Below are 57671 nucleotides of genomic sequence, written 5' to 3'. Positions count from 1 at the left end.
TGAAATAAAAGAAAAGTATGAAAGAGATTTTAATGAAGCTTTTGAAAGTTTATCAAAAGAAAATGCAGAAAAATTTCTTCCTAATGTTGACTTTACTAACTTTACAATACGAAGAGTAGAAGGAAAGTGGACATTAATAGGAGGAATACCTTCAAATGATGTTAATGAAAAAAATATTGATTATAAAATATCTATAAGCCCAGGTAAAAAAATATTAAATTATGATACATTGTTAGTACCATGGAAAGATTTAAAAGGAAGGTTTCCTTTTATAGAGGATGCGTATACATCACCAACAGGAAGAATAGCACTTGTAATATTTGATAATAAGCTTTTAGTTTATGAGATGGAAGATAGAAATATAAAAGGTAGTCCATTATGTTATATCAATTTAAACCAAGGTGAAGAGGTTATTATGGCAGAGTGGGCAAGTGGTTCTTATGTAGATACATGGGCAAAGGCTTTTAAAGATGGTATAGAAATAAATGTGGAGGAGGATTAGATTATGTTAAAAAAAGATATATTATCTAGTGTTTTAGCTAGATGTTTAATAACTGGAGGAGACTTTGCAGAAATATTTGAGGAAGATACTATAGATACATCTATAAGTATATTAAATGGCAAAGTTGAAAATTCAATATCAGGAAGAACTCATGGTATAGGAATAAGAATTTTTAAAGGATTTAAAAGTGTTTATGCTTATACTAATAATACAAGTTTATCTTCTTTATTAGATACAGCTGAAAAAGCTGCATTAGCACTTGGAGAATTAAAAGAAGATATAAGTATTGTTTTAGATAAAAAGGAAGTTTTTAATAATAATAAAATAATTTATATTCCATCTTCAATTTCGATAGATAAAAAGATTGAAGTAATGAAGAAAGGATATAAAGCAGCAAAAGAATATCATGATGAAATTTCTCAAGTATCTGTTGGATATTTAGACAAAGAGCAAAATATATTAATAGCTAACACTGAAGGTTTATTAACTGAAGATAAAAGAGTTAGAACAAGATTTTCAATAAGCTCTGTTGCATCAGCAAATGGTGAGAATCAAACAGGTTTTGAAGGGCCAGGTGCACATAAAGGGTTTGAATTATTTGATGAGATAGATCCTGAATATTATGGAAGAGAAGCTTCAAGAGTAGCTCATACAATGTTACATGCAAGAACTTGTCCTGCTGGAAAAATGCCTGTGGCAATAGATAATGGATTTGGTGGAGTTATATTCCATGAAGCTTGTGGTCATTCCTTAGAAGCAACAGCAGTGGCAAAGGGAAACTCTGTATTTACTAATATGCTTGGAAAACAAATAGCATCAACTAAGGTTACAGCTATAGATGATGGAACTATTCCTAATGCTTGGGGTTCATTAAATATAGATGATGAAGGTAATAAAACTAGAAAGAATGTATTAATTGAAAATGGAATATTAAAGGGATATTTAATAGATAAATTAAATGGTAGAAGAATGGGAATGGAAGCTACAGGAAGTTCAAGAAGACAAAATTATAAGTATGCTCCAACATCAAGAATGACTAATACTTATATTGCAGCAGGAAACGACGATGAAAAGGAAATTATAAAATCAATTTCTGAAGGCTTATATGCAAAGAAGATGGGTGGAGGTTCAGTAAATCCAGTAACAGGCGAATTTAACTTTGCAGTATCAGAGGGATATATAGTAAGAAATGGAGAAATACAAGAACCTGTAAGAGGTGCAAGTCTTATAGGAAAGGGAAGCGAAGTCTTAATGAACATAGATATGGTTGGTAAAAATTTAGAACAGGGTCAAGGAATGTGTGGTTCTGTATCAGGAAGTATCCCAACTAATGTAGGTCAGCCTATGATAAGAGTAAAAGAAATTACAGTAGGTGGAAGATAAGGGGGGATTAAAAGTGGAATTAAAAGAGTTTATAAATAAGTTATTTGAAGAAGCTAGAATAAACGGATTTGATGAATATGAAGTTTATTATGTAGATAGAGAAAGTTTAAGTATAAATGTTTATAATGAAGAGGTAGAAAAATATAATTTAACTACATCCTATGGATTATCATTTAGAGGAAAAATAAATGGTAAAATAGGATATTCATATACTGAAATATTAGATGAAGATGCTATAAAGATGCTAGTTAGAAACTCTAAACAAAGTGCATTAGCTATTGAAAATGAAGATGTTCAGTTTATTTATGAAGGCGATAAAGATTATGTAGAAGTAAATTCTTATTACAAAGCCTTAGAAAATATTCCAGCTGATAAGCTTATAGAATTAGCATTAAGTATGGAAAAGGAATCTAAAGAATTAGATTCTAGAGTTTCTAGTTTTGGTGGCTGTGGAATAGGATATAATAAGGCTAAATATGGAATAATTAACTCAAAGGGATTAAACCTAGAAAATAAATCTAATTTATTAAGTGCATATGTAGTTCCGATTATAAAAGAGGGAGAAAATATGCATGATGGTATGGGATATGTAACTGCAAAATCTTTAGATGAAGTAAATCCTAAAAAATTAGCTAAAGATGGAATAGATGAAGCTGTTTCAAGAATTGGTGGCAAATCAATTCCTTCAGGAAAATATAAAACTATAATTAATAACGAAGCAATGGTATCATTACTATCAACTTTTGCTGGAGTATTTAGCGGAGATGCAGCTCAAAAAGGCTTAAGTTTATTAAAAGATAAAGAAGGACAAATGATAGCAAGTAATAAAGTAACACTATTAGATGATCCACATTTAGAAGATGGATTGGCATCTGTATCCTTTGATGATGAGGGAGTAGCAACTCAAAAGAAAGATATAATTCATGAAGGTAAACTAATTACATTACTTCATAACTTAAAGACAGCTTATAAGGGAAATACAAAATCAACAGGAAATGGATTTAAAGCTTCATATGCTTCTTCAGTAGGAGTTTCACCAACAAACTTTTATATTCAAAGGGGTAGCAAATCCTTTGAGGACTTATTAGAAGAAGTAGGAGAAGGTCTATTATTAACAGAATTTGCAGGACTTCATTCTGGTGCAAATTCTATAACAGGAGATTTTTCTCTAGCAGCAAAAGGCTTTTATATAAAGGATGGTAAGAAGGATTTTCCTGTAGAACAAATAACAGTAGCTGGAAACTTCTTTGATTTATTAAAAAATGTTGTAGAAGTTGGAAACGACTTGAAATTCCCAATGAGTAGTGTAGGAAGCCCATCAATAAGAGTTGAAGGTTTAAGTGTAGCTGGAAAGTAATTAAGTAAAATTTAATAGTTTGCAATAGGCTGTCCATGACAGCCTATTCTTTTAAGATAAATGAGAGAGATGATATTAATGAGAAATAAAATAAATTTAGTTTTTTCCATAATATTAAGTGTAATATCACTAATTTTACTATTTATAGGAGTTATATTTAATTTTTTATTAGCTATTTTAAGTTTTATAAGCTTATTAATAGGTATATATATGATAATGAAGTGGAGTACTTTGAATTATAAATGGGTATGTGATGAGTGTAAAACAAGCTTTGATATTAAATTAAAGGAAAATATATTTGGTATAAATGCAGGGGTGAATTATAAAAGATTATATTGTCCTAATTGTAAAAAGAAAACTTATTGTAAAGGTATATTAAAATAATAGGGGGAAGATAATTTTATGAGAAATGAATATTTAATAGCAAAAGAAATAATATTAAAAAATGGACAGAGCTTGATATTGAGAAGAGCTAATGCTGATGATGCAGAAAAAATGATTGAATATTTAAATACTGTTGGTGGAGAAAGTGATAATTTATTATTTGGTAAAAATGAATTTAATAAGACTATTGAAGAAGAAAGAGAATATATTAATAACTTAAATTATTCAGATGATTTAATGATTATAGGTTTAATAGATAATAATATTGCAAGTATAGCAAATATTAGAAGATTACTTAGAAAAAGAATAGCTCATAATAGTGAAGTTGCTATTTCTGTAAAAAAGGAATATTGGGGTATAGGTGTAGGATATGCAGTAATGAATGAGTTAATAGAATTTGCAAAAAATAATAATATAAAAAATATTAGTTTAGGTGTTAAAGCAAGCAATAATAAAGCGTTTAATTTATATAGGAAGTGCGGATTTAAAGAAATTGGACGTCATAAAGATTTCTTTAATTTAGATGGAGTATTTGATGATGAAATATTAATGGATTTATATTTATAAGTAAATAATATATATATTACAAATAAAAGAAATAAATATAAATAATTATAATCTTTATAAAAAAGAAGAAATTCAATTTAACATTGAATTTCTTCTTTTTTATAAGTTATTTTTCCTTTGAAAAACTAGCTTTATCTGCTCTTATCATTTTATCTGAAAGTTCTACCATACTCTTATATAGCTCTTTTTCTTCATCTGTAAGATTTTCTCCAACAACATCAAGGTTTGTAAGAACGGCAAAGGATCTATTTGTATTTAATAGGTTTCTTCCTAATGCAGTATCTAGATACTTATCATTTTCTACACCCATAAGGTATAAAAGTGTTGGCATAATATCTACTTGGCCACCTATTGTTTCAAATGTCTTACTTTGAGCCATATCTTTTGACCAAATAATAAATGGTATTGTGTGATGACCGTTATCTAAGTACCAGTCTTCTTTATTAGATAATTTTTCAATTGAGTTATTATAGTATTTATGAACTCCTGTATGATCTCCTTCAATTACTACTACAGTATCATCTAATAAACCTTCTTTATCTAATTGCTTTAAAAATTCACCTATTTGAGTATCGGTATATTTAACACTTTCAAAATAACCGCCTAATTCACTCTTGTCCAACTCAGATTCTAAATTTAATACTCTTTTTTCTTTTGGTAAATCAAAAGGTCCATGATTAGTTAAGGTTACAGTAAAAGCATAAAATGGTTCTTTTAAATCTTTAAGCATTGGAACAACTTGTCTAAAATAACTCTCATCAGATATTCCAAGTCCTATTTCTTCATCTACATTAAAGGAATAAAAATCAACAAACTTATTAAAGCCTATTCCTTTAAGCCCATTTACATAGTTCCAGAATGATCCTTTATCAGGATGTATTGCAATAGTATCATAATTCATTTCTTCTAAAAGGTTAGGTAAAGAATTATATTTAGCAGATGGATATCTGAAGAAAGTACTACCCCTTCTTAATGGGAACATTGATGTATTTATCATTAAATCTGCGTCAGAACTTGTACCTTCATTTACTTGCTCATAAATATTTGGGAAGTAAAGCCCTGTATTTATTAATTCATCTAGAACAGGTGTTACTTTTTGTCCATTAACCTCTTTTCCAACAATAAAACTTTCTAATGATTCTACTTGAATAACTAAAAGATTTTTTCCTTTTAACATTCCTGCATACTCATTATCAGGTAAATTTTCCTTTTTATCAAAGAATTCTTTTATTTGAGCTTCTTCCTCAGCTTTAAGTTCATAAGGCATAGAATCTTTATAAACATTATAGATATCAAAAATATGATATCCTATTGGGGAGAAGTATCTAGCTGTATTTGTTGGATCATAATTTGAAAATATATATCCATTTTTAACATCTTCATTTTTTAATATGTGCAAATTGAAAGGTACATAAGCTATAAATAATATGCTTGATATAAATATTACTAAGAAACTTATAGGTGCTCTTCTTTTTTCTTTTGAATATGACTTTCTAGTAAAGAAGACAAATACACCTAGAATTAAAAAATCAATTAGTAATAATAAATCTGTCTTGCTAAACATTGATGATATTGTTCCACCCATATTGTCTAGGTTAGCAGTTTGAGTTAATAATAATGCTGATGGCATAGTTAGGAATCCTCTAAAATATCCTAAATCTAAAAGTATTAGTGCTGTTGCTAATATGTCAATTATAAATAAGTAAATAACCCTTCCTTTACCTTTAAATAATAATGAAAAGCTAAGAAGCACTAAGGTAAAAGCGTAATAATAATTTATAAAAGGTTTTGCTGAATTAAGACCAAGAGAAAAGTCTAAACTATAAGGGTCTTTATTAACAGCATAGCCTTGGAACATAACACATTTTAGAACTATAGCAACAAATGGAATTAAGAATAATATAGCTCTTATTATGCCATCAAAACTAAAAATATTATGTAATTTTTCTTTTAATTTATTTAAAAACTTGTCCAACATATATTCACCTCATATAATGAACTTGATTTTAAAAGAACATTATATTTCCTTTCTTTAAAATTGCAACACTTAAATTATAGTATAGAGAATTTTATAAAGCAAACAAGAATTTATTAATTTTTTATGATACAATATATATATGTTTTAGTTAACATTAATGGAGGTTATATATGCTTCAATATGATTTAATAATAATTGGTGGGGGAGCATCGGGGCTTTCAGCTGGCGTTTCAGCCCTTCAACATGGAATTAAAAAGGTTTTAATATTAGAAAGAAATAATGACTTAGGTGGAAACTTAAACTTATTTATTCATGGTGGATTTGGGAAATATTACTTAGGAGAAGAAGTAACAGGACCAGAATTAGCAAGTGAATTAATTAGGGAGTTTAAGGCACAAGGTGGAGAATATAAGCTTGATACCGAAGTATTAGAACTAACTACTAATAAAGTGGTTACCTATGTTAATCCTAATGATGGAATTCAAGATATTAAAGGAAAGGCTATAATTATAGCATCAGGTTGTAGAGAAAAATTTACTGGTAATATAAATATACCAATTCATAAATATACTGGTATATATACCTTGGTTTCAGCACATAAACTAGTAAACTTTCAAGGGTACTTACCTGGTAAGGAAGTTGTTATACTTGGGAAAAATAATTGGTCTTTAATTTTAGCACGAAGATTATTAGTTGAAGGTGCTAAGGTAAAGGCGATAATAGATGGCTCTAATAAAGGTTTTTTAGATGATAAAGGAAAGGATTTTATTAGAGGATTTGATATTAATATAATAAAAAATAGTAGAGTGATAGATATACATGGAAATGAAAAAGTGGGAAGTGTAGATGTTGAAAATAATAAGGATGGTAGTATAACTAAAATTGATTGCGATTCTTTAATTTTAACTGTAGGTCATTTTCCAGAAGTTAATTTTATTAAAAAAGCTAATATTGCTTTAAATAATAAAAAAGAAATTTTAGTTAATAATAATGAAACATCAGCTAAGGGAATTTTTGCTTGCGGAACAGTATTAACTAGAGATACACAAATATTTAAAAGTGGAGAAGATGGATACAAAACAGGAGAAATAGTTTCTAAATATTTAAAGAAATATGTTTACTAATAGAAATATCATATTGCCAAGTTAAATCTTGATCAATATGATATTCTTTTATTTTTATGTAAAAATAGTTTTACTTATAAATTCATCTAAAAAGACTTTATGACCTTCATTATTAAAGTGAATACCATCCATATAAATAAAATTATTATTTACTGTTAGAGAATAAAAATCAATAAAGTTAACTTTATAATTATTACAAAGTTCTATTAAAAACTCTTTAAGCTTAGGAAGATTTGCTTCACAATAATCATAAGTTAAAGATGGCACAAATAATCTTTTAGCATCTTCTTTTATAATTCTAGGTGGTATCCCTATAGTTATGTCCTTAGTTTTAAATAATGATTCTTTTATCATTAACTCAATGTTATCTACAATTGAATTTACTGGACGATTACACAATAAATCATTAGTTCCGCCCATTATGAAAATTTTATTAGGATTTAATGAGATTACATCTTCAGTAAATCTATTTAACATATCTGTAGTAGTATTTCCATTTATACCTTTATTTACTATAGTATAATTTATTCCATTATCTATAAGGTAATTTTTTAGATATTCTACCCAAGAATTATTTTTATTTACTCCATAACCAAAGGTTAAACTATCACCCATAAGTATAAAGTTATTATTCAATGTAATCACTTCCTTTAAAATAATTTATTAAAGCAATTTCTACATATTAATGTTTTTCCACCATTTCCTTTTATTAAATTATCTTCTTTAACCTTTTTATTGCAAAACTCACAGGTTAAGTTACTATTAATATTTTCTTTTTTATCTTCAGTATTCTTTAATAATCTAGATACAGGAGATTTTTTTATACTTGAATAAAGTTTTTTCTCACTAGCTTGAGTCTTTTCTTTTATAGAATAAGAAATAGCATATCTACTTTCACCAAAAAATTCAAGCTCAAAGCGAGGGTTTTCTTTATCATAAAATTCTTCTGTAATTATCCTAGTTATTTGGGCATCATTAACAATAAGACCGCTTTTTTCTATACCATCAAAAATACTTTTAGTTATATTTGCAGTATCAGGATGTCTTTTTTCACTTTTATAATAAACCTTTAAGATTGCAATTAAAGATTCTTCTAGAATAACTCCAGGATTTTGAAGTCTAGCATAGTAAGCTATTTTCTCTTCATAGATAGCATATCTATCGTGGGATTTTCCAGTATTGCTAGGTAAAATTGCTCTACCATCTTTATTATGTAACTTAAAATTAGATTTTGTAATAGGGGATCCTGGTACAACTACTTTAGCATATGTACTCATTAATAAAACTCCTTTTAAAAATTAATATATCCTTAAAAATCCATTAATTCTAATAAAAAATAATGAATAATTTTTTTATTCATTATATAATAAACAATGAAAGAAAAGAAAGATTTAATAAGCTATAAGCTTTATTTTAATATACAATAATTAGAGAACTTTCACAATGTTATAAAGAAATAGAAAGATTATGCTACGAGGTAAAAAGTATGGAAAGTAAATTAATTTTATCAATAGAATCAAGCTGTGATGAAACTTCAGCAGCTGTAGTAAGAAATGGTAGAGAAGTACTATCAAATATTATTGCTTCACAAATTGAAACACATAAAAAATACGGCGGAGTAGTACCTGAGGTAGCTTCTAGAATGCATATAGAAGTTATTAATGGAGTAGTAATAGAAGCTTTAGAAAAGGCAAATGTAAAGCTAGATGATATAGATGCAATAGGAGTTACTTATGGGCCAGGATTAGTTGGAGCACTGTTAGTTGGTTTACAATATGCTAAAGGACTTTCATATTCACTAAAAAAGCCTTTAGTTGGAGTAAATCATATAGAAGGACATATATGTGCAAATTACATAGAGCATAAGGATTTAAAACCACCTTTTGTATCTTTAGTAGTATCAGGTGGTCATACATTCATAGTTCACGTTAAAAATTACGGAGAATACGATGTTATAGGACAGACAAGAGATGATGCAGCTGGTGAGGCTTACGATAAGGTTGCTAGAGCATTGGGACTTGGATATCCAGGTGGACCTAAAATAGATAAGCTTGCAAAAGAAGGAAATGAAAATGCTATTGAATTTCCAAAGGCAAGTTTCCATGATGACACATTAGATTTTTCATTTAGTGGAGTTAAGTCAGCTGTTTTAAATTACTTAAATAAGTGTAAGATGCAAAATGTAGAAATAAATAAGGCTGATGTTGCAGCATCCTTCCAAAAAGCTGTCATAGATGTATTAAAGCAAAATGTATTAAAAACTTGTAGGAAAAAGAATGTTAATAAAATAGCCATAGCAGGAGGCGTAGCTTCGAATTCCGCATTGAGAGAGGCTTTAATAAAAGCAGCTTCAAAGGAAGGAATAGAAGTGTTGTTCCCATCACAAATTTTATGCACAGATAATGCAGCAATGATTGGAAGTGCAGCTTATTTTAATTTCATAAAAGGATTAAAAGCACCTTTAAATATAAATGCTAAACCAAACTTAAAATTATAGTTTGTAAGGGGGATGGGCAAAGTGAAACTTTTACCACATTCAAATGGGGTTCATAAAGTAAATATGAAGAAGGAATTAAAGCCAAAGGACTTAGCCAAAAATATAATTTTAGGGATAATAATTATTTTAGTAATTGGCTTTATATATCAAAGAGTAAGTAATTTCATAGCTAAAGAAACATTAAAGCAAAGAGTTGATTATGCAAGAGTAGAAGATAAAAGATTAGATTATAAAATGGATGGGGAAGGAAAATACACAATAGTTTTTGACGGAAATATAGGAGCTAATTTAAATCAATGGAGTGAAATAACAGATAAATTAGTTTCAGAGTATGATGATTCTGTAGTATTTACATATAATAGAAGGGGATATGGATTTAGTGATAGCGGAGCCCTTAGAACACCAAAAGAACAAGCTGAAGATTTAAGGACATTGTTAAGAAAATCTGCTGCACCTGCTCCTTATATTTTAGTGGGGGAAGAATATGGTAGCTTAGTACTAACAGAATTTGCAAAGGCTTATCCTGATTTAGTAGCTGGAGTAGTTTTAGTTAATCCATTGATTGAAGATGTTATTAATACAGATAAATTTAAGAGAAGCCTATTTTTTGATAGAATAAGAACCTCTGTAGAAAGCTTTGGAGCAGAAGTGGGACTTACCACCTTACTTGATAAATTAAATTTAAGTCGAAATACTGATGAATTTGAAAATATGCTTGAGGAAAGAGAACTTGAGGAATTTAAAGTACACAGAACTAAGTCTAGCTATAATAAGGCTGTTAATAATGAATATAAGAACATAACCTCAGGAAATAATACTAGCCAAGAAGCAGGTGTTTTTAGTGGAAAGCCATATTATTTAATAGCTAAGCCAGGGCAAGAAGTTTTAGCAAATTTAGGAGATGAAGATTTAACAAAGGTTTATAATGTTAATTATGATAATAATATTATAGCAATGTACGAGCCTGATACAGTGATAACAGGAATAAGACAAGTTATAAAACAAGCAAATGAAATAGAGAGACTTCAAAAGAAAAATAAAGCAAGTTAAAATTCTTATATAATTGTCATATAATTGTAACAAAGAAAGGTTATATTAATAATTGTAATAAGGAATTATTAATATTTTAGGAGGCTTTCAAAATGAATGAAGATAATATATATGACGTAGAAAATTATGAAAATGTTAATAGTGGTGCTCAAGAGGAAATTAAGGAAGACTTTATTGAAGAAGATAAAGCTTTTGAAAAAGAATCTTATGTGCACCCAATAAATGATATATCAAATAAACCTAAGAAGAAGAGGGGAAAAGGAACTTTTAAGGTAATAGCATTGGCTTTAATAGCAGGATTGATTGGCGGTGCTATTGGTAGTGGAAGTGTATATTACTTAACTAAGAACAATTATCAAAATGGAAATAAAGTTATAACACCTAATCCCCAAACCTTTAGTTCTGATTCAGAAGGGTTAACAGCAAGTGAGGCTTTTGAAAAAGTTGCACCTGCTGTAGTCATAGTTTCAGTTAGTGGTGTAGTTGATTATAGTGGAATTATACCTAAGGAAACATCAGGAATAGGATCTGGATTTATAATAAATGAGGAAGGATATATATTAACTAACTATCACGTTATAGAAGGGGCTAAAGAAGTAGTAGTAACATTATCTGATGGTAGAGATGTAAGTGCAAGAGTGGTTAACTATGATCAAGCAAGAGATGTAGCAATGTTAAAAATTACTGATGATAGTATTAAAGTACCAGCAGTAGTTGAACTTGGAGATTCAGATGCTTTAAAACCAGGTGAACAGGTTGTAGCTATCGGTAGTCCTTTATCAAAGGAGTTTAATCAAACTGTAACTAGTGGAATTGTAAGTGCGGTAAATAGAACAGTTCAAACAAGTTCAGGTCAGCAAGTTAATTTAATACAAACAGATGCAGCTATAAATCCAGGAAACAGTGGTGGTCCTTTAGTTAATACAAAGGGAGAAGTAGTTGGTATCAACAACATGAAGATATCTTCTGATTCTGTTGAGGGAATAGGTTTCTCTATTCCAATAAATGAGGTTAAAGATAGAATAGAGTCTTTATCTAAACCAATATTAAATTTAGGTATTTCAATAAGAGAAATTAATTCTGACCTTGCAAAGCAACTGAAATTAGAAGAAGGTTTATATATAGTTGAAGTTACAGAATTTTCACCTGCAGAGAAAGCAGGCTTAAAGGGTGGAGATTTAATAGTTAAATTCGATGGTAAGAGAATTAAAACCTTTGAAGAATTAAAGGAAATTAGAGACACTAAAGAAGAAGGGGATATAGTTAGTGTTGAAGTTATAAGAAATGGAGAAAATAAAACTTTTAATGTTCAATTAGAAGCAAAACAATAATATAAATATTTAGACTAGTTTCTACATGAAGCTAGTCTTTTTTTATAAAAATCTAATTTACAAATCACATTTTAATATTTACAGAATAGACTATATTATAAATAAACTTATATTTAAAAACTTAGGAGGAAAAGTTATGAGCGGAAGATTAACCTCATGCGAATTAAAGACAGGATGCAATGAACAAATAGAAGCAATAGTTAGATTACCAGAGGAAAAGAGATCAGTTATATTTGGAACAGTTTTAGACTGTAATAGAATGCCTGTAGCAGATGCAGTAGTAAAATTATTACAAGTAGTTGATGGATGTAGATATCCATATCCTCTAACTCACACTTTTACAGATTGTCATGGACAATTCCTATTAGGACCATTATGTCCAAATACAAAATATATGTTGAAAATTTACAAAGATAATATAGTTATCAGATATGCAGAATTAGAAACTTCTTCATATAATGGTAAATGTATAGGAAAACCAGATAATAACTGTGATAACAAACCAGGAGATCATGGATCAGGTTGCTGTAATTGTTAATTATTAAAATTAAGACAAAAAGGCTCCTTTAATAAGGGGCTTTTTTGTTATGTGTAAATTTGATAAAATTAAATTAGTTTAATTTAGGAGTAGTAATATATGGAAAAGATAATGTTATATATAGTTGGAATTTTTTTTATAATAGGAATAATAGATTATATTTTTGGTGGAAAATTAAAGTTAAGCAAAGGAGTAGAAGGTGGAATTCAAAGTATGGGTTCATTGGCTTTATCAATGATAGGAATACTTTCTATAACACCAATAATTTCGGATGCTTTAACTAAGTACATAATTCCTTTACTTAGCAAAAGTTTTATAGAGCCAAGCATAATTTCATCATCATTAATAGCTGTAGATATGGGAGGCTATAAAATAGCGGAAGCAATAGGAAGAGGTAATTCAGAAATATACTTTTCAGGTATTTTAATTTCTTCTATTCTTGGGTGTACTATAAGTTTTACTTTGCCATTAGCATTAGGAATAATTAAAGAGGAAAGCATAGATATTTTGTGCAAAGGAGTACTTTGTGGAATAGTTACAGTACCTATTGGATTATTTATAGGTGGAATTTTATTAAAAATGTCAATAATAAATATATTTATTAGTCTTTTACCTATATTAGTTATTTCAGCATTAATAATCATAGGTCTATATAAGATGCCTAGTAAGATGATAATTTACTTCAAGGCTTTAGCAAAATTTATATTTATAATAGGCTTAATTGGACTAGGGCTTCAAGGAATTAAATCAATAACAGGAATAGAATTAGTTAATAATCTATTGCCATTAGAGGAAGCTTTAACTATAGTTGGGAAAATAGCTATATTCCTAGCTGGGGCAAATGTAATGTTAGAAGTAATAAAGTTAATATTTAAAAATAATATAAAAAGGTTAGAAAAGAAATTGGGTATTAACTCTGCGTCTGTTACAGCATTAATTGGGAGTTTAGCATCAGCTGTTATAGTATTTACTGACTTTGATAAGCTAGATGATAGGGGAAAGATGATATGCTCGGCTTTTTCAGTAGCTGGAGCTTATGTATTTGGTGGACAGTTAGGTTATGTAGCTACTGAAGCAAAAGAAATAGTTTTAATTTATATATTAGTAAAACTTATATGTGGATTTTTAGCAATTGTTTTAGCAATAAAAATAACACAAGGTCATATTGAGTAATGAGAAATATATATTTGGGATAAAAAGCGGTAAAATTCATTTTAAAATAGTAAAAAGTTGGACTGTTGTTAGCAGCCCAACTTTTTATTAATTAGCTAATGTAAAGTCACTATTAGACAATTGGAATATTGATCTTATACCATCAGTTATATATACTTTATTATCTTTTGTTACAAATATAGCATCTATACCGTCTATAGAGTTTACGAATTTCATTCCCTCTTCTACACCCATAGCAAATACTGAAGTAGATAGTGCATCTCCGTCAGCAGAGGTATCACTTACTATAGTTATACCTGCAATTTCATTCTCATAAGGATATCCTGTTTTAGGACTTAAAATATGATGATATTTAACACCATCTTTTTCAATGTATCTTTCGTATATACCTGAAGTTACCACAGATTTATTACTAGTTGTAAGGGTACCAACAATAGCACCACGATCAGAGAATGGATTTTGTATTCCTATCTTCCAATCATCTCCATTTACCTTTTTACCATGAGTAAATACATTTCCACCTAAGTTTATTATGGCGCTTTTAACTCCTTCTTCAGTTAAAATATTTGAAATTACATCAGCGGTATAACCTTTAGCAATACCACCTAAGTCAATCATCATTCCAGGTCTTTTCAAGAAAATAGTTTTGTCATTTTCATTAAGTTCAATATCCTTATATCCTATGAATGGAAGTTTTTCATTTATTTCCTCTTGTGTAGGAACTTTTGCTTCAGGAAGTCCAATGTTCCAAAGTTTTACTATAGGTCCTACAGAAATATCAAATAATCCATGAGATAAATTTGAATATTCTATTCCTTTCTTTACTATAGCGTATGTATCCTCATCTACTTTAACAGGTTTTACACCTGCTTCTGCATTGACTTCATCTACTAAAGTTCCGTTCTCATTTATACTTAGAGTTTTCTCTAAATCCTTAACCTTATCAAAAACTTTATCTAAAATTTTTTCATCATTACTATCATAAAGAGTTACAGTTACTACAGTTCCCATTAAAACTTCACTTTTCGACAGAGGTTCTTTTACTTTGTTATCTTTTGAACAACCAGCCAAAATTCCAAGAGAAAAAATTAACAAAATACAAAAAGCTAGGTTTTTTATAAATTTTTTTGTCATAAAGCGCCTCCTATTTACATCTTTAATAATATTATAAGTAAAAAAATAAAAAATAACAAAAGACTTCAGGTAAAATCCTAAAGTCTTTAAAAAAATAAAATTATTTAGCTTCTGCTAAAGCCTTTTCTGCTAAAGTTTTGAAGCTTTCAGAAGTGTGAGTAGCACCAGTTACAGCATCAACTGCAGCAACATCTTGCTTTTCAACTAAAGCTTTTTCTAATGCTGGGAAAGCTTCTTCTGGGTTGCTTCCGCTTTTTTCTTTCATCATAGCATTGTAATCAGCATCAGCTAATTTACTTCCTTTATCGTTAGCTTCGTCATATTTAACTTTAGCTATTTTGCCATCTTTAACTTCTATTTCTATAGAAGAAACATATCCTCTTTCATCAGCTTCAGATTTTTGAGTGTATGTTCCGTCTTTTAATCCTGCCTCTTTAGCTTCTTCTTTATTACCACATCCTACAAATACAGTAGTAGCTAAAGCAGCAACTGCTAATAAGCTTATAACTCTTCTTGATTTCATAAAAAAATCCCCCTTAAACTTATTTTTAATAATATTGAATTGTTTTCAATTACTAGTTCATTATACACAAAATAAAATGCTTTTGATATTCAACTTTCTTATATGCCATAAGGAAATGCTAATGACGTTAAAGAATAAACAAACCTTAATAAATGAGACTATATAAGGATTTTAAGATAAAAAATATGAAAAATACATAGAATTAATTGTTAAAAAAACCACAAAAAAATAATTGCGATAATATAGACATATTAAGAAATAGTGTATAGAATTAAATATGCTATTTTAGAATTTTTAATGAAGGGAAGGGTGCAACATGTCAAAAAATAAGATACTTGTTCTTGGAGCTGGATATGGTGGTGTTCACGCTGCTAAGAAATTAGCGAAAAAATATAAGAAAAATAATGATGTGGAAATAACTTTAATTGATAAAAATCCATATCACACTTTAATGACAGAGTTACATGAAGTCGCAGGGGGAAGAGTTCACCCTGAATCAGTTCAAGTAGAACTATGCAAAATTTTTGGAAAAACAAAAGTTAATGTTGTTACAGATTTAATAGAAAAGGTTGATACAGATAATAAGGTTGTTAAAACTACTCATGGAGAATTTTCATATGATTATCTTATAGTTGGAACTGGTAGTGAACCAGCTTTCTTTGGAGTTCCTGGAGTAAAGGAAAATGGATTTACTCTTTGGTCATTTGAAGATGCTATGAAGATAAGACATCACATCGAGGATATGTTTGCTAAGGCAAGCTTAGAAAGAGATGAAAATAAGAGAAGAGAAATGCTTACTTTTATAGTAGCAGGTTCAGGATTTACAGGTATAGAAATGGCTGGGGAACTTCTTGAATGGAAGACTAGACTAGCTAGAGAGTACAATGTAGATGAATCAGAAGTTACTTTAAAAGTTGTTGAAGCTATGGGAACTATCTTAAACATGTTAGATAGAAAGCAAGCAGATAAAGCTGAAAAGTACATGGTTAAGCATGGTATGGAAATATTAAAGAACTCTCCAATAGTTGAAGTTACTGAAAACCAAGTAATTTTAAAGAGTGGACAAAAGATAAACACTAGAACATTAATTTGGACTTGCGGTATTCAAGGAAATCAAGAAGCTAAAGAATATGGTTTAGAAACAGCTAGAGCAGGAAGATTACAAACTAATGAATTTATGCAAGCTGTAGGTAAAAAAGATGTATTCGTAGTTGGAGATATGGCTTACTTTGAAGAAGAACCAGGAAAAGGTACTCCTCAAATAGTTGAAGCAGCAGAACAAACAGCAAATACTGCAGTTAAAAACATAATTGCTTCAATAGAAAATAAAGAAATGGAAAAGTTCAAGAGCAGCTACCATGGATTTATGGTTTCAATTGGTGGAAGATATTGTGTTGCTAACTTAATGGGTGTGAAATTATCAGGATTTATTGCAATGATGATGAAACATTTAGTTAATATGTACTACTTATGGGGTGTAAATAATATTAATGCTATATATAATTATTTACAACATGAGTTCTTTACAATGGAAGATAGAAGATCAGTAATGAGAGGTCATTTATCATCAAAGGCTAACAGATTATGGTTAGTTCCATTAAGATTATATATTGGTTCATTATGGTTAATTGAAGGTATAAAGAAGTTACTTGGGGAATCTACATGGGAATCTATGTGGAATGCAGGTAGTATTAAAGGATTCTTTGATAAGATTACTATTGGTGCCGACAGCTGGACTAAAGCTGGTAATGTAAAAATGCCATTTACTTGGTTACAAGATGCAACATCTGGTGCTTCAGCATCAACAGGAGAAGTTGCAACTGAGTGGGCAACACCAATACTTAAGGAAGTTCCAGGTTGGTACGCTTCAATAATGCAATTTATGATGCCAAATCCAGAAGTTGCAGTTTGGTTCCAAAGAATAGTTGTGTTAATGGAAATAGGAATGGGTCTATGCTTAATAGCTGGATTATTTACATTTATATTTAGTGCAGTTTCAGCTGGTATGGTAGTTAACTTCATCTTATGTGCTATGGCTGGTTGGGACATACTTTGGTATTTCTTTGGTTCAATAGCATTAATGGGTGGAGCTGGTAGAACATTTGGTTTAGATTATTATATTATGCCATGGATTACAAAGTTAGCAGATAATTTCTGGCATGGAAAGAAAACACCAGTATATAAGAATGCACAATAATAGGTGAAATATTTTTAAAATACATGTATAATAAACTTTATAGGGCTGCCTTTACGGCAGCCTAATTAAGAATTGATAATTGAAGATGGAGAATTATTTAAGTAATTTATTAAAGTAACTTAATATAATTTAATATTGAAAACTCCTAAGGGAGTTTTTTCGTTAATTTTTCATTTAAATTATAAATTTTATGTAGTAGGATAAAACTATAAAGTTGAAGTATGTATATTCATCTAATATTTGTAATGGAGATTATTATTATGTTTAAAAAGTTAGATTTTGTTATTATTGCCGTATTAATGTTATTATCCTTTTTGCCTGAAATAATATTAGGAGCATCTGTTGGAAAAGGATATAAAAATACTTATGCAGAAATAACAGTGGCAGGGAAGTTATATAAAACAGTGCCTTTATCAGCCCATGTGGGTGAAGAAATTATAGAAGTAAAGACAAAGTTGGGGACTAATATTATTAAAGTAAAAGATAATAAAATAGGTATAATAGAAGCTGATTGCCCAGATAAGGTTTGTATGAATCCAGAGTATATTGAGAAGGCAGGACAAAGCTTAGTATGTCTTCCACATAAGGTTATGATAGAAATTAAGGGTAAAGCAGAAGATGATATTATTCTATCGTATTAAGGAGAAATTATGAAAAAGACTAGTAGAATAGTATATATAGGTTTATTAGTAGCTCAAGCACTAGTTTTACATATAGTTGAGCGATCAATTCCTGTCCCATTTATAACACCTGGAGCTAAATTAGGATTAGCAAATTTAATTACTGTAATTGCTTTATACACATTAGATAGTAAAAGGGATGCTTTTTTAGTATTATTTTTAAGACTTACATTAGGAACTATGTTTGGTGGTAATTTATCATCCTTCATGTACAGTGCAGCAGGAGGAATACTAAGCTTTATGTCTATGAGTATAGTAAAAGATTTATTTAAGGATAAGGTTAGCATAATTGGAGTAAGTTCTGCAGGTGCAATATTTCATAATATAGGACAATTAATAATTGCTTCATTAATAGTAAAGAATATAGGTGTGATGTTATACCTACCTATATTATCAACTATTGGTATAGGTACAGGTATATTTATAGGAATTACGGCTAATTATGCTGTAAAACATTTAAGAAAACTTCCAATGTTTAAAATATAAATATCTATGCTATATATAAAATAAATGTATGATTTTTAAAAACACTAAGAAGGTGGATTATAATGGACAAGATTTGGAACAATTATCCTGAATTGAAACAAGAGCTTACTGATGTTTTAGATTTAATGAAAAGAAATGTTAAGTGTAAAGATAAAAAAATAGAAAATTCAATAATAGAGTTAATTGAATCAGGTGGTAAGCTATTAAGACCTGCTTTTGTTTTAATAGGAGCAAAGTTTGGTGATAATGATATAAAGAAATCAATTCCTACTGCAGCAGTAATAGAAATGCTGCATATGGCAACTTTGGTTCATGATGATGTTATAGATGATTCTAAGCTTAGAAGAGGTCAAGAAACTATACAATCTAAATATGGAAAGGATTATGCTGTATACATAGGCGACTATCTTTTCTGTGTATGCTTTAAGTTACTTGCGACTAATTCTTCCTTACAATCAATAAAGGTTGATTCAAGAGCAATGTCAAAGATATGTATGGGAGAAGTTAATCAATTAAATTCTAGATTTTCTATGAAATTTTCTGTTAAGGATTATTTAAGTAGAATATCTGGAAAAACAGCAGAACTATTTTCAATATCATTATACTTAGGTGCTGCTGAATGTAATGCAGATTCTAAGATTTCAAAGGAGCTTGGAAATATAGGACATAACTTAGGAATGGCCTTTCAAATAATAGATGATATATTAGATTATGAAGGTAACGACAAGAGCATAAAAAAGTCTGCTGCAAATGACCTAAAGCAAGGAATATACACTCTTCCTTTAATTTATGCTTATAGAAATAATAAATCAGCATTTAATGATATATTAGGTAAAGATTATTACTCTGAAGAAGATGTACATGAAATAATAAATCTAGTTAAGGAAAATAAAGGAATAGAATTAGCTAAGGAATTAGCAGAAAAGTATATGAAAAAATGCTTTAGGGGAATTGATAAACTTCCTGATAATGAATATAAATATGTTTTAAAAGAAATAGCTCAGTGGCTATTAAAGAGGACATACTAAAAGGTTACTTAATTTAAGTAACCTTTTAGTATGTTTTTTAATGTTTTAACAAATTCAGAGTTAGTTTTATAAAAAGAATCTAAATAACATATATATAGAGGAAGAGAAATTGATAAGCCCTCTATATTAATAATTTTAATATTTGATAACGAATGATAATTATAGTAAATACTAGCTGGTATAAAAGTAGCAGCTTTACTAGAGGAAACTCCCTTTAAAGCAGAAAAATAAGAATTTGTACTATACAATATATTAGCATTATTTAAAGTTTGATTATTACAATTTAATTGATCACATATAGTATTTCTTAAACAACTCTTATTTGAAGTAAATATTAATGGTAACTCAAATATTTGCTCTTTTTTTATACTGTTAATAGGGAAGCTTTTATCAGCAACTAATATAATTTTATCATTACCTATTAATTTTGAAACTACTCCAGAAATATTTTCTGGTTTATTATAACATATGAAAATATCACACAAATTATTTATTAAGCTTAGCTTAGAACAACAATCTATGTTTTTAAGGCTAATTGTATGGGAAGTAAATTGTTTTTTTAACTTAGAAATAGCCATAGGTAAAATAGTTAGACCTATGGATTCTACTGACTCAATTGATATATATTTTTTCTTGTTTATTGAATTTAATAGTTCTTCTTGCATTTTATTATAGGAGTTTAATATTGATTCAGTGTATTTAAATAATATTTCTCCTTCTGGAGTTAAGGTTACTCCTTTATTGGTTCTATTAAATAATTTTACATTAAGCTTATTCTCTAGCTTAGCAATTTGTTGACTTAGTGCAGATTGTGATATATGCGAATTTTTTGCAACAGTTGAAATACTTTTAGAATTAGCAACTTGGAAAAAATAATTTAAACTATCTATATGCATAACAATCTCCTATTCAATAATTTATATATTTAATTATTATAGTATAATAATTTATAAAAAGCAAAGAATTTAATTTTATGCAGATAATAAAATAATAGTGTATAATTTATATGAAGCTAGGATGTGATATTGTGGTAATAAAAAGAAAAAGGATACTGTTATTTTTAGCAGTTTTTATAATTGTATTTTTTATTGTTTTATTTTTAAGTAAATCTAATAGTAGATATCTAAAAGGAGATATAGTAGTATGGACAGAAGAAAGATACTATTCTTATTTTGTTAATATTGCTAAAGAGTTTAAAGAAAGTAATAAGAAAGTTAATATAAAGGTATTAAAAATAGATAAGAATGAATATGTAAATAAATTATTGACAACAGATAAAAAAGATTTACCTAATGTAGTACAATTAAACTTTGTTGAAATTGAAAGGCTTAAAAATAGAATTGATTTATTAGAAGAAAATAAAAATATAATAGAAACATATAAGAAGAATTTTAGTAGTAGTAGGATTAAAGAAGTAGAAGATGACGGTAAATACTATGGAGTTCCTTTTGAATCGAAACCAATAGCATTATATGTAAGAGAAGATATTTTGAATAAGTATGGATATGAAATTGAAGATATAAATATATGGAGCCAATTAATTAATATAGGGAATGATATAAAAAATAAATCATCTGATGAAATAAATTTATTTTCAAATAAGGATAAAATGAATATTAGTATTCTAATGCTATCACAATTAGTAGATAAGGAAACATATAGTAAAGATAAAATTATAAATGAAATTAATAATATATACAAAGAAGATTATGTAACTGAAGATGACAATTATTTATTTAGAATAGCATCATTAGACTTTTATGATGAAATAGTAAAGGGGAGTATTAAAGGAAGGTGGGAGTGTAAAAATCCACCAAATTTTAGTATAGGTGAAAATAGATTATATGACTTAGGAGGGAAAAATTTAGTGGCTTTAAATGTGGAGAAAAATAAAGAAGCTATTAAAGAGTTTATAGCATACTCTGCAACTAATAAAGAGCTATTATCTAGAGAACTTTTAGAGTATGAATTCTTTCCAAGTTCACTTTACTCATTAAAGGTTAAGTATGAAGAAAATAAAGAAAATATAGAGGGAACAAGCCCCTTCTTAACATTAATGAATATTGTAGAAAGGGCACCTAGTATAAGAAACTTTGATGTTCTTAAAGAAATGCTACTTGAAATTTATGGTGATTAATTATTAAATAGTTTTTCATAGGCCTCAAGTGTTTTCATGGCAGTATTATTCCATGAAAACTGGAGGCTCCTTTCATATCCTTTTTTAGATAACTCTCTTTTAAGTTCATCATTATTTAGTAAATTTATCAAAGAGATTTCTAATTGAGATTTATTAAAAGGATCAATTAGAATTGCTGCATCACCTGTAACTTCAGGAATAGACGTAATATTGGAAGTAATAACAGGCGTTTTGCAACTCATGGCTTCCAAAGGAGGAAGTCCAAAACCTTCATAAAGAGAAGGATATACAAAAGCTTCAGCTCCATTATACAGAGTTGGAAGAAGCTCATCTTCAATAAATCCTGTAAATATAATATTATCTTTTGAGTCTAGACATTGAGAAAATTCAAGAAGTTTTTTACCTTCATCTTTAAGGGAACCAACTAAAAGTAAAACATGTGGTTCTTTTAAGTCCTTATAAATTTTATCAAAGGATAAAACAAGATCTTTAGCATTTTTTCTTGAACTAAATCCACCTATGTATAGGATATAAGGTTTATTAAAATTAAACTTTTCTCTTGTGAATCTTTTACATTTCTCCTTATCTAAAGGTTTAAAATTAGCATTAGCAGCTAATGGTGTAACAAAAACTTTTTCTTCAGGTATGTGATTAAAAAATTTTAAAATATCTCTTTTAGAATATTCAGATACTGTTAGTATCCCTTTTGATTTATCAATAATAGAAGGCATGTTCCTTAGAAATCTTTCTAGGTATCCTCTGCCAGTAGTTTCTGGTAAAACATAAGGAATTAAATCGTGGATTGTAACTATACAGTTTGTAGTATAGTTATCGCAAAAGCCAATTCCGTTTTGAGGAATATGATGAATATCTATATTATTATTTCTTAAAAATGTTGGAAAGTAATAATTTTCATAAAAGCCACCATGTTTTCTTGATGTAAATACAATTTTACAATTGTCTTTTTTATAATTTTCATAGTTTTTTCCTGTCCAAAAAAGTGAATAATTATTTTTTTTATCTATATTAAGAAGTTCTTTAACTAGGTTTTCAGTATAAGTACCTATGCCTGTTCCGTTATATAAATTAATTCCCCTAGCATCTATAGATATGTTCATAGCAATCCTCCTAAAATTATCCTATATACTATAGATATTAATAAGCATTTAATTCTATGATTATAAACACAATAAAATAAAGCTTATCATATAATAGCATAGAATAAATCTTAAGGAGAAACCTATGGAAATTTCATATATAAAAAATGAAATTCAGGATAAGTATTTATTAAAAATAGAAACTATTGAAAAGGTAAAAAATAGCTATAAGATAAAAACTAATGAAGGGGATTATGGTATTAAAGTAATTAAATATCAATATCCTCATTTTTATTTTATTTTTTCAGCAATGAATCATTTGAATAGAAGAGGGTTTAAAAAAATACCAGAAATAATTAACACAAGAGATAATTCAGGATATATAAATCTTGGAGGCAATTATGCATATTTGAATAAATGGATTAATTCAAGAGGCTGTAATTATAAAAATTTAGATGAGCTAAAATTAGCAACAGAAGCTTTAGGTGAACTACACAATAAAAGTGAAGGATTTTCTTTAAGTACAAATATGAGACCAAGGATAGGTTGGTTTTCTTGGATAAAGGTTTTTGAAACTAGGTGTGAAGAAATATTAGACTTTAAAAAGAGAATAAATCAAAAAGCTTATAAAACAGAATTTGATGAAATTTATTTAAATAACATAGAAGAAGAACTAGAAAGAGGAAAAATAGCTATAGATGAATTGAAAAGAAATAGATATATGGAATTTATGAATAAAGAAGTTATGAAAAGAGGGTTTTGCCACCATGATTATGCATACCATAATGTGCTCATAAATGAAAATAATGAAATAAATATTATTGATTTTGACTATTGTATTTTAGATACACATATTCACGATTTAGCTTCCTTATTAATTAGGTCTATGAAAGATGGAGGATGGAGTAAAGATAAAGCATATTTCATATTAAACTCTTACGCTGGGGTTCATAGTTTGTATTTCGAAGAGGTAAAGCTTATGAAAGGATTTATTAGATTTCCTCAAGGATTTTGGCAAATTGGTCTTCAAAATTATTGGGAACAACAACCTTGGGGAGAAGAGTTTTTAGTTAATAAGCTAAATAAGTACTTAAGAGATAGAAAAAATAGAGATGAATTTTTAATGGACTTTATTTGATAAGGAGGCAGAAGATGCAAAAAGTAGATTTGAGTTATTATTTGAAAAATAAGGACATTTATATATTAAATAAAAAAATACCTAAGGAAAAAAATGAAGATGATAATAATATATTTAAACAAATAGATTATATAGTATCTTTTCATAGTAAGATGGGACATTATAAAGAAAATTTATTTCCTAGAATAGGTGGATCTATTGGAAAGGAAATAAATAATTATTATTCTCAGATAATATTGGTAAATAAATATTTAAATGAGCTTCAATATAAGGAAAGGTTAAACTCTATAGATTTTTATTTGATTAATAGGGGTGAGACTTTAGTCAAATGCGGAAGAAAAGTTTTAGAACATGTACACTTGAATAATTTTAGAGGACTTATTGAAAGAAGTATGAAAAATTATGAAGTTTGCTTAAGTCGTGTGGATGAGGGGAATTTAAAGGTTGAGGAAGATGGGAAAATAGTAATTGGGACTATAAAGTATTTAACTTATAATTTAAGGGAGCACGATGTATATTCGTATATAAAGAAAATAAAAAGGAGAGAAACAGGTTTAAGGATAGATGAGATTATAAATTATTATATTGAAATTACTAATTTAAAAGAAGATAGCAGGGAGTATTTAAGGGGATTAGCTTCTTATCCTAATGAAGAATTTAGGATATTAGAAAAATATGTTCAAGGAAAACTTCAAGAAGAAGATAAGACTATACTAGAGAACTTACATTTAGCTAGAAAGATAGATGATAATGGAATAATTATTTAATGGGGGTAAGTATGAATAAATTTAGATATGTTGATAATGATATATTATGTAAATATGATTTGAGTGAAGAGTTTTTTAGTAGATTAGATTTTGAAATTGAAGATATAATACCTTTAAGAAAAGTTTTTGTATTGTTAACTAGTGATGGAAAAAAGATTTTAAAACTTACTGATTCTTCTGAAGAAAGGATAAAATTTATAAACGAGGCTTTAAAGTACACTTCATTAAAATATAATGAGTTGCTTAGTTATTATGAAGACAAAAATGGAAATATAATTTATAAATCTAATAAAAATAATTATGTTATATTAAATATGATAGATGGGAGAGAGGCTGCATTTAGTAATCCTGTAGAAATAGAAATGTGTACTAGAGCTATGGCTAATATGCATATAGCTTCTAAGGGAGTATTTAATACTTTACAAACAGAAGTTGTTAAAGGAAATCTAGGAGAATATTTACCTTATGAGTTTAATAAGGTGAAGGAGGAGCTTATTAGTATAAAGGAATATGTATTAAGATTTAGACATAAAGTAGAGTTTGATAGATTATTTTTAGAAAATGTTGATAATTATATTAATGAAATCCAGAAGGCTGTAGATTTATTAGCTATTTGTAATTATAATACTTTATTAGAAGATTTTAATAAAAGAGTATTATGTCATAATGATTTAGCACACCATAATTTTATAGTAGATGGAGATAAGATAAAAATCATTGACTTTGATTATTGCAAGATAGATACTAGAGCGGTAGATATATCGAACTTTGCTTTGAAGGTAATGAAGAATAATTGTTATGATATGAATACTTTTAAACTTATAGTAAAAACTTATAATTCCTTAGATGATTTGTCTAAGGATGAGATTAAACTAATTTATGCAATTTTAAGTTTTCCAAGAGATTTTACTACTATTACTAGAGATTATTATTATAAACAAAAGAAATGGGAGTATGAAGTGTTTTTAAATAGATTAAAAGATAAAATAAAAAATGAATTATATAGAGAAGACTTTATAAAAAAATTTATATTAGAACTAAGTGAATATTTTTATTAATAACTTAAAGGGCATCAATAGTTTATATAAAGATGCCCTTTAAATATATACTTAATTTTTAATAATTTCTTTATATGCATGGATTGTAGATTTAGCAGTAACATTCCATGAATATTTAGAGCTTTGAATAAGTCCCTTTTCTATCATATTTCTTCTTAAAGAATTATTTTTCAAAACTATCTCTATAGATTTTTTTAACTCATCAATATCATAAGGATTAATTAATAAAGCAGACTCATAACATACTTCAGGAAGGGAAGTTACATTAGAAGCTATAACAGGAGTACCACAAGCCATTGCTTCTAGTGGAGGGAGCCCGAAGCCTTCATAGAAGGAAGGGTAAGCCAATAGTTTTGAAGCGTTATAAAAAATAGGCAATTTCTCTAGAGGTATAAAATCTGTAAAAATCACATCATTCTCAATATGAAGTTCTATAGCTCTTTTTTTATAAAGATCATATGAGATTCCCTTTTTGCCTGTTATAACTAATTTAAGATTTTTCTTTATATCATTAGGTAGGAGAGAGAAGGCTTCAATTAAGCCTATAATATTTTTCCTAGGACTAAAACCTCCTACATAAAGTATGAAATCTCCTTTTATATTATATTCTTTTTCTAATATTTTTTTGCATTGACACTTATCTAAAGGCCTATATATATCCTCAGCAGCAAGATGTGTTACAAAAATCTTATTTTTAGGAAAATTAAATTCTTTTGCTATATCTTGCTTTGAAAATTCAGAAACTGTCAATATCCCATCACAATTATTAATAATTTTAGGTAGCTCATTATTGAAAATATACAAATAACGATCACTAACTGTTTCTGGCATTCTCAATGGGATTATATCATGCAAAGTAATAGCTTTGTGACAATTAATATTAGTATATAGGCCAACTCCATTTTGGGGAACATGGTAAAGATCTATATTATTATCATCTAAGATATTTGGTACTCTAACTTCATCCCAAAAGTTTGTTGAAGCTGTAGCCCTAACTAACTCAATATCGAAATTATCACTTAAATCTAGAGCTGAATTTTCAGGCAAAAAAACTAAGTAATCATTAATATTATCAACTTTATTAATACTATTAATAAGTTGATAAGTATATGTTCCTATCCCAGTTCCTCTATACCATTTAGCAGCTCTACCGTCTATGCCTATCTTCATGATTTAATCCTTTCTCATTGTTTTTAATTTATTATATTAAACTTAGGAATAAAATGTTAATAAAAGAATAAATATAGTCATATAAATATAAAGGGGGTGAGGATTATGATGAGAGAATTTGAAATAGAAAGACAGTTTGATATCAAAATTGAAGTTTTAAAAGCTAATAAAGGAGTATATTATTTAAAAACAAATAAGGGTGAAAAGTGCTTAAAGAAAATTAATTATGGACCTCAAAAGTTATTATTTGTTTATGGTGCTAAGGAACATTTAATAAAAAATGGCTTTAACACTGTTGATAAATATCATTTGAACATAGACGGGGAACCCTATGCCCTAGTAAATGAGGATCTTTACACTTTATCTGAATGGATAGATGGTAGAGAGTGCGATTTTCATAACATAGAAGAGGTGAAATTAGCAGCTAGGACTCTAGCTATGCTACATGAAGCATCTAAGGGATATGATCCTCCTGAAAATTCTAAGCTAAAGAGTGATTTAGGAAGATGGACTAATCTTATGAATAAGAGGCTTAAGTCATTAGATAAAATGAGGGATATGGTAAGAAAGAAAAATAATAAGAATGATTTTGATTTATTATATATAAAGTCAATGGAATTTTATAAAGAAATAGGCAAAAAAGCTTTGAAAACATTAGAGGAATCTGAGTATGAAAATTTATGTGAAATAGCACAAAATGAAAAGAGTTTTTGCCACCATGATTTTACTTATCATAATATAATTTTAGATGAAAATAATAACTGCAATGTAATAGACTTTGATTATTGTAAGAGAGAAGTTAGAACTTATGATATATCAAATTTTATGACAAAGGTACTAAAAAGAGTTGATTGGGATGTTAATTTTGCTAATGCTATTATTGAGTCTTATAATGAAGTTTCGCCTTTATTAGAAAGTGAATATAAAGTACTATATGCTTATTTGCAATTTCCTCAAAGATATTGGAGACTTGCCAATAGATATTATTACAATGAGGTAAATTGGGGACAAAACACCTTTGGTAGTAAACTAGAATCGATTATTAGTGAAAAAGATTCTATGCTAAAATTCTTAGATGAATTTAAGAATAAATATAATTTAAATTAAAAAAGTGCTTATTGCACTTTTTTTAATGTATTTGAAGTTATATGATAATAATTTTTTATGTACAAATAGGGAGAATTCGACATAAGATATTGTAGAACAATAACTAAGAGGTAAAAGGATGAAAGTAGGGGATTTAGTAGTTAGAAAATCTTACGATAAAGATATAACCTTTAAAATTATAGATATAAAGGAAGATGAAGAGGGAAGTCCAATTTATATTTTAAAAGGAATAAGTATAAGAATAATAGCTGATTCTAGGTCAGAAGATTTAGAAATGGTAGAGGATGAGGAAGCAGGAACAAAAGAAAAGATATTAAATAAGAGGGTTGAGGAGGCTATAAAGAAAGCTGTATCTATGAGAGGCGATATTGATGCTATAAAGGCTTTAAATAATTTGTATAGAGGTAATAAAACTTCAAAGTCTCAGCAAAATAAGGAATTGATATTTGGCAGACCTGGAAAAATACTTCATATAGATGGGGATAGTGAATATTTAGAGACTTGTCTAAAGGTATATAAACAATTGTCCTTGGATGCAGTAGGTAGAGCTGTTCCTGAGAAAAAACAACCAGAAATTATAGTTGATTTAGTAAAGGAAATTAAGCCAGATATAGTGGTATTAACTGGTCATGATAGTGTTTTGAAAACTACAGATGATTACTTAAATCTAGAGAACTATAGAAATTCTAAATATTATATAGATGCTGTTAAAGCTTTGAGAAATTATAATGCCAGTTATGATGAGTTAGTAATATTTGCTGGTGCTTGTCAAAGTTGTTATGAATGTATGTTGGATGCTGGAGCGAATTTTGCTAGTTCTCCTAATAGAGTTTTAATCCACTGTTTAGACCCTGTTTTAGTTTGTGAAAAAATAGCTTATACAAGAATTGATAAGGTCGTATCAATTACAGAGGTTATAGATAACACTATAACTGGTATAAAGGGCATAGGAGGATTACAGACTAGAGGAAAGTATAGAGAAGGATATCCTAGATCGCCATATATTTAAAACTTAATTAAGTAAAATAAAGTGTATAAAAAAATACAAATAAGGAATAATAGTAAATGTATAAAAGAGTAATAAAATAGGAAAAAGTTAACATTGACAATTCTTTTATAAGGTGGTAAAATTATAATTTTTACTTGACAATATGTGGGTTTGGGTGTATAATTATAATCAAGAAAGAAGGTGTTTATGTGGAAAGTATAAAGACTATCGCGGCTATAAAGAGAAATATAGAAGACCATATAGGAGAAAAAGTAACTTTAAAGGCAAACGGTGGAAGAAAAAAGATCCTAATAAACAACGGAGTAATAGAAAGTGCACATCCAAGCATTTTTGTAGTAAGATTAGATAATGACATTCCTAGGACAGTAACATACAGCTATTCAGATGTGTTGACGAAGACAGTACAATTATATTTTGCTTTATAGAGATTAGAGCTCAAAGAACAGAGCTCTAATTTTTTTTTTGCTTTTTTTATAAATAAAAAAAAGAAAGATGGTGGGTTTCCATCTTTCAACTATGGTATAAAAGGGTATTGAGAATTTATGAGAGGTTATATGGTCAATAACCATACTTATAATACGACATATTTTAATTAGTGTCAACATATTTTTTGAAAAAAATTAGAGAAAAAATAAAAAAATATAAATTTTTATAAATAATTCGACATAAAATTAGTTTAATTACCTTTTTATACAAAATCAATTAAATAAAATGTTGAAATTTGCTAATTTTCTTTTTGAAACAAAGAAGTAATTTTTGAATAAATATATATAGTTAGAAATATATTTATTAATAGGTATCGTATGGGAGGGGTTATATGTCACAAATAGATGTAATAAGAGAAAGTATTCGCTATGAGCAATTACTAAGGGAGGGCTTAACTAATCAACCTTTAAAAGGAGAGCATTTATTAAGAGATTCACAGTATCCTGATATGAAAGAAGTATTAGGAGTAGATGCTAAAGCTACTATAACTAACAAAGAGATAGTTGGAGATAAGGTTATGGTAGAAGGGAATTTAGATTATATAGTTTTCTATGTATCTAAGGAAGAAGCTATTATGGATGCACCAACTAATAAAATACATGCAGTTGTTTTTAATGATAAGTTCTCAAACTATGTAGATCTTAATAATGATGAACATAATACAGTATGCAATGTTGAGTGCGAAATAGAACATATTGAAGCAAATTGGATGAATGAAAGAAAGGTTGGAATTGATGGCTTATTAACTTTAAGATGGGAAATCTATAAAAATGGAGAGTTTGAATACGTAAAGGATATCGAGGGAAAAGAAGATATCCAAACTAAGAAAGAAGATGAGACTTTAAATGGAGTTAAGGGAGAAAAGGATATAGATTTAATGGGTAAATCTATGTTGAAAGCTACCATGGATAAACCGGAAATAGATGAAATACTAAAATGTAATATGAATCTTCATAAAAAAGAAGTTAAGGTAGTAGAAGGAAAGGTTTATGTAGGTTGTTATTGTAAGGTTTCAATTCTTTATAAGGGGAAAGATAATAAAGAACTTGAGACATTAGAGGATGATGTGTATTTATCTAAAGAAGAAGAGATGCCAGGTATAACTAGTGATATGCTTAGTACATTAGATTTGGTGGTAGCTGAAGAGCAACATGCAGTTAATTCAGATGATGTAGGAGAGAATAGAGTAGTAAATATTGAATTTGTAGTAAAAGGAAGCATTAAGGTTTATTCCAATGAAAAAGTTGAGATATTAAAGGATGCATATTCTCCAACTATGAATATTGAAATAGAAAATGGTAAAAAAGAATTTACACTAATTCATTCTATTGTAAACTCTGAAGTTACTACAAGAGAAATTTTTGATATTGAAAATAAAGAAGATAGAGTAGAAAAAATAGTAGCATCTACAGGTCAACCTCTTATAAAAGATAAGGTTGTTGAAGATGAAAGAGTAAAAGTGGAAGGTACTATAAATGTTTGTATAATTTACAAAGTAGCTGGAGAAGAATTGAACTATGGTATATTAACTGGTAATATTCCTTTTAATAGTATCATAGACGTTAGAGGTTTAAAAAAGGACATGAATGTTGTAGTTAAACCTTACTTAGAAAATATGGATACTAATATTGAAGGTAATGCAATTTCTGTAAAAGCTACTGTTGGTCTTGGTATAAAATCTTACTATAAGGTTAATAAAGATTTTATTAAGGATGTTGTAGAAGGTGCAGAAGGAACGAAAGAAAAGAAGGCATCAGTAATTATATATGTAGTAGGGGATGGAGAAACTCTTTGGGATTTAGCAAAAAAATATAATACTACTGTTGCTGAATTAGAAAGATTAAATGATATTAATGAAGATCAACAAATTAAGGCTGGTTGTAAACTGATTATTCCGGGAAGAGCATTATTTTAAATATAATATTAAATCATAAATTTAGAAAAGGTTGTTATGCAATTAAAATGTTAAGGACATTGCATAATAGCCTTTTCTAATTTTATTTTTGTTTTTAGTGAGGCTATTAATTTTAATAAGAATTATAGGGTGGTGGTTGACTTAGTATGATTTTGTTAAATTTAAAAAGGCAACTTGCAACCTGTTTATTATGAATAATATTAACTTGGGGTGGATAAAATAAGAAATGCATGATAAGAGGTGATAATATGGCAGAAAAAATAAAAGGCGATTTAATTATCATAGGTGGAGCAGAAGATAAAGAGGGAGATAAAGAAATTCTAAAAAAAGTTTGTAACTCTATAAATAAAGATAAAGATATCATATTAATTGCAACTATAGCTACTGAATATCCAGAGGAGGCTTTAGATAAGTATAAGAAAATCTTTAGTAATTTAGGAGTTAAAAATATTAAAAGTTTAAATATTGAAGAAAGGGAGCATTCCTTAGATGAAAAAAACATTGAATTAATTAAGGAAGCTGCTCTTATATTTTTTACAGGAGGAGATCAATTAAGAATAACTAGTTTAGTTGGTGGAACCTCAATTTATGATGCCTTAAAAAATGCTAGTTTAAATGGATGCATAATAGTGGGAACTTCTGCAGGAGCATCTGTTATGAGTGACACTATGGTTGTTAATGGTGAAGATGATGAATCTCCAAGAAAATGCACATTAAAGATGGCTCCTGGACTAGGTTTTGTAGAAGGGGTAATGATAGATCAACACTTTGCCCAAAGGGGAAGAATAGGTAGACTTTTGACTGGGATTGCACAAAATCCAGAAGTTTTAGGTGTTGGTATAGATGAAGATACAGCTTTGGTAGTAAGGGACAATGGAGATGCACAAGTTATTGGAAGTGGAGCTGTTTATTTTTTAGATGCGAGAAATATTACTTATAGTAATGTTTCAGAGCAAAATTATGATGAAGTATTAAGTATGTTTAATGTTAAGTTACACGTATTAAAAGAAGGAGATAAATTTAATCTCCTAAGTAGGTTACCTTTTGAGGAGGATAAAAGTAAAGATGAAAATAATAGAGACTAAGGTCTTTAAAGGAAAAAATATCTATTCCCTTAAGAAATGTATTAGACTTGATGTTGATTTAGAAGGATATTGTGAAACACCAAGTAAGAATATTGAAGATTTTAACTTTAATCTTGTTAATATGATTCCTGAATTAAGAACTCACAGATGTGGAATTGATGAAGATGAAGGATTTATAAAGAGACTTAAAGAAGGAACTTACTTAGCTCATATTTGTGAACATATAATTTTAGCAATTCAAAATAAATTAGGAATAGATGTACATTATGGTAAGTCTAGAGAAATTAAAGAGGATCATTATTATATAGTTTTTCAATACATTTATGAAAATACAGCTTTAGAAGTAGCTAAATTAGCAATAGATATTATCAATGCTTTAATAAATAAAATACCAATAAATTATGATGAAAGAATAGAATTTTTAAAGGAAATTTTAAATAATGAAATTCTTGGACCAAGTACTAAATCTATTTGTGATTATGCAAATAAAGTTGGTCTTCCTATTATTAAATTAGGAAATGGAGAATTTTATCAAATAGGATATGGAAAACAAGGAAGAATAATAGAAGCTTCTATAAGCCCTAATACAAGTTGTATATCTGTTGATATAGCATGTGATAAGATGCTAACAAAAGAATTATTAAGAACTCAAAGCATCCCTGTAGCTAAAGGGAGTAAGGTGAAGAATGTAATTAATTTATTGAAAGAAGCAGAAGAAATAGGATATCCTGTAGTACTTAAGCCTCAATATGGAAACAAAGGGAAGGGTGTAATTTTAAATTTAAAAAGTGAAAAAGAATTATTAGATGCTTATAGAAAAATAAAAGATAAATTTAAAGATATAATTATAGAAAAATATCATAAAGGAAAGGATTTTAGGGTATGTGTAGTGAATTATAAAGTAGTTGCAGTATCTCTTAGAATTCCTCCTTTTGTTATTGGAAATGGAAAAGATACTATATTTGAACTTATTAACAAGTTAAATGAAGATCCTTTAAGAGGGGAAGATCATGAAAAGCCTTTAACAAAAGTAAAATTAGATGAAGAAGTAATAGATGCCATATCAGAGCAAAGAAAGACGTTGATGGAGGTTCTAGATAAAGGGGAGAAGATTTATCTGAGGAAAAATGCCAATTTATCTACTGGTGGAGAAGCTATAGACTTTACAGATGAAATTTGCGATGAAAATATAAATTTATGTATTAGGATAGCTAAAACTTTGAAATTAGATATATGCGGTATAGATATATGTACTGATGACATATCTATACCTATTTATAAAAATGGTGTTGTAATGGAAGTAAATGCAGCTCCTGGATTAAGAATGCACTTAAATCCTAGTAAAGGAAAATCAAGAGATGTGGGGAAAGAAATAGTTAATATGATTTATAATAATAAACCTTGTAATATACCTATCGTAGCTATAACTGGAACTAATGGTAAGACAACTACAACGAGATTAATAACTCATACTCTATCTAAAATGGGTTATTGTGTAGGAATGACCAGTAGTAGTGGTATTTATATAAATGATGAATGCATAGATGTAGGTGATGATACAGGTTTTGAAAGTGCTAAGTCAGTATTATTAAATCCTGATGTTGAAATTGCAGTATTAGAAACTGCAAGAGGAGGAATTATTAAAAAGGGTTTAGCTTATGATTTAGCAGATGTAGCTGTAATTACTAATATAAGAGAAGATCATTTGGGAATTGATGAAATAAATTCTATGGAAGATCTTTGTTGTGTTAAGTCACTAGTAGGAGAAGCTGTTAAAGATGAGGGATATGTTGTCATAAATGCTGATGATAAATGGAGTAAATCAATACTTAATAGAATAAAAAGCAGAAAGGTCTATTTTACATTAAATTCAAGTAATGAAATATTAATAAAGAAGAATCAAGATGACATTTATGTTTATTTGGAAAATGAAGATATAATCATAATAAACCAAAATAAGAAGTATGTTTTATGCAATATTAATGAAGTTCCAATAACAATGAATGGAATGTTGAAATTCAATATAGAAAATATTTTAGCAGCAACAAGTGCATTGGTAGCGATGAAAGTAGATTACTGTATGATAAAAAATGGAATTACTACTTATCTGCTAAATTCAAAGAAAAACTCTGGCAGATTTAATTGTTACAATGTAAATGGAGTAAATGTTATTTTAGATTATGGACACAATACAGATGGATATATTGCTGTATTATCATCTGTAAAGAAGATGAGTAGTAAGAGGATATTTGGCATAGTAGGTATACCTGGGGATAGATTAAATAAATCTGCGGAAGAGATTGGATGTATATCTGCTAAATATTTTGATTATATTATAGTTAAAGAAGATAAGGATTTGAGAGGAAGAAAGCAAGGAGAAATAGCTAATTTAATAGTAGATGGATTAATTAAAGAGAATAGTAATAAAAAATATGAAGTGATTTTAGATGAAGAAGTAGCTTTAATTAAAGCTTTGAATATGGCTGAAAAAGGTGATACAATAGTTGTTTTCTTTGAAGAAATAAAGCCTTTATTAAAAGTAATTGAAGAAATTGCAAGTTTTGAAACTAAAAGAAAGAGTGCTAGTTATGAAGCTCTAAATTAAAACGTGTTCTTCTAGTTTACTATATTATTAAAAGAATATATAATAAAAATAAACTTCAGAGTTTACTCTGAAGTTTATTTTAAAATATTTAGTTGAAAGGAAATAAAAGTATGAGAATTAAGGCTTATGCTAAAGTAAATATATCCTTAGATATAGTTGGTAAAAGAGAAGATGGTTATCATTTGTTAGAAATGATTATGCAAGCTATAGATTTATATGATGAAATTAATATAGAAAAACAAAAGGAAGGTATAAACATTAAGTGTAATAAATCATATGTTCCAACAGACGAAAGAAATCTGGCCTACAAAGCAGCCAAATTATTTATAGAAAAATATAATATTAATAGTGGGGTTAATATAAATATTAAAAAGAATATTCCTGTGTGTGCTGGATTGGCAGGTGGGAGCACAGATGGAGCAGCTGTTTTAAAAATTATGAATAAGCTTTTTGAAATTAATGCTACTGATGAAGAATTAATGGAGCTTGGTTTAAAACTTGGAGCAGATGTTCCTTATTGTATAAAGGGTGGAACTGCTTTATGTAAGGGGATTGGAGAAGATGTAAGGGAACTTAAGAACTTTAAAAATAAAATTATAGTTTTAGTAAAGCCTCCTTTTGGAGTTTCTACTAAGAGTGTATATCAAGAATTTAATTTAAATAAGGTTAAAAGTCATCCAAATACAAAACTTCTAATAAAGGCTATTGAGGATAATGATTTAAATACAGTATCTAATAATATGAAAAACCTATTGGAAAATGTTACATTGAGAAAACATAAGGTTTTGATAAATATAAAAGAAGAAATGAAGAATTACGGTGCGTTAGGTGCTATGATGAGTGGAAGTGGTCCTACTGTTTTTGCTTTCTTTGAGGATATGTTAAAAGCTCAAAGATGCTTTGAAAAAATGAAATCTAAATATAATGATGTATTTATTACAAGAACAATTTAAAAATTAAGTATAAACCTCCTAATTTTGGCAATAATTAATGCTATAAGGGGGTTTTGATATGAAAAAGAGTATTGTTTTAATTGGATTAATAATAGTATTAAATTTAAGTGGTTGTGCAAAGTTAGAAAATGGACAAGACTCCAATTATAATAATGAATTAGTTTATGAAGATATAGTTAATGAAATTATTAGATTTCATGTAATTGCAAATAGTAATTCTGAGGAAGATCAGAATTTGAAATTAAAAGTAAGAGATAGAGTTATTGAATTTGTTTCTAATAATTTAAAGGATTGCAAAAGTCTTAATGATGCAAGAGAGTTTATTATAAACAATAAAAGTGAAATAGAGAGTATAGCTCAATTTGTTGTAGATGAAAATGGTTATTCTTATAATGTTACAAGTTCTTTATCTAAGGAAAATTTTCCTGATAAGGTCTATGGAGATGTAGTTTTTCCTCAAGGAGAATATGAGGCCTATAGAATACTTATAGGAGAAGCTAAGGGTGAAAATTGGTGGTGTGTTATGTTTCCGCCTCTTTGTTTTGTAGATGAAACTAAAGAAGCAGTAAACTCTAAAGAAGTAATTAGTTCATTAGAAACAAATAATGTAAAACAAAAAGAAGAAAAAATAAAGTTTAAATTCAAATTATTTGAATTTCTATTTAGAAATAAATCTTGATTAATTTAGATAATATAATTAAACTATATGATATGAATAATAGACAAGCAACTATATATAAAATACATAATAGATGAAGGGAGGGAGCTAGATAAGTTTTTAATTATAAATTTATCTAGAAATTTATATGAAAAAGAAGGCAGTCATATCTTTAAAAAGTTTTAATGATTTAGATACAGATGATGTAATAGAAGTTGTAACTCCTGGAGAATTTTTAGTTACTGAAGATGGATTTAAAGCTATATATGAAGAAACTGAAATATCTGGAATGGGCGGGACAACAACCACTTTAACTATGCTAAATGATAAATTGGTTCTTGAAAGAGAAGGAAATATAAGTGCTAAAATGGATTTTAAAAAAGGAGAAACTTCAATATCCTTATATAATACCCCTTATGGAGTATTAGATTTGCAAATTCACACTGAAGATTTAAAAGTGGATATAAATGAAAATGGTGGAGAAATTACTGCGGAGTATTCTATGGAACTTGCTGGACAACCACCTATTACTACAAAATTGGCGGTAAATGTAAAAACTAATTAAAATTAAATTTTAAAATCATTTTAGATTATCTAAAGTGATTTTTTTGTTTTGTTTTATTTTAATAAAATTTGAATAAATAGGAGTTGGTATGGAGATAATATAGAAAAATAAGGGGGTGAAATTCTTTTGAGTTATAATAATAAACTAGATAAAGTTGCAATTGTTATGAATGTTTTAGCATCGTATTTAGATGTTGATATGAATGAAATAGGTGAAGAATTAAAGAAAAAAGAAAATAAATATATATTTTTGTTACTTCTTAAAAATTATAAATGCTTACAAAAAGATAAAGTTAAGGAGATTTTAAAAATAATAAGTGATAAAAGTATTAAGCATAATATGGATAAAGCTCAAGAGAAATTTCTTATAAATAAAGAATTTAGAGAAATGTATTTAGAAATTCAAGAAGGACTAAATAAAATTATTTAAAAATAAAAACAAAAATAAAAACAAAAATATAACAAAAAAATATAGCTTTTTTTGTTTTTATATGATATTATAACACTTATTGAATTTAGGCATTATAAACCCATCATAAATAGTGAGGTAATTATGATTATATCAAATAGGGGGACTAGTGTCAAGAAAATAAATAATTTTATTTTTTTGGAGGAATAGTATGAAAACTAAGTATGTATTTGTCACTGGAGGAGTTGTATCCTCATTAGGAAAAGGAATAACAGCAGCATCATTAGGTAGATTATTAAAAAATAGAGGATTAAAAGTATCAATACAAAAGTTTGATCCTTATTTAAATGTTGATCCAGGAACTATGAGTCCCTATCAGCATGGAGAAGTCTTTGTAACTGATGATGGAGCAGAAACAGATTTAGACCTAGGACATTACGAAAGATTCATAGATGAAAATTTAAGCCAAAATAATAATGTTACTACAGGAAGAATTTACTGGTCCGTTATATCAAAGGAAAGAAGAGGAGAATACTTGGGGGGAACTGTTCAAGTAATTCCACATATAACAAATGCTATAAAAGAAAGAGTTTATAGAGTTTCTAAGGAAAAGGAAGTAGATGTAGTAATAACTGAAATAGGTGGAACAGTAGGAGATATAGAATCACAACCATTTTTAGAAGCAATAAGACAAATTAAATATGAAGTAGGAAGAGAAAATGTTTGTTTTATTCATGTTACACTAGTTCCTTATTTGGGGAAAGCTGGAGAGTTAAAAACTAAGCCAACTCAACATTCAGTTAAAGAATTAAGAAGCATAGGAATTCAGCCAGATATAATAGTATGTAGATCTCAAAAGGAGTTATCTGATGATTTAAAATCTAAGATAGGATTATTCTGTAATTTAGAAGCTAATTGTGTTATACAAAATTTAGATGCTGAACATTTATATGAAGTACCATTAATGCTACATAAAGAAGGTTTAGATAGATTAGTTTGTGAAAAGTTAGAACTAGGATGTAGAGATATAGATAATACTCAATGGATTGATATGGTAAAAAAAGTTAAGAGTTTGAAAGAAAATGTAAAAATTGCTTTGGTTGGAAAGTATGTAGAGTTACATGATGCATATATTTCTATAGTTGAAGCATTAAATCATGGCGGATTAGCTAATGATTCTAACGTAGAAATTAAATGGATTAACGCCGAAGATGTTAATGAAAAAAATAGTGAAGAATTATTAGGAGATTGCCAAGGAATATTAGTTCCTGGTGGATTTGGAGATAGAGGGATAGAAGGAAAAATAGAAGCAATAAGATATGCAAGAGTGAATAAAAAACCATTCCTTGGAATCTGTCTTGGTATGCAATGCTCAGTAATTGAGTTTGCAAGAAATGTACTAGGATATAAAGGCGCTAATAGTGCAGAAATAGATGAAAGTACATTATATCCTGTTATAGATATAATGCCTGATCAAAAGGATATAGAGGATTTAGGTGGAACAATGAGATTAGGACTTTATCCTTGTAAATTAGATGAAGAAAGTAAAGCTTATGAAGCTTATAAAGAAAATTTAATTTATGAAAGACATAGACATAGATATGAGTTTAATAATGAATATAGAAAATCAGTTATAGAAGCTGGAATGAGTATTACTGGAACTAGTCCAGATGGACGTTTAGTTGAAATAGTTGAAGTTAAGGATCATCCATGGTATGTTTCAGTTCAATTCCATCCAGAATTAAAGTCAAGACCTAATAAGCCACATCCACTTTTTGTAGGATTAATTAATGCAGCATTGAAGGAAAAATAATATTAAATATAAAGAAGGAGCTTAATTAAATATAGCTCCTTCTTTATATTTAAGAATAGACTAAATAATTTAACTTTAGTAAAATATTTATATAGATAGATTGAAAGAGGAATTAATTATGAAAATAAAAAGTATAACACTAAAACTATGTTTACTTTTAATAACTTTAATAATAACTATTTCAATAGTAATTGGAGCATGGTCAATTAAGGATACTAACAAAATTATTCAAGTTGAAATGGGGAAATTAAATAGTGAAATATTAGATGAGGTTGCAGATAATATTTCTATATTTCTTTCAAATATAGAGGAAATAGGAAATAATATTGTGGAAGATAATAAGTTGAATACTGCGTTAGCTATATCTAAAGAGGATGTAGAAAAAAATACTGAAGAAGTTATTTCTTTAAGAAAGTATGTAGAGGGATTATTAAATGAACAGGTATGGAAGTATGGTAAGTATATGAAACCTGATTTATATATAGTGTCTGAAAACGATTTGAATTGTAGTACATATTCTAAAAATAAATATACTATGGACTCTATTAAAAATGAAAATTGGTATAGTGAAATAATAGAGGCTAATGGAAAAACAGTTTTAATAAGTACTTTTGAAGATGAGGAGGGGATTGGTCCTTTTAAATCTATTTTTAGAATGGGAAGATCAATTAAAGACTTAATTTCAGGTGAGACACTAGGGGTCCTTATTATGGATATTAGTGAAAAAATGTTGTTTGATAGGTATAGTAAAATTATAAAAGATGGACGAAGTATCTATATTATTGATTTAAAGGGAGATATTATATCAAGTAAAGATAAGAGATTAATTGGTGAGAACTATTTTGAAAAAATAAAGGTGGATTCTTATTTAGAAGAAGGTGAATGGTATTCAGCATTTAAAAGAGAAAATACAAATTATATTAAAATTGAATCAACTTTAAATAAGTATGGATGGTCAATAATTGAAGAAATTCCATCTCACATTATTAAGCAACCTATAAAACAAATAACAGAAAAGTTTGTTCTAACTTTAATTTTAGCAATAGTTGTATCTTTTATAATTGTTTATAAACTTTCCTCTTGGATTACTAAGCCTGTAATCAATATGAAAAATATAATGGAAAAGGTAATGGATGGAGACTTAAAGGTAAAGGTGAATGTAGATAGGAATGATGAAATAGGTAACCTTGAGGAATCATTTAATAATATGATTAAATGGTTAGATGAGTCTATTGAAGAAATAAAAGAAAAAGAAAAGCAAAAGCGAATTGCAGAGCTAAGCTTTTTACAAGCTCAAATAAATCCTCATTTTTTATATAATACATTAAGTGGAGTAAGGTTTTTAGTATCAATGAATAAGAATGAAGAAGCAGAAGAAATGTTATTTAAGTTTTCTAAACTTTTAAGAAATATATTGCCTAGGGCTAGTGAGTTAATTACATTAAGGGAGGAAATAGAAATAATTAAAGCCTATATTGAACTTCAAAAAATTAGGTATCCTAAATCTTTTGATGTAGAAATAGATATAGAAAAAAGTATAGATAATATAAGAGTACCTGCTTTAATATTACAACCAGTAGTTGAAAATGCAATATTTTATAGTATGGAAGGCGAAAATAAGGAAGGGAAAATTAAGATAGTTGGATATAGTAACTTAGATTATATAATAATTAAAATTGAGGATAATGGTAGGGGGATGAGTAATAGGCAAATTAGCAATGTATTTAATAATAAAGATTCTATTAATAGGGTAGGATTAATTAACGTTCATGAAAGAATACAGTTGAACTATGGAAAGGAGTATGGAATAGAAATTAATAGTGAAGAGGGAAAGGGTACAAGCGTTAAATATGTTTTACCAAAATGAGGGGGATAAAATATGAAAATTTTAATTGTTGAGGATGAAGCACCAATTAGAGAGTGGATAGGTTATACTATTAGGAATATTTCTGAAGAATTCCAAGTGATAGGAAGTGTGAAAAATGGTAAAGAGGCTTATGATTTAGCCTTGAAAAATAATCCGGATGTTGTAATTACAGATATAAAAATGCCTGTAATGGATGGACTAGAACTTTCTAAAAAAATAAAAGAAATTATGCCAGAGGTGTTTATTGTTATCTTAACAAATTTTGCAGAATTTAATTATGCACGGGAAGCTATAAGCTTTGGTGCATATGAATATTTAATAAAATCAGATATTAGACCTAAGGAAATCAAAGAATTACTATATAAAATAGAAGGCAAAATAAAAAGTAAAGACGTGGAATGCCATAAGAGTATAAATGACAACATGTATGAAGAAAAAACATATTCAAAAACAATTGAAAAAGCATTAAGATATATAGAAGAGAATTATAAAAAACATATTTCTCTTATTGATGTAGCAAGGCATATATACTTATCACATGAGTACTTTTCTAGATTGTTTAAGGAAGAGGTAGGAGAAAATTTTAGTACTTATTTAACTGTATATAGAATTAATAAAGCTAAGGAGTTAATAAAAAATACGGATATGAAAATATCACAAATAGCAATGGAAGTTGGATATTCTAATCCAGGATATTTTTCTAAAAATTATAAGAAATATATGGGGGTATCCCCTGAAGAAGATAGAGAATAAAATTATATAATAGAAAAATGTCAAAATATTTTTTAAAAATCAATATTTTACTATTAAATTAAAAGATAATTACACTTAATATCAATATTATTCATATAAAGTAAATTTAGGTTTATGTATAATTAAATTAACTAAAGGTTATTGTTTTATTATAAAGGAGAAGTAATGGATAAAAAAACATATAAAACATCAATTAAAATAGTTATATTAGCATTATTTTCTTTAATAGCCTTAAGTTTTGTTAATAAAAAAAATTCTGATGAGGAAGTTTTAAAGCCTATTAAGGTTGCCGTAGTTTTTACAGGAAGTGGACTAGGTGATAAGTCTTTTAATGATCTTATATATGATGGATTATTAAGGGCTCAAAAAGAGCTAGATATAGAATTTGATTATTCAGAACCTATTAATCCAGAGGAATATGAAGAAAGTATTTTGAATTTTGCAAAGACTAAAGATTATGAATTAATAATTGCTGTAGGTCCTGAACAAGAAAAAGATGTGAAAGCGGTTTCAAAATTATACCCTAATCAAAAATTTACATTAATTGATTCTCAATTAGAAGGTAAAAATATTAGTTCAATTTATACCAGATGGGAAGAACAAGCATTTTTAAATGGTGTAATATCAGGATTACTAAGCAAAAATGAATATAAAAAAAATGGAAGTATAAGTAAAGCAGGAGTAGTTTTAGGAATGGAAGTTCTTCATCTAAGGGAAGGTGCTATTGGTTTTGAAGCCGGATATAAATATGTATTCCCAGAAGGTGAAGTTATAACTGCTGTAGTAAATGATTTTAGAAATCCATTAAAAGCTAAAGAAATATCTTTATTAATGTATAGCAAGGGAGTTAAATATATACAACATTTAGCAGGGGCATCTGGGTTAGGGGTATTTTCAGCAGCAAAGGAAGCAGGTGGATATGCTTATGGAATAGATGAAAATCAAAACAATCTTGATCCAAGCGTTATTATATCAACTGCTACAAGATATATAAATGACATAGTATTTAATGAAATTAATCATCTAAAGAAAAGCAATTGGAGCTCAGGAGTACATTATTCAGGAATAAGAGAAGGGGTCATAGACATAACTAGGGAGGGCTCGGAAGTGAGCTTAGATCCTAATATTATGGAAATAGTTAATAAAATAAAGTATAAAATAATCAATAATGATTTATCTTTACCTAAAACAAGAAATGAACTTGATTCTTGGATTAAGGAAAATAAATATATAGATTAAAAGGAGGTTTTTTTATGAGAGCTTTTGATATTATTGCTAAGAAAAGAGATGGTAATCATATAAGTAAAGAAGAAATAGAGTTTTTTATAGAAGGTTATACAAATGGAACCATTACTGATTATCAGGCATCAGCTTTTTTAATGGCCATATATATAAATGGATTAAGTGATGATGAAACTGTTAATCTAACAATGGCAATGATTAAATCGGGAGATGTTGTGGATTTAAGTGATATAAATGGGATAAAAGTAGACAAACATAGTACAGGTGGTGTTGGAGATAAAACATCCTTAATATTAGTTCCTATGGTAGCTGCTGCTGGAGTAAAGGTTGCTAAACTATCGGGCAGGGGATTAGGTCATACTGGAGGAACTTTAGATAAGTTAGAATCAATACCAAACTTTAATATTAATGTTTCTAGAGATAATTTTATTGAATTTGTAAACAAATCTGGGTTAGTGATTGCTGGCCAAACTCAAAATATAGTTCCTGCAGATAAAAAAATATATGCATTAAGGGATGTTACAGCAACAATAGATAGTATTCCATTAATTGCAGCTAGTATTATGAGTAAAAAAATAGCTTCAGGATCAGATGCAATATTATTAGATGTTAAATATGGTGATGGAGCATTTATGAAAACTAAAGAAGATGCAGAAGAACTGGCAAAAACTATGGTTTCTATAGGAAAGGGATTAAATAGAAATACATCTGCTGCTATAACTCTTAATGGAGAGCCACTAGGTTATGCTATAGGAAATGCATTAGAAATTAAAGAAGTAATTGAGGTGCTAAATAATAGAGGGCCGGAAGATTTAAGGGAATTATGTTTAACTTTAGGAGCACAGATGCTTAAATTAGGTGGTATAGAAGAAAACGTTAACAAGGGTAGGGAGTTATTAGAGGAAATACTTAGAAGTGGAAAAGCTTTATGTAAGTTAAAAGAATTAGTTATTAATCAAGGTGGAGATGTAGGAGTAATAGAGGATAAGGATTTATTAAAAATTTCATCTATATCTTATGAGGTAAAAGCTAATGAGGAAGGATATGTATATGAATTAGATGCAGAAAAGGTTGGAATATCTTCATTATTAGCTGGAGCAGGAAGAGAGACTAAGGATGATGAAATTGATTATGGAGCTGGAATAGTTCTAAGTAAAAAAATAGGTGACTATATTAATATTGGGGATGTATTAGCCACAATTTATACAAGTGATAAGGATAAAATACAAGATTCGGAAAAAATGCTTTTATCGGCATATACAATAAAAAAAGAAAAGCCTATAAGAGAGGATATTATATATAAAATTATTGAATAAGAGATAAGCTTAAAATCATATATAGATAATAGATAGGAGGGATTATAGATGTTTAATAGAATTTTTTTAGTAATTTTAGATTCAGTTGGTATTGGAGAAGCTCATGATGCTGATGAATATGGAGATAAGGGTGCCAATACTTTAGGAAATATAGCAAAAGCTACAGGCGGATTAAACCTTCCTAATATGGAAAAGTTGGGACTTGGAAATATAGCAGATATTGAAGGTATAAGAAAGGTAGACAGGTCAGAAGCATATTATACTAAGGCCACCGAACTTTCAAGAGGCAAGGATACAATTACTGGACATTGGGAAATTGTAGGACTTCATATAGATAAGCCATTTCAAGTGTTTACTGATACTGGATTTCCACAATCACTTATAGATGAGCTTGAAGAAAAAACAGGACATAAATTCATAGGTAATATAGCAGCATCTGGAACAGCTATACTTGATGAGTTAGGTGAAGAACACATTAAAACAAAAAGTTTGATACTATATACTTCAGCAGATAGTGTATTACAAATAGCTGCTAATGAAGAAATAATACCATTAGAAGAACTTTATAGGGTTTGTGAAATTGCTAGAGAAATTACTTTGAAAGAAGAATATAAAGTAGCAAGAGTTATAGCAAGGCCTTTTATTGGAAGTGCTAAAGGTAGTTTTACAAGAACAGCTAATAGGCATGACTATGCATTAAAACCTTTTGATAATACTATATTAGATGAAATTAGCTCAAGAGGCTATGAAGTTGTTGGAATAGGAAAAATTTCAGATATTTATTGCAATCAAGGTATTACTAAAAGTATAAAAACAAAAAACAATGATATGGGAATGCAAGAAATTATTCATATTGCCAAGGAAGAAGATTATAAAGGACTAATATTCTTAAATTTAGTAGATTTTGATTCTGTTTATGGACATAGAAGAAATCCATTTGGATATAAAGAAGCATTAGAAAGATTTGATATACAATTAAAAGATTTAATTGAAGAATTAAAAGATGATGATTTATTAATAATTACTGCTGATCATGGGAATGATCCTACATTTAAGGGGACAGACCATACAAGGGAATATGTTCCTGTAATAGTTTATGGTAAAGAACTAAAAGAGCCTAAAAAACTTCATGAATTAAAAACTATGGCGGATATTGGTGCAACAATAAATGATAATTTTAGTAACTGTGACGAAAATTCAAGCTTAAAAATAGGAAATAGTTTCTTAAATGACATTAAATAAATAAATTTTGTCTAATTAATTTAAAAAATTTTCAATAATACATAGTATTTATTGAAAAAATTATCAAAAATTATAATAAATAGATTTAACTCTAGTATAAGTAAATGAAATAGATATATAATATTAGATGTAGGATAAATTTGTTAATTTATATAATTATATTGTAAGGAGATAAAAGATGACAGTAACTATAGATGATATAGCTAAGCAAGCTGGTGTATCATCTGCAACTATTTCAAGGGTGCTAAACAATTCTTCCTATGTTAAGGAGGAAACTAGAGAAAAAGTTTTAAAGGTAATAGAAGAAATGAATTATGTTCCAAGTGCTATAGCAAGAAGTCTTTCAAAAAGAGAGACAAGCACTATTGGTATAATAGTTCCTGACATTACAAACTCTTACTTTGGTGAAATTATTAAGGGGATTAGTAAAATTGCAGAGGATGTTGGTTTAAATATAATATTGTTTAATACAAATAATAATGTGAAGAGTGAGTTAAAAGCTTTGGAAGAAGTTAAAAAGCATAGGTTAAAGGGTGTTATTATGACTCCTTGCTTTGGAAACACAGAATTTCAAACTGATTTCATAGAAACTATAAGGGGTATAAATATACCAATTGTTTTAGTTTCTGCTGATTTAAGCTATATAAATTTAAGTGGAGTATTTGTAGATGATGTAATGGGTGGGTACGAGGCTACAAGTGCTTTAATAAAAAGTGGTCATAAAAAAATAGGAATAATTACAGGTATAATGAGCTCAAGTTCAGCTGTTAATAGATTAAAAGGTTATAAAAGAGCATTAGAGGAAAATGATATTCCAATTATTAATGACTACATAAAAGAAGGAAATTTCGACTTAGATATAGCTTATGAATTAACAAAGGATTTCTTTAAACGAAAAAATCCACCTACCGCAATAATTGCATGTAGTAATAGAATGACTTTAGGTGTAATTAAAGCTTTAGTAGAACTAAAGATGAAAATTCCTAATGATATGGCATTAATTGGGTTTAATAAAGTTGAGCTTATAGATATAGTTGGTATAGATTTATCTTATATGGAAGATTCCCCTATGGAGTTAGGTGAAGTTTCAATGAATCTTCTTCTAGATATATTAAAGTCAAGAGAAGATGAGGGTAAGATAAAAAGAATTAATATACCCCCTAAATTAATTTTAAAGGGCTCAGAAATTTTTCATGGGAAAAGTCTATAATTGTATAAGCTAAATTAAAATTTGTGCATTTCTTTGTTTATCAAAGATTGCTATATATTATTTTATGGAGGGATTTATAAATGAAAAAAAAGTTAATAGCACTAACACTTTCAGCACTTATGATCACAGGCTTAGTAGGTTGTGGAAATAATAGTACATCAAAGAAAGAGCTTAAGGTAGGGATGGTTACAGATGCAGGAACTATAGACGATAAGTCATTTAACCAAGGAACTTGGGAAGGTATCTTAAAAGCTAAGGATGAATTAAAAATTGATAATAACTACATCAAACCAACAGGAACTACAGAAGCAGATTATATGAAGGAAATAGGAAATCTTTATGATACAGGATATAAGTTTATAGTTACTCCTGGATTTAAATTTGAAACTGCTATATTCCAAGCACAAGATAAATATCCAGATGCGAAGTTTGTTATAATTGATGGTGCACCTAACAATGGTAAATTTGATAGCTCAAGAGTAGAAAAAGTTGGGGATAACACTGTTGCTATATACTTTGCTGAACATGAAGCTGGATTTTTAGTAGGAGTTGCAGCAGCACTTCAACTTAAGGAAGGAGAGCTAGGCTTTATTGGTGGAATGAAAATTCCAGCAGTTCAAAAGTTTAACTGGGGATTCCAACAAGGTGTTAAGTATGCTAACGATAATTTAGGAACTAAGATGAGTATAAAAGCAGAAAATGTTGTATATGAAGGTACATTTGATAATGTTGCAGGTGGACAACAACTAGCAGCTACTATGTTTGACAAGGGAGTAAAAGCTATCTTTACTGCAGCAGGTGGAGTTGGAGTTGGAGCTATAAAAGAAGCTAAGGATAGAGCGGCTAATGGTAAGGAAGCTTGGATAGTTGGCGTTGACGTTGATCAATACAAAGATGGTGTATATGATGAAGCTGCAAATAAATCAATTATTTTAACTTCAGCTGTTAAGAAGGTAGATACAGCATCATTTGATATGATTAAAGATGAACTTGATGGAAACTTTAAAGGTGGACAAACTTTAATTTTTGATGCTAAGACTGGTGGAATAGGTATCCCAGCTGAAAATCCAAATCTTTCAAAAGAAACTCAAGATAAGGTTGAGGAAGTTTTAGGATTAATTAAAGAAGGAAAAATTGTTGTTGCAGATAAAGCAGATAATTTAATTGAGCCTTAATAAATAATTACTTAAGGAAATTTAAAGGTGTTCCTTTAAATTTCCTTATAAGTACAAATAGGAAGTGGTGAATTATATGGATTATGTAGTAGAGATGCTTAATATTCGAAAAGAATTTCCAGGAATTATAGCAAATGATAATGTTACTTTACAACTAAAAAAGGGAGAAATCCATGCTCTGTTAGGAGAAAATGGTGCTGGTAAATCTACATTAATGGGAATGTTATTTGGAATGTATAGTCCAGAGGCAGGAATANTTTCAAGTGTTTACTGATACTGGATTTCCACAATCACTTATAGATGAGCTTGAAGAAAAAACAGGACATAAATTCATAGGTAATATAGCAGCATCTGGAACAGCTATACTTGATGAGTTAGGTGAAGAACACATTAAAACAAAAAGTTTGATACTATATACTTCAGCAGATAGTGTATTACAAATAGCTGCTAATGAAGAAATAATACCATTAGAAGAACTTTATAGGGTTTGTGAAATTGCTAGAGAAATTACTTTGAAAGAAGAATATAAAGTAGCAAGAGTTATAGCAAGGCCTTTTATTGGAAGTGCTAAAGGTAGTTTTACAAGAACAGCTAATAGGCATGACTATGCATTAAAACCTTTTGATAATACTATATTAGATGAAATTAGCTCAAGAGGCTATGAAGTTGTTGGAATAGGAAAAATTTCAGATATTTATTGCAATCAAGGTATTACTAAAAGTATAAAAACAAAAAACAATGATATGGGAATGCAAGAAATTATTCATATTGCCAAGGAAGAAGATTATAAAGGACTAATATTCTTAAATTTAGTAGATTTTGATTCTGTTTATGGACATAGAAGAAATCCATTTGGATATAAAGAAGCATTAGAAAGATTTGATATACAATTAAAAGATTTAATTGAAGAATTAAAAGATGATGATTTATTAATAATTACTGCTGATCATGGGAATGATCCTACATTTAAGGGGACAGACCATACAAGGGAATATGTTCCTGTAATAGTTTATGGTAAAGAACTAAAAGAGCCTAAAAAACTTCATGAATTAAAAACTATGGCGGATATTGGTGCAACAATAAATGATAATTTTAGTAACTGTGACGAAAATTCAAGCTTAAAAATAGGAAATAGTTTCTTAAATGACATTAAATAAATAAATTTTGTCTAATTAATTTAAAAAATTTTCAATAATACATAGTATTTATTGAAAAAATTATCAAAAATTATAATAAATAGATTTAACTCTAGTATAAGTAAATGAAATAGATATATAATATTAGATGTAGGATAAATTTGTTAATTTATATAATTATATTGTAAGGAGATAAAAGATGACAGTAACTATAGATGATATAGCTAAGCAAGCTGGTGTATCATCTGCAACTATTTCAAGGGTGCTAAACAATTCTTCCTATGTTAAGGAGGAAACTAGAGAAAAAGTTTTAAAGGTAATAGAAGAAATGAATTATGTTCCAAGTGCTATAGCAAGAAGTCTTTCAAAAAGAGAGACAAGCACTATTGGTATAATAGTTCCTGACATTACAAACTCTTACTTTGGTGAAATTATTAAGGGGATTAGTAAAATTGCAGAGGATGTTGGTTTAAATATAATATTGTTTAATACAAATAATAATGTGAAGAGTGAGTTAAAAGCTTTGGAAGAAGTTAAAAAGCATAGGTTAAAGGGTGTTATTATGACTCCTTGCTTTGGAAACACAGAATTTCAAACTGATTTCATAGAAACTATAAGGGGTATAAATATACCAATTGTTTTAGTTTCTGCTGATTTAAGCTATATAAATTTAAGTGGAGTATTTGTAGATGATGTAATGGGTGGGTACGAGGCTACAAGTGCTTTAATAAAAAGTGGTCATAAAAAAATAGGAATAATTACAGGTATAATGAGCTCAAGTTCAGCTGTTAATAGATTAAAAGGTTATAAAAGAGCATTAGAGGAAAATGATATTCCAATTATTAATGACTACATAAAAGAAGGAAATTTCGACTTAGATATAGCTTATGAATTAACAAAGGATTTCTTTAAACGAAAAAATCCACCTACCGCAATAATTGCATGTAGTAATAGAATGACTTTAGGTGTAATTAAAGCTTTAGTAGAACTAAAGATGAAAATTCCTAATGATATGGCATTAATTGGGTTTAATAAAGTTGAGCTTATAGATATAGTTGGTATAGATTTATCTTATATGGAAGATTCCCCTATGGAGTTAGGTGAAGTTTCAATGAATCTTCTTCTAGATATATTAAAGTCAAGAGAAGATGAGGGTAAGATAAAAAGAATTAATATACCCCCTAAATTAATTTTAAAGGGCTCAGAAATTTTTCATGGGAAAAGTCTATAATTGTATAAGCTAAATTAAAATTTGTGCATTTCTTTGTTTATCAAAGATTGCTATATATTATTTTATGGAGGGATTTATAAATGAAAAAAAAGTTAATAGCACTAACACTTTCAGCACTTATGATCACAGGCTTAGTAGGTTGTGGAAATAATAGTACATCAAAGAAAGAGCTTAAGGTAGGGATGGTTACAGATGCAGGAACTATAGACGATAAGTCATTTAACCAAGGAACTTGGGAAGGTATCTTAAAAGCTAAGGATGAATTAAAAATTGATAATAACTACATCAAACCAACAGGAACTACAGAAGCAGATTATATGAAGGAAATAGGAAATCTTTATGATACAGGATATAAGTTTATAGTTACTCCTGGATTTAAATTTGAAACTGCTATATTCCAAGCACAAGATAAATATCCAGATGCGAAGTTTGTTATAATTGATGGTGCACCTAACAATGGTAAATTTGATAGCTCAAGAGTAGAAAAAGTTGGGGATAACACTGTTGCTATATACTTTGCTGAACATGAAGCTGGATTTTTAGTAGGAGTTGCAGCAGCACTTCAACTTAAGGAAGGAGAGCTAGGCTTTATTGGTGGAATGAAAATTCCAGCAGTTCAAAAGTTTAACTGGGGATTCCAACAAGGTGTTAAGTATGCTAACGATAATTTAGGAACTAAGATGAGTATAAAAGCAGAAAATGTTGTATATGAAGGTACATTTGATAATGTTGCAGGTGGACAACAACTAGCAGCTACTATGTTTGACAAGGGAGTAAAAGCTATCTTTACTGCAGCAGGTGGAGTTGGAGTTGGAGCTATAAAAGAAGCTAAGGATAGAGCGGCTAATGGTAAGGAAGCTTGGATAGTTGGCGTTGACGTTGATCAATACAAAGATGGTGTATATGATGAAGCTGCAAATAAATCAATTATTTTAACTTCAGCTGTTAAGAAGGTAGATACAGCATCATTTGATATGATTAAAGATGAACTTGATGGAAACTTTAAAGGTGGACAAACTTTAATTTTTGATGCTAAGACTGGTGGAATAGGTATCCCAGCTGAAAATCCAAATCTTTCAAAAGAAACTCAAGATAAGGTTGAGGAAGTTTTAGGATTAATTAAAGAAGGAAAAATTGTTGTTGCAGATAAAGCAGATAATTTAATTGAGCCTTAATAAATAATTACTTAAGGAAATTTAAAGGTGTTCCTTTAAATTTCCTTATAAGTACAAATAGGAAGTGGTGAATTATATGGATTATGTAGTAGAGATGCTTAATATTCGAAAAGAATTTCCAGGAATTATAGCAAATGATAATGTTACTTTACAACTAAAAAAGGGAGAAATCCATGCTCTGTTAGGAGAAAATGGTGCTGGTAAATCTACATTAATGGGAATGTTATTTGGAATGTATAGTCCAGAGGCAGGAATAATTAAAGTAAATGGAAAAGAAGTTAAAATTTCAAGTCCAAATGTAGCTAATGATTTAGGTATAGGTATGGTTCATCAGCATTTTAAATTAGTTGAAAACTTTACTGTAACTGAAAATATTATTTTAGGACTTGAGCCTAAGAAGTTCTTGACTGTAGATATAAAGAGCGCAGCAAAAAAGATAGAGGAATTATCTAAGGCTTATGGTTTAAACGTTGATCCTTATGCAAAAATAGAAGATATTTCTGTTGGTATGCAACAACGTGTTGAAATACTTAAAATGCTTTATAGAAATGCTGAAGTTCTTATTTTTGATGAACCAACAGCAGTATTAACACCACAAGAAATTGAAGATCTAATTGGAATTATGAAAAATCTTATAAGAGAAGGAAAATCAATAATTTTAATTACACATAAATTAAAAGAAATTAAAGAAGCTGCAGATAGATGTACTGTTATAAGAAGAGGTAAGTACATTGGAACTGTTAATGTTAAAGAAACTTCAGAAGCTGACATGGCCAAAATGATGGTTGGAAGACAAGTATCATTTAAGGTTAATAAAGGAGAAGCGCACCTAGGGGAAGAAGTTTTAAAAATAGAGAATTTATCTGTTAAAAATAATAAAAAAGTTTTAGGGTTAAAGAATTTCAATTTAGAAGTTAAAAGAGGAGAAATAGTTGGTATAGCTGGGGTAGAAGGAAATGGACAAACGGAATTAGTAGAAGCTATAACAGGAATGAGAGCAGCAGAAGAAGGCAAAATATTATTTAATGGGAATGAAATTACTAATTATTCTATTAGAAAGAGAATAGAGGAAGGAATAGCTCATATTCCAGAAGATAGGCATAAAAGAGGACTTATTTTAGATTATACATTAGAAGATAATTTGGTTCTTAAAGTATATAAAAATGAACCGTTTTCAAAAAATGGACTTATTAATAGAAATAAAATTACAGAGTATTCAAATGAAATTATAGAAACTTTTGATGTAAGATCAGGTGAAGGTGGAAAATCACCAGCAAGGTCTTTATCAGGAGGAAACCAGCAAAAAGGAATTATTGGACGTGAAATTCAATCAAATCCTGATTTATTAATTGCTGTTCAGCCTACTAGAGGATTAGACGTTGGATCTATAGAATACATACACAAAAGATTGGTTGAACAAAGGGATAGTGGGAAAGCAGTGCTTTTAGTATCTCTTGAGTTAGATGAGATACTAAATGTTTCAGATAGAATAGCTATTGTTAATAATGGCGAGCTTGTAGGAGTTGTAAATGCTGATGAAACAGATGAAAATGAAGTAGGGCTAATGATGGCAGGAATAAAGAGAGGTGAAAGCTAATGGAAAAGAATCAAGGCATAAAATCAATAATGGCTGTATTATTAGGACTTTTAGCAGGAGCTTTATTAATGTTAATCATGGGATTTAACCCAGCAGAAGGATATAAATATCTATTTATGGGTGGATTAAAGAACCTAGAAAGAATAGGTAATACTCTTGCAACAGCAACTCCATTAATGCTTACTGGACTTTCAGTTGCCTTTGCTTTTAAAACAGGTTTATTTAATATAGGAACTCCAGGACAAATGCTATTTGGAGGATTTTGTTCTATAGCTACAGGGTTAACTTTAGACTTACCAAAAGGAATATTAGTACCAGTAGTAGTACTTGTGGGTATTCTTGGCGGTGCAATATGGGGAATAGTTCCTGGAATATTAAAAGCTAAATTTAATGTTCATGAAGTAGTATCATCTATAATGATGAACTGGATAGCTTATTGGATGGTTTATTATATGGTGCCTCTGTATTTTAAGGGAGAATTTTTAGAAACTGAATCTAAAATGCTACCAGAAACAGCTACTTTAAAAGTTCAATGGCTTTCAGATATATTTAAAGGTTCATATATAAATTTAGGAATTTTCTTAGCAATAATAGCAGTATTAATAATATGGTTTATTTTAAACAAAACTGTTTTAGGATATGAATTAAGGGCTGGTGGATTTAATAGATTTGGTGCTGAATATGCAGGGATGCCTGTTAATAGAAATATTGTTATTTCAATGATGATAGCAGGAGCTTTATCAGGACTTGCAGGAGCAATACAATACACTGGTAATGCTAATATAATGCAAATTGGAGTTATGCCAAGCCAAGGTTTTGATGGTATAGCAGTTGCTTTACTTGGAGCAAGTAATCCAATTGGAGTTATGTTCTCATCATTATTCTTTGGAGTACTTTATGTAGGTAAAGGATTTATGAATGCTGCTGTAAAGGTACCGCCAGAACTTGCAGATACAATAATGGCTACAATAATATACTTTGCAGCAACTAGTATGGTTATGGATAAGGTAATAAAAAAATTAAAGAAATTTAAGAAGGATAAATCTAATAAAATAAACAATTCTTCTGAAAGGGTGGTGGAAAAATAATGTGGAGTATAGTTGAACAAATTTTTCCATATGCAATTTCTTATACAGTTCCTCTGCTAATAACTGCTCTAGGAGCACTTTATTGTGAAAGAAGTGGTGTAGTAAATATAGGATTAGAGGGACTTATGATAATAGGATCTTTTTCTGGAGCCTTAACTGTTTCAAAGTTACAAGCTAATGGAGTACCAGGTGCACTATGGATAGGACTTTTAGTAGCAGTATTAGTTGGAGTATTATTTTCTCTACTTCATGCCTTTGCTAGTATAAATTTAAATGCAGATCAAGTTATAAGTGGTACAGCTATAAATATGATAGCAGGAGCTTTAACAGTTTATTTAGCAAGAAATATTACAGGTAGTGGTAATATAAGAGTTACTAATAGTTTTACTCCAAAGGATCTTCCGGTACTTTCACAAATACCTGTTATTGGACCATTATTCTTTACGAAGACTTATGCAACTACTTGGCTAGTGATAGTCATACTATTAATAAGTGTATTTCTATTATATAAAACTAGTTTTGGTTTAAGATTAAGAGCTTGTGGTGAGCATCCTCAAGCTGCAGCAGCTGCTGGCGTAAGCGTGTTTAAAATGAGATATCTAGGAGTTATGATATCTGGAGGAATGGCAGCTTTAGGTGGAGCTATAATGCTTTTAACTTTTGCTGGAGAGTTTAATGGAAGCGTTGCTGGACTTGGATTCTTAGCATTGGCATCTTTAATATTTGGACAATGGAGACCGCTTGGAATACTAGGAGCAACATTTTTCTTTGGATTTGCTTCAACTATTGCTAATGTGTCACAAGCAATACCAACATTAGCTCAAATACCAGGAGTTATACTTAAGACATTCCCATATATAGTGACATTAATAGCATTAGTATTATTCTCTAAAACATCTCAAGCACCTAAAGCTTCTGGAGAACCTTTTGATACAAGTAAGAGATAATTTTATTAAAATAGATATATGGAGGATGAAGGCGTGAAGATATTTATAGATACAGCCAACATAGATGAAATTATATCTGCAAATGATATGGGGGTTATTTGTGGTGTAACTACAAACCCATCTTTAATAGCGAAAGAAAAAAGAGATTTTAATGAAGTAATTAAAGAAATAACATCAATAGTAGATGGACCAGTTAGTGCGGAAGTTATAAGCTTAAAGCATGATGAGATGGTAGATGAAGCCCTTGAATTAGCAAAAATTCATAATAATGTAGTTATTAAAGTGCCAATGACTATAGAAGGGCTAAAGGCTGTAAATATACTTTCTTCAAAGGGAATAAAAACTAATGTAACCTTAATTTTCTCAACGGCTCAAGCTTTATTAGCTGCAAGGGCTGGAGCAAGCTATGTTAGTCCTTTTATAGGAAGAATAGATGATACTGGAAGTAAGGGAATAGAGCTTATTAAGGAAATTGCAGAAGTTTTTAAAATTCATAATATAGAAACTGAAATAATAGCTGCTAGTGTTAGAAATCCAATTCATAGTATTGAGGCTGCATTAGCGGGAGCAGATATAGCCACAATTCCATATAAGGTTTTAGTTCAAATGACAAAGAATCCTCTAACAGATATAGGGATAGAAAAGTTTTTAGAGGATTGGAATAATAGTAATAAGTAGATATTATTAGTTCTACAAGGATCTGAAAATGGACATCTAAGTGTTTTCGTAGATATTTATTATCTAAAATGCATTAGGTGTCCTTTTATTTATGGTTATTATAAAATAACATAAATATAAAATTAGGAGGGGTATTTTTGAAAATTGGGTCTAACCTAAAAAAACTATTAGCTTATGTGGTAGTATTATTGTTTATTGTAGGGCTTTTACCTATAAAAGCAATAAAAGCAGCTACAGAAGAACTAACAACTAAAACTATTCAAATTCTTGCTACAACTGACTTACATGGTAGATTTGTTCCATATGATTATGCAAGAGCTACAAAGTCAGATGGAGGCTTAACTCAAATTGCAACATTGGTAAATTCTGAAAGACAAAATAATCCTAACACTATACTTGTTGATAATGGAGATAATATTCAAGGAAATTACAATCATTTATTTTTAAATGATGAAAAGAACCCTATGATGACAGCTATGAATTATATAGGATATGATTCATTTGGCTTAGGAAACCATGAGTTTAATTTTGGAATGAGAACATTAAAGGATATAACTGGACAATTACAAAATACAGAAGTTTTATGTGCAAATTTATATAAGGACAACGCAAGGGTATTTAGTCCATATGTATTGAAAACAGTAGAGGATGGAATAAAGGTTGCAATAATTGGAGTAGTTACTCCACATATTGATAGGTGGGATGGACCGAATTTAGCTGGATATATTCCAACAAATCCAACAGAGGAAGTAAAAAAAGTAATAGGTGAAATAAAAGCTATAGGTGGAGCAGATGTTTATGTTGTAACCGCTCACATGGGATTTGAAAGTGAGTATGGAAAGGGTGATTCTGCAAAAGAAATAGCAAAAGGTAATCCAGATGTTGATGTAGTAGTAATGGGACATAGCCACATGGAAAATAAAGGATTAGAAGCCGGTAATGCTATTTTAATTCAACCTGCCAATAATGCTGGTAGCTTAGGAAAAGTTGAATTAAAGTTAACTAAGAAAGATGGAAAATATGAAATAACTTCTAAGACAGGATCACTTATTAGCACAAAAGGTGTTGAAGAGGATACTAAATTAGTGGATATATTAAAAAGTTATGATGA

General features: G+C 28.7%; 53 protein-coding genes and 1 pseudogene (1 of these 54 only partly in view). 46 read left to right on the top strand and 8 right to left on the bottom strand.

Translation table 11 applies throughout. The features are described 5' to 3' along the window. The 5 genes from BN6774_RS17020 to BN6774_RS17000 all read left to right on the top strand — a co-directional run. A protein-coding gene (locus tag BN6774_RS17020) for a hypothetical protein (protein ID WP_066895958.1) crosses the window boundary here: on the top strand, positions 1-502 show its end. It extends 980 nt beyond the left edge of the window; 502 of the gene's 1482 nt are visible here — the last part of the coding sequence; its start codon lies beyond the left edge, outside the window; the stop codon is at positions 500-502. A gap of 3 nt (positions 503-505) precedes the next feature. Beyond that, positions 506-1885 (top strand): TldD/PmbA family protein, encoded by a 1380-nt coding sequence (locus BN6774_RS17015; protein ID WP_066895955.1) that lies wholly within the window; start codon positions 506-508, stop codon positions 1883-1885. Positions 1886-1898: 13 nt separating this feature from the next. Beyond that, on the top strand, positions 1899-3242 hold the full coding sequence (locus BN6774_RS17010; RefSeq protein WP_066895952.1) for a TldD/PmbA family protein: 1344 nt from the start codon (positions 1899-1901) through the stop codon (positions 3240-3242). 78 nt (positions 3243-3320) lie between these two features. Beyond that, positions 3321-3626 (top strand): hypothetical protein, encoded by a 306-nt coding sequence (locus tag BN6774_RS17005; protein ID WP_066895949.1) that lies wholly within the window; start codon positions 3321-3323, stop codon positions 3624-3626. 18 nt (positions 3627-3644) lie between these two features. Next, positions 3645-4193 carry a GNAT family N-acetyltransferase gene (locus BN6774_RS17000; RefSeq protein ID WP_066895946.1) on the top strand — a complete coding sequence of 183 codons (549 nt, stop codon included), beginning with the start codon at positions 3645-3647 and terminating at the stop codon, positions 4191-4193. 106 nt (positions 4194-4299) lie between these two features. Here BN6774_RS17000 and BN6774_RS16995 read toward each other — a convergent pair whose 3' ends face one another. Continuing rightward, on the bottom strand, positions 4300-6171 hold the full coding sequence (locus BN6774_RS16995) for an LTA synthase family protein (RefSeq protein WP_066895944.1): 1872 nt from the start codon (positions 6169-6171) through the stop codon (positions 4300-4302). A gap of 170 nt (positions 6172-6341) precedes the next feature. Between BN6774_RS16995 and BN6774_RS16990 the strand changes: the two genes are divergently transcribed. Then, complete coding sequence (locus tag BN6774_RS16990; protein ID WP_066895942.1) at positions 6342-7295, top strand: NAD(P)/FAD-dependent oxidoreductase; 954 nt, start codon at positions 6342-6344, stop codon at positions 7293-7295. 54 nt (positions 7296-7349) lie between these two features. On the opposite strand, the gene BN6774_RS16985 is transcribed toward BN6774_RS16990, so the two are convergent. After that, positions 7350-7931 (bottom strand): GDSL-type esterase/lipase family protein, encoded by a 582-nt coding sequence (locus BN6774_RS16985; RefSeq protein ID WP_066895939.1) that lies wholly within the window; start codon positions 7929-7931, stop codon positions 7350-7352. Positions 7932-7945: 14 nt separating this feature from the next. Further along, positions 7946-8572: a RusA family crossover junction endodeoxyribonuclease gene (locus BN6774_RS16980; protein WP_066895935.1), complete on the bottom strand. Its 627-nt coding sequence runs from the start codon at positions 8570-8572 to the stop codon at positions 7946-7948. Between the two features lie 209 nt (positions 8573-8781). On the opposite strand from BN6774_RS16980, the gene tsaD reads away from it, so the two are divergent. The 5 genes from tsaD to eutH all read left to right on the top strand — a co-directional run bounded on the left by tsaD (position 8782) and on the right by eutH (position 13884). Next, the gene (gene tsaD, locus BN6774_RS16975) at positions 8782-9792 is read left to right on the top strand and encodes a tRNA (adenosine(37)-N6)-threonylcarbamoyltransferase complex transferase subunit TsaD (protein ID WP_066895931.1); all 1011 of its coding nucleotides are present in this window, start codon (positions 8782-8784) and stop codon (positions 9790-9792) included. Between the two features lie 21 nt (positions 9793-9813). Further along, entirely contained in the window at positions 9814-10842 is a 1029-nt protein-coding gene (locus BN6774_RS16970) for an alpha/beta fold hydrolase (RefSeq protein WP_066895928.1), read from the top strand. A gap of 92 nt (positions 10843-10934) precedes the next feature. Next, positions 10935-12173: a S1C family serine protease gene (locus BN6774_RS16965; RefSeq protein WP_084767088.1), complete on the top strand. Its 1239-nt coding sequence runs from the start codon at positions 10935-10937 to the stop codon at positions 12171-12173. 136 nt (positions 12174-12309) lie between these two features. Beyond that, positions 12310-12711 carry a hypothetical protein gene (locus tag BN6774_RS16960; RefSeq protein WP_066895925.1) on the top strand — a complete coding sequence of 134 codons (402 nt, stop codon included), beginning with the start codon at positions 12310-12312 and terminating at the stop codon, positions 12709-12711. A 99-nt stretch (positions 12712-12810) separates the two neighbouring features. Further along, positions 12811-13884: an ethanolamine utilization protein EutH gene (gene eutH, locus BN6774_RS16955; protein WP_066895923.1), complete on the top strand. Its 1074-nt coding sequence runs from the start codon at positions 12811-12813 to the stop codon at positions 13882-13884. Positions 13885-13971: 87 nt separating this feature from the next. Here the strand turns inward: eutH and BN6774_RS16950 are convergent, their stop codons facing one another. Both BN6774_RS16950 and BN6774_RS16945 read right to left on the bottom strand, forming a co-directional pair. Further along, on the bottom strand, positions 13972-15018 hold the full coding sequence (locus BN6774_RS16950) for an FAD:protein FMN transferase (RefSeq protein ID WP_066895920.1): 1047 nt from the start codon (positions 15016-15018) through the stop codon (positions 13972-13974). A gap of 100 nt (positions 15019-15118) precedes the next feature. Continuing rightward, positions 15119-15541: an FMN-binding protein gene (locus tag BN6774_RS16945; RefSeq protein WP_066895917.1), complete on the bottom strand. Its 423-nt coding sequence runs from the start codon at positions 15539-15541 to the stop codon at positions 15119-15121. Positions 15542-15857: 316 nt separating this feature from the next. On the opposite strand from BN6774_RS16945, the gene BN6774_RS16940 reads away from it, so the two are divergent. The 4 genes from BN6774_RS16940 (at position 15858) to BN6774_RS16925 (ending at position 19932) form a co-directional block, all read left to right on the top strand. Continuing rightward, the gene (locus BN6774_RS16940; protein ID WP_066895914.1) at positions 15858-17738 is read left to right on the top strand and encodes an FAD-dependent oxidoreductase; all 1881 of its coding nucleotides are present in this window, start codon (positions 15858-15860) and stop codon (positions 17736-17738) included. A gap of 260 nt (positions 17739-17998) precedes the next feature. Next, positions 17999-18379 (top strand): NusG domain II-containing protein, encoded by a 381-nt coding sequence (locus BN6774_RS16935; RefSeq protein ID WP_066895910.1) that lies wholly within the window; start codon positions 17999-18001, stop codon positions 18377-18379. Positions 18380-18388: 9 nt separating this feature from the next. Continuing rightward, complete coding sequence (locus BN6774_RS16930; protein WP_066895900.1) at positions 18389-18904, top strand: Gx transporter family protein; 516 nt, start codon at positions 18389-18391, stop codon at positions 18902-18904. Positions 18905-18966: 62 nt separating this feature from the next. Then, positions 18967-19932 (top strand): polyprenyl synthetase family protein, encoded by a 966-nt coding sequence (locus BN6774_RS16925; protein WP_066895898.1) that lies wholly within the window; start codon positions 18967-18969, stop codon positions 19930-19932. A gap of 8 nt (positions 19933-19940) precedes the next feature. Here the strand turns inward: BN6774_RS16925 and BN6774_RS16920 are convergent, their stop codons facing one another. After that, entirely contained in the window at positions 19941-20828 is an 888-nt protein-coding gene (locus BN6774_RS16920) for a LysR family transcriptional regulator (RefSeq protein ID WP_066895894.1), read from the bottom strand. A 110-nt stretch (positions 20829-20938) separates the two neighbouring features. Here BN6774_RS16920 and BN6774_RS16915 point away from each other — a divergent pair, with 110 nt between their 5' ends. Next, positions 20939-22069: an ABC transporter substrate-binding protein gene (locus BN6774_RS16915; RefSeq protein ID WP_235829631.1), complete on the top strand. Its 1131-nt coding sequence runs from the start codon at positions 20939-20941 to the stop codon at positions 22067-22069. On the opposite strand, the gene BN6774_RS16910 is transcribed toward BN6774_RS16915, so the two are convergent. Then, entirely contained in the window at positions 22066-23187 is a 1122-nt protein-coding gene (locus tag BN6774_RS16910; RefSeq protein ID WP_066895888.1) for a glycosyltransferase family 4 protein, read from the bottom strand. The genes BN6774_RS16915 and BN6774_RS16910 overlap by 4 nt on opposite strands. 124 nt (positions 23188-23311) lie before the next feature. Here BN6774_RS16910 and BN6774_RS16905 point away from each other — a divergent pair, with 124 nt between their 5' ends. Genes BN6774_RS16905 through BN6774_RS16895 form a run of 3 tightly spaced genes read left to right on the top strand, consistent with a single transcriptional unit; the run spans position 23312 to position 26129 of the window. Next, complete coding sequence (locus BN6774_RS16905; protein WP_066895885.1) at positions 23312-24304, top strand: CotS family spore coat protein; 993 nt, start codon at positions 23312-23314, stop codon at positions 24302-24304. 14 nt (positions 24305-24318) lie between these two features. Continuing rightward, on the top strand, positions 24319-25071 hold the full coding sequence (locus BN6774_RS16900; protein ID WP_066895882.1) for a hypothetical protein: 753 nt from the start codon (positions 24319-24321) through the stop codon (positions 25069-25071). Between the two features lie 11 nt (positions 25072-25082). Then, positions 25083-26129: a CotS family spore coat protein gene (locus tag BN6774_RS16895; protein ID WP_066895879.1), complete on the top strand. Its 1047-nt coding sequence runs from the start codon at positions 25083-25085 to the stop codon at positions 26127-26129. Positions 26130-26180: 51 nt separating this feature from the next. Here the strand turns inward: BN6774_RS16895 and BN6774_RS16890 are convergent, their stop codons facing one another. Then, positions 26181-27299 (bottom strand): glycosyltransferase family 4 protein, encoded by a 1119-nt coding sequence (locus BN6774_RS16890; RefSeq protein ID WP_066895877.1) that lies wholly within the window; start codon positions 27297-27299, stop codon positions 26181-26183. A gap of 105 nt (positions 27300-27404) precedes the next feature. Here BN6774_RS16890 and BN6774_RS16885 point away from each other — a divergent pair, with 105 nt between their 5' ends. From BN6774_RS16885 to BN6774_RS16755, 27 genes and pseudogenes are all read left to right on the top strand, one after another. Beyond that, on the top strand, positions 27405-28406 hold the full coding sequence (locus BN6774_RS16885) for a CotS family spore coat protein (protein ID WP_066895874.1): 1002 nt from the start codon (positions 27405-27407) through the stop codon (positions 28404-28406). A 118-nt stretch (positions 28407-28524) separates the two neighbouring features. Continuing rightward, positions 28525-29415, top strand: coding sequence for a sporulation peptidase YabG (gene yabG / locus BN6774_RS16880; RefSeq protein ID WP_066895871.1), 891 nt, complete (start codon positions 28525-28527; stop codon positions 29413-29415). A 188-nt stretch (positions 29416-29603) separates the two neighbouring features. Continuing rightward, positions 29604-29840 (top strand): Veg family protein, encoded by a 237-nt coding sequence (locus BN6774_RS16875; RefSeq protein ID WP_066895867.1) that lies wholly within the window; start codon positions 29604-29606, stop codon positions 29838-29840. Between the two features lie 392 nt (positions 29841-30232). Further along, positions 30233-31816, top strand: coding sequence for an SPOCS domain-containing protein (locus BN6774_RS16870; RefSeq protein ID WP_066895865.1), 1584 nt, complete (start codon positions 30233-30235; stop codon positions 31814-31816). Positions 31817-32064: 248 nt separating this feature from the next. Then, entirely contained in the window at positions 32065-32901 is an 837-nt protein-coding gene (locus tag BN6774_RS16865; RefSeq protein ID WP_066895863.1) for a cyanophycinase, read from the top strand. Then, positions 32882-35506 carry a cyanophycin synthetase gene (gene cphA / locus BN6774_RS16860; protein WP_066895860.1) on the top strand — a complete coding sequence of 875 codons (2625 nt, stop codon included), beginning with the start codon at positions 32882-32884 and terminating at the stop codon, positions 35504-35506. The genes BN6774_RS16865 and cphA overlap by 20 nt, the downstream gene beginning before the upstream one ends. Positions 35507-35616: 110 nt before the next feature. Further along, entirely contained in the window at positions 35617-36459 is an 843-nt protein-coding gene (ispE, locus tag BN6774_RS16855; RefSeq protein WP_066895857.1) for a 4-(cytidine 5'-diphospho)-2-C-methyl-D-erythritol kinase, read from the top strand. 58 nt (positions 36460-36517) lie between these two features. Continuing rightward, complete coding sequence (gene spoIIR / locus BN6774_RS16850; protein WP_066895855.1) at positions 36518-37138, top strand: stage II sporulation protein R; 621 nt, start codon at positions 36518-36520, stop codon at positions 37136-37138. Between the two features lie 127 nt (positions 37139-37265). Continuing rightward, positions 37266-37682 carry a YwiB family protein gene (locus tag BN6774_RS16845; RefSeq protein ID WP_066895853.1) on the top strand — a complete coding sequence of 139 codons (417 nt, stop codon included), beginning with the start codon at positions 37266-37268 and terminating at the stop codon, positions 37680-37682. Between the two features lie 126 nt (positions 37683-37808). After that, the gene (locus BN6774_RS16840) at positions 37809-38111 is read left to right on the top strand and encodes a hypothetical protein (protein ID WP_084767086.1); all 303 of its coding nucleotides are present in this window, start codon (positions 37809-37811) and stop codon (positions 38109-38111) included. A gap of 190 nt (positions 38112-38301) precedes the next feature. Continuing rightward, positions 38302-39903, top strand: a complete 1602-nt coding sequence (locus tag BN6774_RS16835) for a CTP synthase (RefSeq protein WP_066895851.1) — start codon at positions 38302-38304, stop codon at positions 39901-39903. A 118-nt stretch (positions 39904-40021) separates the two neighbouring features. Further along, complete coding sequence (locus BN6774_RS16830; protein ID WP_066895849.1) at positions 40022-41770, top strand: sensor histidine kinase; 1749 nt, start codon at positions 40022-40024, stop codon at positions 41768-41770. Between the two features lie 12 nt (positions 41771-41782). Next, entirely contained in the window at positions 41783-42523 is a 741-nt protein-coding gene (locus BN6774_RS16825) for a response regulator transcription factor (protein ID WP_066895847.1), read from the top strand. A gap of 165 nt (positions 42524-42688) precedes the next feature. Further along, the gene (locus tag BN6774_RS16820; RefSeq protein ID WP_066895845.1) at positions 42689-43762 is read left to right on the top strand and encodes a BMP family lipoprotein; all 1074 of its coding nucleotides are present in this window, start codon (positions 42689-42691) and stop codon (positions 43760-43762) included. A gap of 14 nt (positions 43763-43776) precedes the next feature. Further along, positions 43777-45081: a pyrimidine-nucleoside phosphorylase gene (locus BN6774_RS16815; RefSeq protein ID WP_066895843.1), complete on the top strand. Its 1305-nt coding sequence runs from the start codon at positions 43777-43779 to the stop codon at positions 45079-45081. A 48-nt stretch (positions 45082-45129) separates the two neighbouring features. Next, positions 45130-46323 carry a phosphopentomutase gene (locus tag BN6774_RS16810; protein ID WP_066895838.1) on the top strand — a complete coding sequence of 398 codons (1194 nt, stop codon included), beginning with the start codon at positions 45130-45132 and terminating at the stop codon, positions 46321-46323. A gap of 178 nt (positions 46324-46501) precedes the next feature. Further along, entirely contained in the window at positions 46502-47533 is a 1032-nt protein-coding gene (locus BN6774_RS16805) for a LacI family DNA-binding transcriptional regulator (protein WP_066895834.1), read from the top strand. 80 nt (positions 47534-47613) lie between these two features. Then, positions 47614-48708: a BMP family lipoprotein gene (locus BN6774_RS16800; RefSeq protein WP_066895833.1), complete on the top strand. Its 1095-nt coding sequence runs from the start codon at positions 47614-47616 to the stop codon at positions 48706-48708. A gap of 76 nt (positions 48709-48784) precedes the next feature. Continuing rightward, a pseudogene (locus tag BN6774_RS18350) lies at positions 48785-48964 on the top strand (ATP-binding cassette domain-containing protein); the annotation flags it as partial. 7 nt (positions 48965-48971) lie between these two features. Beyond that, positions 48972-49865, top strand: a complete 894-nt coding sequence (locus tag BN6774_RS16790; RefSeq protein WP_235829630.1) for a phosphopentomutase — start codon at positions 48972-48974, stop codon at positions 49863-49865. Between the two features lie 178 nt (positions 49866-50043). Next, positions 50044-51075: a LacI family DNA-binding transcriptional regulator gene (locus tag BN6774_RS16785; RefSeq protein ID WP_066895834.1), complete on the top strand. Its 1032-nt coding sequence runs from the start codon at positions 50044-50046 to the stop codon at positions 51073-51075. Between the two features lie 80 nt (positions 51076-51155). Beyond that, a complete protein-coding gene (locus BN6774_RS16780) occupies positions 51156-52250 on the top strand; it encodes a BMP family lipoprotein (protein WP_066895833.1) in 1095 nt (364 codons plus the stop codon). Between the two features lie 76 nt (positions 52251-52326). Further along, positions 52327-53847, top strand: coding sequence for an ABC transporter ATP-binding protein (locus tag BN6774_RS16775; RefSeq protein ID WP_066895831.1), 1521 nt, complete (start codon positions 52327-52329; stop codon positions 53845-53847). Next, complete coding sequence (locus BN6774_RS16770; RefSeq protein ID WP_066895827.1) at positions 53847-54935, top strand: ABC transporter permease; 1089 nt, start codon at positions 53847-53849, stop codon at positions 54933-54935. Before BN6774_RS16775 ends, BN6774_RS16770 begins: the two co-directional genes overlap by 1 nt. Then, positions 54935-55882, top strand: a complete 948-nt coding sequence (locus BN6774_RS16765; protein ID WP_066895823.1) for an ABC transporter permease — start codon at positions 54935-54937, stop codon at positions 55880-55882. Before BN6774_RS16770 ends, BN6774_RS16765 begins: the two co-directional genes overlap by 1 nt. 33 nt (positions 55883-55915) lie before the next feature. Then, the gene (gene fsa / locus BN6774_RS16760) at positions 55916-56560 is read left to right on the top strand and encodes a fructose-6-phosphate aldolase (RefSeq protein ID WP_066895820.1); all 645 of its coding nucleotides are present in this window, start codon (positions 55916-55918) and stop codon (positions 56558-56560) included. 137 nt (positions 56561-56697) lie between these two features. Further along, a partial coding sequence (locus BN6774_RS16755) for a metallophosphoesterase (RefSeq protein WP_207644583.1) occupies positions 56698-57671 on the top strand: 974 nt, incomplete at its 3' end.

This window comes from Clostridium nigeriense (genome assembly GCF_900086595.1).
GTDB classification, from domain to species: Bacteria; Bacillota; Clostridia; order Clostridiales; family Clostridiaceae; genus Clostridium; species Clostridium nigeriense.
Note: the sequence above shows the minus strand (reverse complement) of the source record. Positions and strands in the feature narration are given on the sequence as shown.

Excerpts from the sequence above, each read along its gene's own strand:
- BN6774_RS17015 (WP_066895955.1), top strand. The coding sequence starts at position 506 with ATGTTAAAAAAAGATATATTATCTAGTGTTTTAGCTAGATGTTTAATA.
- BN6774_RS17005 (WP_066895949.1), top strand. The coding sequence starts at position 3,321 with ATGAGAAATAAAATAAATTTAGTTTTTTCCATAATATTAAGTGTAATA.
- BN6774_RS17000 (WP_066895946.1), top strand. The coding sequence starts at position 3,645 with ATGAGAAATGAATATTTAATAGCAAAAGAAATAATATTAAAAAATGGA.
- BN6774_RS16995 (WP_066895944.1), bottom strand. The coding sequence starts at position 6,171 with ATGTTGGACAAGTTTTTAAATAAATTAAAAGAAAAATTACATAATATT.
- BN6774_RS16990 (WP_066895942.1), top strand. The coding sequence starts at position 6,342 with ATGCTTCAATATGATTTAATAATAATTGGTGGGGGAGCATCGGGGCTT.
- BN6774_RS16980 (WP_066895935.1), bottom strand. The coding sequence starts at position 8,572 with ATGAGTACATATGCTAAAGTAGTTGTACCAGGATCCCCTATTACAAAA.
- tsaD (WP_066895931.1), top strand. The coding sequence starts at position 8,782 with ATGGAAAGTAAATTAATTTTATCAATAGAATCAAGCTGTGATGAAACT.
- BN6774_RS16965 (WP_084767088.1), top strand. The coding sequence starts at position 10,935 with ATGAATGAAGATAATATATATGACGTAGAAAATTATGAAAATGTTAAT.
- BN6774_RS16960 (WP_066895925.1), top strand. The coding sequence starts at position 12,310 with ATGAGCGGAAGATTAACCTCATGCGAATTAAAGACAGGATGCAATGAA.
- eutH (WP_066895923.1), top strand. The coding sequence starts at position 12,811 with ATGGAAAAGATAATGTTATATATAGTTGGAATTTTTTTTATAATAGGA.
- BN6774_RS16950 (WP_066895920.1), bottom strand. The coding sequence starts at position 15,018 with ATGACAAAAAAATTTATAAAAAACCTAGCTTTTTGTATTTTGTTAATT.
- BN6774_RS16945 (WP_066895917.1), bottom strand. The coding sequence starts at position 15,541 with ATGAAATCAAGAAGAGTTATAAGCTTATTAGCAGTTGCTGCTTTAGCT.
- BN6774_RS16940 (WP_066895914.1), top strand. The coding sequence starts at position 15,858 with ATGTCAAAAAATAAGATACTTGTTCTTGGAGCTGGATATGGTGGTGTT.
- BN6774_RS16935 (WP_066895910.1), top strand. The coding sequence starts at position 17,999 with ATGTTTAAAAAGTTAGATTTTGTTATTATTGCCGTATTAATGTTATTA.
- BN6774_RS16930 (WP_066895900.1), top strand. The coding sequence starts at position 18,389 with ATGAAAAAGACTAGTAGAATAGTATATATAGGTTTATTAGTAGCTCAA.
- BN6774_RS16925 (WP_066895898.1), top strand. The coding sequence starts at position 18,967 with ATGGACAAGATTTGGAACAATTATCCTGAATTGAAACAAGAGCTTACT.
- BN6774_RS16920 (WP_066895894.1), bottom strand. The coding sequence starts at position 20,828 with ATGCATATAGATAGTTTAAATTATTTTTTCCAAGTTGCTAATTCTAAA.
- BN6774_RS16915 (WP_235829631.1), top strand. The coding sequence starts at position 20,939 with ATGAAGCTAGGATGTGATATTGTGGTAATAAAAAGAAAAAGGATACTG.
- BN6774_RS16910 (WP_066895888.1), bottom strand. The coding sequence starts at position 23,187 with ATGAACATATCTATAGATGCTAGGGGAATTAATTTATATAACGGAACA.
- BN6774_RS16905 (WP_066895885.1), top strand. The coding sequence starts at position 23,312 with ATGGAAATTTCATATATAAAAAATGAAATTCAGGATAAGTATTTATTA.
- BN6774_RS16900 (WP_066895882.1), top strand. The coding sequence starts at position 24,319 with ATGCAAAAAGTAGATTTGAGTTATTATTTGAAAAATAAGGACATTTAT.
- BN6774_RS16895 (WP_066895879.1), top strand. The coding sequence starts at position 25,083 with ATGAATAAATTTAGATATGTTGATAATGATATATTATGTAAATATGAT.
- BN6774_RS16890 (WP_066895877.1), bottom strand. The coding sequence starts at position 27,299 with ATGAAGATAGGCATAGACGGTAGAGCTGCTAAATGGTATAGAGGAACT.
- BN6774_RS16885 (WP_066895874.1), top strand. The coding sequence starts at position 27,405 with ATGATGAGAGAATTTGAAATAGAAAGACAGTTTGATATCAAAATTGAA.
- yabG (WP_066895871.1), top strand. The coding sequence starts at position 28,525 with ATGAAAGTAGGGGATTTAGTAGTTAGAAAATCTTACGATAAAGATATA.
- BN6774_RS16870 (WP_066895865.1), top strand. The coding sequence starts at position 30,233 with ATGTCACAAATAGATGTAATAAGAGAAAGTATTCGCTATGAGCAATTA.
- BN6774_RS16865 (WP_066895863.1), top strand. The coding sequence starts at position 32,065 with ATGGCAGAAAAAATAAAAGGCGATTTAATTATCATAGGTGGAGCAGAA.
- cphA (WP_066895860.1), top strand. The coding sequence starts at position 32,882 with ATGAAAATAATAGAGACTAAGGTCTTTAAAGGAAAAAATATCTATTCC.
- ispE (WP_066895857.1), top strand. The coding sequence starts at position 35,617 with ATGAGAATTAAGGCTTATGCTAAAGTAAATATATCCTTAGATATAGTT.
- spoIIR (WP_066895855.1), top strand. The coding sequence starts at position 36,518 with ATGAAAAAGAGTATTGTTTTAATTGGATTAATAATAGTATTAAATTTA.
- BN6774_RS16845 (WP_066895853.1), top strand. The coding sequence starts at position 37,266 with ATGAAAAAGAAGGCAGTCATATCTTTAAAAAGTTTTAATGATTTAGAT.
- BN6774_RS16835 (WP_066895851.1), top strand. The coding sequence starts at position 38,302 with ATGAAAACTAAGTATGTATTTGTCACTGGAGGAGTTGTATCCTCATTA.
- BN6774_RS16830 (WP_066895849.1), top strand. The coding sequence starts at position 40,022 with ATGAAAATAAAAAGTATAACACTAAAACTATGTTTACTTTTAATAACT.
- BN6774_RS16825 (WP_066895847.1), top strand. The coding sequence starts at position 41,783 with ATGAAAATTTTAATTGTTGAGGATGAAGCACCAATTAGAGAGTGGATA.
- BN6774_RS16820 (WP_066895845.1), top strand. The coding sequence starts at position 42,689 with ATGGATAAAAAAACATATAAAACATCAATTAAAATAGTTATATTAGCA.
- BN6774_RS16815 (WP_066895843.1), top strand. The coding sequence starts at position 43,777 with ATGAGAGCTTTTGATATTATTGCTAAGAAAAGAGATGGTAATCATATA.
- BN6774_RS16810 (WP_066895838.1), top strand. The coding sequence starts at position 45,130 with ATGTTTAATAGAATTTTTTTAGTAATTTTAGATTCAGTTGGTATTGGA.
- BN6774_RS16805 (WP_066895834.1), top strand. The coding sequence starts at position 46,502 with ATGACAGTAACTATAGATGATATAGCTAAGCAAGCTGGTGTATCATCT.
- BN6774_RS16800 (WP_066895833.1), top strand. The coding sequence starts at position 47,614 with ATGAAAAAAAAGTTAATAGCACTAACACTTTCAGCACTTATGATCACA.
- BN6774_RS16785 (WP_066895834.1), top strand. The coding sequence starts at position 50,044 with ATGACAGTAACTATAGATGATATAGCTAAGCAAGCTGGTGTATCATCT.
- BN6774_RS16780 (WP_066895833.1), top strand. The coding sequence starts at position 51,156 with ATGAAAAAAAAGTTAATAGCACTAACACTTTCAGCACTTATGATCACA.
- BN6774_RS16775 (WP_066895831.1), top strand. The coding sequence starts at position 52,327 with ATGGATTATGTAGTAGAGATGCTTAATATTCGAAAAGAATTTCCAGGA.
- BN6774_RS16770 (WP_066895827.1), top strand. The coding sequence starts at position 53,847 with ATGGAAAAGAATCAAGGCATAAAATCAATAATGGCTGTATTATTAGGA.
- BN6774_RS16765 (WP_066895823.1), top strand. The coding sequence starts at position 54,935 with ATGTGGAGTATAGTTGAACAAATTTTTCCATATGCAATTTCTTATACA.